The organism is Treponema primitia ZAS-1 (genome assembly GCF_000297095.1).
In the GTDB taxonomy this organism is placed as follows: domain Bacteria; phylum Spirochaetota; class Spirochaetia; order Treponematales; family Breznakiellaceae; genus Termitinema; species Termitinema primitia_A.
Genome location: NZ_AEEA01000023.1, coordinates 1 through 50967, shown reverse-complemented (window position 1 = coordinate 50967; position 50967 = coordinate 1). Strand labels below are relative to the sequence as shown.

Genomic DNA, 50967 nt, shown 5'->3' with positions numbered 1-50967 from the left:
AACACCGGTAGTGTTGGGTACTATAGAAAACAGCGTGGTGATCAACGGTGATGTCATCGCCCGGACCCAAGTTTCCCTTTTCCCCGCCATGGCAGGGAAGATCACCGAGATGCGGCTCCAGGTGGGGGACCGGGTATCCCAGGGGCAAACCGTAGCCATGGTGGACCCCTCGCGGCCCGGGGAAGTGTATTCCCGCAGCCCCGTTACCAGCACTATCAGCGGGACGGTACTCCAGGCCCCGGTAAGCCCCGGTGATACGGTTACCACCGGGACTGCCATATACGTGGTGGGGAACCTCGACAGTCTTATTGTGGAAACCTTTGTGCCCGAGCGCTTCTCCACTGCGGTACAGATGAACCTTGGCGCACAGATTAGCTTCGAGGCCATGCCCGGGGAACGCTTTGATGCGGCGGTCAGCGAGATAAGCCCCGTACTTGACCCCGCAAGCCGGACCCTGCGGATACGCCTCCGGTTTCAGGGCACGGTTGATCCGCGGATCCGGGCGGGGATGTTTGCCACCGTCAGCCTGGTTACCAACTCCCGCACCAACGTTCCGGTAATTAACCGGGGCTCGGTGATAAACACCTATGGGTCCTGGATAGTGTTTGTGGTGAACCAAAACAATATCGCCGAAAGACGGGTCATAAGCCTGGGCCTTGAGAACGAGGAATTTGTGGAAGTTACCGATGGGCTTGAGACCGGGGAACGGGTGGTAAGCGCGGGGCAGAATTTTCTCTCCGACGGCGACCCGGTCCGGGTTGTGGATTAGGGGGTTAGGATGAACATAGCCGGATACTCGGTCAAACGACCGGTAACGATAGTAATACTGTACGCCCTGGCCCTGGGCATAGCGGCCACCCTGATCCCAAACCTTGCGGTGGACCTCTACCCGTCAACGGCTAGGCCGGTACTTTCAGTCTTCACCCGTTTCCCCGGGGCGGGACCTACGGACGTGGAGCGCAACGTTACGGAGCGGCTGGAACGGGCCCTTACCGCTTCCAGGGGACTTACCAATATCACCTCCAACTCCCAATTTGAGACCAGCTTTATCAACCTGGAATTTGCCTACGGTACGGATATGGACAAGGCCATGACGGACGCACAAACCCTGCTGAACCGGCTGGTCAACTCCCTCCCGGACGGCGTGGAAACCCCCACGGTACGGCGCTTCGACATGAGCGCCATGCCCATCATGCGCCTGGTGGTTCGGGGTAACTACCCCCCGGATCAGCTGCGTATCTTTGCCGAAGACGAAATCCAGGCCAGCATTGAGCGGGTCGACGGGGTTGCCGCTGCGGAGGTTACCGGAGGTACCACCCAGATCGTCAAGGTCGCCGTATCCCTGAACCGGCTGGCGGCTTTCAACCTTACCCTGAGCGATGTCTCAAGCTCCCTCCGCGGGCAGAGCATCCTCTCTTCCGGGGGAAACCTGCGCCGGGGGACCCGGGAATACCAGATTATGACCCAGGAGGAGTTGGTCAGCCTGGATCAGATCAAGCGGCTGGTGGTTAAAACAGTAAACATAAGCGGAGGCGCCGCAGCTGCCGCCAATCGGTCCCAGGTAGTACGCCTGGAGGATATCGCCGATGTGAGCCTGGGTTACAACGATAATGCCGCCCGGGTGTACGTAAACGGCCAGAGCGGGGTCTACATCCAGGTTACCAGCGAAAGCGATAGTAACCAGGTGCAGGTAGCCGACCGGGTACTGGCCGCATTAACGGAGATCAACGCAACCCTGCCCCGGGGCATCACCCTGGAGGTGCTTTCGGATAATACCACCATGATAAGGGCTACCATGAGCCAGGTGTACACTAACGCCCTCCAGGGTGCAGCTCTGGCTATGATGGTACTGTTATTGTTCCTGCGTAACATCAAGGGAACGGTAATCATTGGGCTGTCTATCCCTATTTCCATACTGCTTACCATCATGTTCATGGCAATATTCGGCTTTACCCTGAACCTTCTCACCATGACCGGCCTCATCATGGGCTTAGGTATGACCATGGACGCTTCCATCGTTATTTTGGAAAATGTCCATACCTACCGGGAACGGGGGGCCAAACCGGACATTGCCGCCATCCTGGGAAGCAGGGAAATGCTGCGGGCCATCCTCGCCTCCTCGGCCACCACTATTTGTGTGTTCATCCCCCTAATCATCTATAAGAACGATCTTAAGGAAATGGGCCAGCTCTTCAGCGATCTGATTTTTACGGTGGTGATCTCCCTGATCTGTTCCCTGGTAGTGGCAATTACCCTGGTACCCAGCCTTTGCGGTTCCATCCTTAAGTTAAACACCCGTAAACAAAAGCCCCTGAAAAACCCTCTGCTCAGACGCATTGACGACGGTATGGAAAACTTTTTCAAAGGCATGGAAAATAAATACCGGAACGCCCTGGACTACTGCCTCTCCCACCGCGTCCTGGTCATTACCCTGGTACTCCTGCTCCTGGGTTTCTCCCTGATGCAGTTCAGCGGTATCGGTATGAATATGTACATCCGCACCAGAACTGATGATAACGTCAATCTCAACATTTCCCTGCCCCAGGGTACTGCCATGGATGTGACCGAGGAAACCCTCTTTACCCTGGAGGAATTGATCAAAGAACAGGTCAAGGGTTACCGGAACATCATCCTTACAGCTCGGCGGAGCGGAACGAACCAGGGCAGCATCCAGATTATCCTGCCCGCGCCGGCGCAGCAGATCGACACCCCGGAAACGGTGATCCGCAAACTCACCCCCTACACCAACGCTATTCCCGGCGCCCTGGTCAGTTTCCGCGCCGGGCGCAGCATGGGGAACACCCAGGCGGTAGAAATGGCAATAAGCTCCCGGGACTACAACGCCATCATGGAAACCGCCGGAGAAATCCAGGGAATCATGACCCGCTATCTGCCGGAGATAGAAAACCCCACGGTAAATATTGACGAGGGCGCGCCCCAGCTGCGCGTTGAGGTTGACCGGGACCGGGCGTCGAGCTTCGGCCTGTCCCTTTCGGCCATCGCCTCGGAGATACGCACCGCCATGGACGGCAGCGCGGTTACCACCTTCAGCCAGGGGGACCGGCTCTTGAACATCAGGGTAATGCTCCGGGACGAAGACCGGGTAGGTATGCCCAACCTTGACGCAGTATTTGTGATGAGCCGCAGCGGCTACCGCATCCCCCTCTCCAATGTCGCCTCCATTGTGGAAGGCAGGGCCCCCTCCTCCATACGCCGCGAAAAACAGGAGCGGGTAATCCGGATCACCGGGGATCTGCCCCCGGGAATCGCCGCCACGGACATGCAGAAACGTCTGGAAAGCACGGTAAAACAGTACCTGGTACCCCGGGAAGAAGTCACGGTACGCTACCTTGGCGAGGCCCAGGAAGTCGCCGCCTACTATGGCCGCTTCATCTTTATCATTGCCGCCGCAGTATTCCTGGTCTTCGGCGTTATGGCCAGCCAGTTTGAATCCTTCGTAGATCCTCTGATCATCTTCTTCTCAATACCGCTGTTATTAATTGGGGTAATCTGGATATTCAAGCTCACCGGCGAAGCCATGTCCATGTTCTCCGCCGTGGGCATCGTCGCCCTGGTGGGGGTAGTGGTAAACAACGGCATCGTGCTGGTGGACAGTATCAACACCCTCCGCGCCCGGGGCAGGACGGTCCGCGAAGCCTGCCTTGAAGCAGGCCGCAACCGCCTACGCCCCATCCTCATGACCAGCCTCACCACCATCCTGGGTATGCTCCCCATCGCCCTCTTCCCCGGCGCCGGCGCGGATACCATCCAGCCCATAGCCAAAACCTTTGTGGGCGGCCTCACCGTACAATCCGTCATGACCATCTTCGTAACCCCGGTGATGTATTCGCTCCTGAACAGCCGCCACGACAAGAAGCGGGTAAAGAAAGCTACGGAACTGAAGCTCGTGCGGAATGAAGAAATAGAAGCGCCGGTTCTGGCAGGCGGGGCAAAGTGAGGAGGGAACAAATCCCCGTTGCCATCATCGGTTTAGGCCGCATCGCCAGCCTCCTTGAGGACGATGCTTTACGCGAAAAACCCTGCACCCACGCCGGGGCTGCTGCGGCAAACCCCGCCTGCACCATCGCTGCGGGCTGCGACACCGACGAAGACCGGCGCCGCCTCTTTGCCGAACGCTGGGGATGCCCGGTCTACGCCGATGCCGATGTCATGCTGGAAAAGCATAAACCAGGGATAGTCCACATTGCTACCCACCCGGACAGTCATTACCATTACTGCGCGCTTGCCGCCCGTCACGGGGTTCCGGTGGTGGTCTGCGAAAAGCCCCTGGCGGATACGCTGGGTTCAGCCCGGAGAATAGCGGCGCTGCACCGCAAGAGCCCCACACGAATAGTAACCAACCACGAACGGCGCTACTCCGCAGATTACATCAAAGCCAAGGCCATCCTGGATGAAGAACGGCTCGGCCCCCTGCTCAGCGTACGGACCGTACTTTATATGGGTAAGACCCGGCGTCTCCTGGACGTGTTCTGGCACGACGGCACCCATCTGGCGGACGCCGCCATGTTCCTCACCGGCGCAGTCCTGCATCACCATAGCCGCCGCGGGGCAAGGCTCAACAGCCGGAAAGGTACCGCCTGGCTTGATGGGTATCTGGAAAGGGAGGCGGAACGAATACCCTTTCTCATGGAAGTCGGCGCAGAACGGGATCACCTGGTGTTCGAGCTGGAATTTTCCTGCGCCCATGGACGGCTGCGTATCGGGAACGGTATCTTCGAAGTCTGGGAGAGCGCCGAAAGCCCCTACGCCGAAGGGTTCCGCTCCCTAAAAAAGGCCGATGACGCCTTCGAAGGAAAGACGGGGTATTTTGCCAATATGATTGAAGACGCCGTTGCCTGTTACCGCGATCCTACCCGGCAGCCCCGGTCCGGCGCTGCCGACGGGCTTCGGGTGATTGAGTACCTTAACGCAGTAAAAGTGTGGGGCCGGAGCTAGGACACCTTAAACTTGGACACTTCCCCGCCCAGGGCATCGATGTTGGTTTTATTCACCCCGCTTATCTCGTTAACCCGGACAACAGCAACGTTGATCTGATCCGCCCCTTTGGCCATTTCTTCCATACCGTTGGCCATCTCCGCAGCGATCCCTTCCAGATCCTTGCTCTGCCGCATCACTCCCTGACCTTCGGCGGTCATTTCTTCGGAACCCTGTTTTACCATGGCGGTAAGCTCATTCAGGCGGGTTACGGCTTCCAAAATATGCCGGCTGCCGGTCTCCTGTTCTTCCATGGCTGCCCGTATGCCCGCCTCCTGATTAGATACGGTCTGTACTTCCTCTTCAATCACCTCAAAGCGTTTGATGACCACATCGGTGGATTGGGTAATCGAGTCAATGGAAGTCTTAATTTTTTTAAGCACCGCACTGATAGTCTTTGACTGCTCTGCGGATGACTCCGCCAGTTTCCGTATCTCATCGGCAACCACCGCGAAGCCCTTGCCCGCTTCCCCCGCGTGGGCCGCTTCGATGGCGGCATTCATGGACAGCAGGTTGGTCTGACTGGCAATGTTCTCCATCACCGCATTAATCTCCAGGAGCCCCGCGGATTCCCGGGCAATTTCCTGAATATCCTCGGACACCTTCTGCAGATCGCTTCTGCCCACATCCGCCGCCGTCGCAAGGTTGTTCACATTATCGGTGTTCTTAACCAGGGTTTGCGCCACCGAGCGGACATTCGCCAGCATCTCCTCAATAGCCGAGGAGGATTGGGACACGCTGTCGGACTGGGCCAGAATATGGGTATTGAGCTCGCCAATACTGGTCATGATCCGTTCCATCCCGCCCCTGGTTTCGCTTACCACCGAGGACTGGCTCACCGCGCGGCCTTCCATACTCTGAATATTCGCGGTAATTTCGTTGATCGCCGCCGCAGTCTCCACCATATTGGATGCCAGATCCGTCCCCGTATCGGTTAAGGAGTCGGACTTATTCCTGATTACCGTGAGCAGCTCCTTTATTTTCCCAAAGGTCATGTTAAAGAATCCCGCCAATTCCCCGAATTCATCTCCGCGTTTAATCGTAAGCTGCCGGGTTAGATCCCAATCAGCAGAAATTTGTTTTAACACTTCCATGATATGGTTGAGGGGCTTAAGGGCGCCCGCGATAAAGAAATTAAATATGACAAATATGAGCAGAACCACCACCAACATGGCGGCAAAAACCAAGGTCATTGTGGAGTTGAGATACATATCCGGCGTAATCGGTATAAAAGCGGTAATATACCAGTTGAGCAGGGGAATCCTACCCAGGGCGATCACCTCCTTCCCCAGGTTAATGGTACTAATATCGGTGCCCCGCAGTTTACCCAGGGCATCAAGGATTTGCACCCCCTCAGATTTCAGGTGAGAGCCAAGTTGTACCTTATCGATAACCAGACTGCTGTCACGGGCGCCGGTAATTTCCAAGCCATCGTTAAAGAGGTAAAGGTTTACCCCCGGGGCAAGGTCCGCATAGATTGAATTGATGAAGTCCCCTATTTCGATACCCGTCCCTGCTATGCCAATAGGTTTCCCCTGGGAGCGAACCGTCGCGTTGACCCAGAGGACGCTCTTTTGCAGGGCCTTCTCATAATCAACAAAGAATTCATAGTCGGTGGGCATATTCAGGGTCGGCATATACCATGCCGCATAGGGATCATCGGGGTTCAGCACGTACTCGGCGGTATCGCCCCCAAGGTAGTACTTTTTATCCGTATCGTTAATCCAGAAGATATTACCGCTCTCAAAGGCCCGACGGTACCCCGCAAGCTCTTCAAAGGCCAAGGCCTCCAACACCGGGTCATAGGGGTCAAGAAAAAACCGGGTTATCAAGGGAGAATCCGTCAATTTAAGGGCAATGGCCAACTCATTATCAATCGATGCCTCAAGACCGAGCCGCTTGGTTTCCAGGAGCCGGGTCAGTTCCTGGTTCACATTTGATCGGATACTCTGCCGCATTGCCAGATAGAATGCCCCGGTCCCACCCACCGCAATAAGCAGAAAAAGCCCAATGGAAAATATGAGAAACCGCCGTTTTATGGTTATTTTTCGAAAATTTGTTTTTTCTTTCATAATATCTATAAAATAGCTCATCAACAGCCTAAAATCAAGGAAACCGCCTGAATATCGTTTGAAACTACGGAATTGACCACCACCCCCCATTTCCCGTATAGTAATGCTTTACGGAGGGTTGGCTAGTGGTTAAGCCGCCAGTTTTGGGAACTGGCTGTCGGGGGTTCGAATCCCCCCTCTCCGAATAATAAATCTTCAACCAATAAAGTGGGGATTCGAACCGGAGTCCCCGCCGACCGGAGGGAGGAAAAGGCGCCATGGATGGCGCCGTCAGGGGACGTAGGCGGTCGTAAGGAGCGGACAGGATGTCCGCGACTGGAGACCGAATCCCCCCTCTCCGAAAAAGTTATTCTTCAGCAAATACCGTGGGGATTCGAAGCGGAACTCCCGCCTCATTAGATGCCGCGTAAGCGGCTTCGAGAGGGAGGAAAAGGCGCCATGGATGGCGCCGACAGGGGACGTAGGCGGGGTTCCGTCGCAAACAGGATGTTTGCGACGGAACCCCGAATCCCCATTCCCGGAACCACCATCGTGGGGTAGTTGTCAAACCCTGCCGTAATGCCCCCCTCCCAATCCCCCGTTCTATCGCTCTTACCCTCACATTTTAAGCTCCTTCCGAAGAAACCCCTAGCAAAGAACGGATTTTGACTACCCTTATATTGAGAAACAATGTATCCTATGGCATTATATGGAAAATTGAACACCCAAAAAGGAGGCTAACCATGCCTGAACCAGCCAAAAGAGATCCCAAAGCCCCAAGATTCCTTCAAATCACCATAAAGGACAGTGAAGGCAAAGAATGGACCACAACCATAGCCCAGCCCAAGGACTTTTCCTCCGGATCCGTCGGCTTCTATGGCTCCGACAAGGTGACCAACCCGGAAAGCGGGGAACGGTATCAATGCGGGCTGACCTTTACCCTGATTGGATCCAAGCCGGGAAAATAAGCCGCGAACTGGTGGAGAAGAAGGGATGACCGATAAAGAAAAACACGATTTGATTGCAGCATCAAAAAAACTGAAGGCTGTTGGATTGTCTCATGTAATCACAATAACGGATCAAAAGGATAAAGAGAAATTAGTTAATGATGTATTTCTTAAGGCATTGCTTTTTGGAGGAGAATCAAGTGGAGTAACATCGGAGGAGGGGGGAGAATAGGATACCGATTACGAATTTGTTTTCCAAGAGAATGCAAGCTGAACTGAGTGAAGTGCCCGATGTATATCAATATAAAGATTTCTCTAATAGCTTGGGAGTAAAAGTAGTTCATGGGCAACAGGAGAGGGTATGTCTATTTCATTTGATTATGCGGCGAATCAGTTTCATCTGACTAACGGCAGTTTTAGTTATATTATCAAGATTTTGGAAAACGGCTCTATTGGCCAGGTCTATACCGGCGCGGCGCTGGGGGCAGGCAGGGCATATCCTTTGCTTGATCCTATTCCCTTTGCGGGTTTTTCCAACCGGGATGATCGGGCTGCTGTCCGCTTTGAATATCCCGCCTATGGAAACGGAGACTTTCGCCGGCCCGCCTTTGCGGTTCGCTTTGCGGATGGGTCATCCGTGGTTGAACCCCGCTATGAAGCCCACCGGATATATGCGGGGAAGGCGGAAACGCCGGGACTGCCTGCAACCTACACGGAAAAGGATGACGAGGCGGAGACCCTGGAACTGGACTTGCGGGATGCGGCTTCGGGATTGCGGATCATTTTGTTCTATACGATATTTGCGCAGTATAATTGTCTGGCCCGGCATGTTCGTTTTATTAACGAAGGGAGCGGGAAAATCGTCCTGACACATGCCATGAGCCTTTCCCTGGATTTGCCGGACAGCCGCTGGAACCTTATCACCCTGACCGGATCATGGGCCCGGGAATTTGAGACGGGGGATGCCCCGCTGCGGACCGGGTTCCAGGGCATACAGAGCAGCCGGGGAGTTTCCGGCGCACAGACAAACCCCGCACTAATACTGCGGCGGCCCGCAGCCACGGAACGTGAAGGGGAAGTCCTGGGGGTCAGCCTCCTCTATTCGGGGAACTTTACGGCGGATGTGGAGGTGGATCAGTGGGGCATTGCCCGGCTGCGGATAGGGATTAACCCCCATACCTTTTCCTGGGAGCTTGCGGGGGGCGCCATGTTTGATACCCCCGAAGCGGTGCTGGCCTGGTCGGGAACCGGGCTGGGAAATTGTTCCCGGCAATACCACGAACTCTACCGGAACCGCCTTGCCCGTGGCGCATGGCGGGATGCGGAACGGCCGGTGCTGCTCAACAACTGGGAAGGGACCTACTTCAACTTTACTGAAGAGAAAATACTGGAAATGGCCGCCGCTGCCCGTGACCTGGGGGCGGAACTTTTCGTCCTGGATGACGGCTGGTTCGGCAAGCGGGATGACGATCATTCCAGCCTGGGGGATTGGGTTCCCCATGCGGGAAAGCTTCCTGGGGGGGTCACAGGGCTGGCAGAAAAAGTGTGCGCCCTGGGGATCAAGTTCGGCCTCTGGATAGAGCCGGAAATGGTAAGCCCCGACAGCGATTTGTTCCGCGCCCATCCGGACTGGGCGGTCCATGTGCCCGCCCGCCCGCGGACGGAGTCCCGGTATCAATACGCGTTGGATATGGGCAGGCCCGAAATAATTGAGTATCTGTTTAACGTTCTTTCGGGGGTTATTAAAAGCGCGCCGGTTTCCTATGTCAAATGGGATATGAACCGGTATATCACCGAACCGTACAGTATTACTTTGCCTCCGGAACGGCAGGGGGAATTTTTTCACCGCTATGTATTGGGACTTTACGATCTCTACGCCCGCCTTACCCGCGCCTTCCCGGAAATTCTTTTTGAATCCTGCGCCTCAGGCGGATCCCGTTTCGATCCGGGCCTCCTGGGCTTTGCTCCCCAGGCCTGGCTAAGTGATGACACCGATGCGGTGGAACGTCTCGCTATTCAGGAAGGGGCCAGCCTTATCTATCCCCTTAGTTCCATGGGCGCCCATGTTTCGGCAATCCCCAACCATCAGACCGGGCGCTTGACCCCATTGTCCTTTCGGGCCATGGTGTCCTTCTTCGGCTGCCTTGGTTACGAGCTTGATCCGGCCGCGTTCAGCGGCGAAGAACGGGAGGCGGTAAAAAGACAGATAGCCTTTTACAAAGCCCACCGGAGAACCTTCCAATACGGCCGGTTTTTCAGATTACTCAGTCCCCTGAGCGGCCGCTATGCCTCCTGGATGGTGGTATCGGAGGACAAGGAAGAGGCAATCGTGGGCTTTTACCGGATACTCGCCAACCCCAACCAGCGGCCGTTCCGGCTTAAACTTGCGGGGCTGGAAGGAGACGCGGATTACCGGGTTACGGTTTGGGAGGAGGGGGGCTTTTCCGAAGATGACCGAAATCGTAACTGCGGGGAACGGGGAGGGGACGAACTTATGCAGGCAGGGCTTTTTCTGGAGAGCGCCCATAATAATAGGCCCAAAAAGGGGGATTATTTTGCGGAGCTATTTTTAGTGGAAAAAACGGGATGAAAAAATCCTTGACAGTGAAAAAAAAACGTGTTACAATGTGTACGTACACGCATTTCCATATACCCGGGAGGAATTGGCGCCAAAATGAAAAAACAGAAAGTTGAGTTGTTGGAATCGGTTTTTTATCCCTTACCGGCACTGCTGTTTGTGGGAGTGATGATATACATCCCTTTTGTACTTTCCGGCTATTATTCCTTTACCGAATGGAACGGTATCGCCCGGGCGCCTAAATTTATCGGATTGGCGAATTTCAAAGCGATTTTTACCGGCGGTGCGGATTTTCTGCGGACCTTGCTTTTTACCTTCAAATATACGGTTCTTTTTATGCTGTTTACGAATATAGCGGCCCTTGCATTGGCAATCGCCCTCGTAAAAAAATTCCGCCTTGCAAATACGCTGCGCGGCCTCTTCTTTATTCCGTATATAATGAGCATGACCATAGTCGGTTTTATCTGGCGTTTTATTTTTTCCTCGGGCTTCGACACGCTGCTCGCCAACACGAATCTCGGCATCTTCAGATGGAGTTGGCTTGGAACGCCAAACCTTGCCTTCGTTTCCGTTACCATTGTCGGTGTCTGGCAGTCCCTCGGATTCTATATCGTGCTCTACATTGCCGGCCTTGAGGCAATACCCCAGGACATTATCGAGGCGTCAGTCGTTGACGGCGCTTCGGGCTTTTTACGCCTTCGCTCAGTCATACTGCCGCTGTTGGCCCCGTCAATCTCGACCTGTATGTTTATGTCGTTGACCAATTCACTGAAGGTGTTCGATATCATTCTTGCACTGACACGGGGAGGGCCTGCGGGCAGCACCTATTCGGTCACCCTGGGAATTTACCGCGACGCATTCCAAAACAACCGCTACGGTTTGGGGTCAGCGGAAAGCCTTGTATTTTTTATTATTGTATTGATTTTGACACAGGTGGTGATGCGCGTGTTTAAATCGGAAAATTAGGGAATAGGGGGATACGATGACATTGAAACAAAAACAAAAAGCATCGACAGCTGTCTTAGCAGCGGTGGTTACCGTCATCGCAATTATGTATATCTATCCGGTTTTTTTGATGCTGATAAACTCGCTAAAACCCTTCGGGGAAGTGGTGTCAAGCGCCATTTCGCTGCCGAAGGTGTGGGCGCCGGAAAACTACGCCTTCGTCATCACCAAGATGAGCTACATAAAACTGTTTTTCAATACGGTATTCATCACGGTAGTAGGTATCGTTGGCATCGTGTTTTTTTCTTCCCTTGCCGCCTACGTTTTACAACGGCGGAAAAACAAGTTCACCGCGTTCGCCTACCTGTTTATCATCATTCCCATGCTGATTCCGTTTCAGACGATTATGATTACCCTGCTCAAAACGATGACGACCCTGGGGCTTGCCGGCAATAAGCTGGGGCTCGGAATTCAGTACTGGGGTTTTGGTATTCCCATGGCGGCGTTTATCTATTTTAATTTTATGTCAACAATTCCGCGGGAACTCGACGAAAGTTCGTACATGGACGGGGCGGGGACATTCCGCACCTATGCCAGCATTATTTTCCCGCTGCTCCAATCGGTAACGGCAACGGTGATTGTGCTTGATGTAATGTGGATTTGGAATGATTTTCTGCTGCCCCTGTTAATGGTAAACCGGAGCAATGAGACAAAGACACTGGTACTGGCGGCATACACCTTTGTAGGGCAATTCAACACACAGTGGCACTACGCGATGACCGCAATGGTGCTTACGGTGCTGCCATCGATAATTTTCTTTATCGCGTTTCAACGAAATATTATCGCAGGGGTTGTTGCGGGTGCGGTAAAAGGGTGAGTATTTTTACGGGTTTATACCCGTTAAGATAACTATTTTTTTGGAGGAATATTTATGAAGAAGTGTTTACTGGTGTTGGCGTTGGGGATTGCCCTGACAGGCGCGGTGTTTGCCGGGGGCGGCAAAGAAGGGGCTTCGGGAACCGAACTGTATGTGTTCATTTCCCAGCCCGAATATGCCGATTCGATTCGTGCGTTGATTACCGAGTACAAAAAGGTTGTGCCGGACGTGACGATCAACTACGAAACGACCCAGGCGGATTACCCGGCGTTGCTCAAGACGAAACTCAATTCCGGCGATTTGCCCGATATTTTTACCAGCACCGCCGGTGCGGAAATTGACCTGTATACGGAATACAGCCTCAACCTCGCCGACCAGCCTATCGCCAAAGCGATGATTCCGGCGGTAGCCGACGGCTTTAAGTCGATGGACACCGGCGCGGGGCCCTACGGGTTTGCTATCAAGGGTAATTTCTTTGGTATCCTCTATAATAAGGATATTTTTGCGAAGGCGGGGATAGCAGAATTTCCGCAGACCCTCGACGCATTGGAAGCCGCCTGTGAAAAAATTGCCGCCCTGGGCATTAAGCCCTTTACATCCGGCTTCGGTGAATGGTGGGTTTGGAAACATGCCGCGATGAACTTTTTCGGTACCGCTACCAATGACCCGATAGCCCTTACCAAGAAATTTGAAAACGGGCAGGCGAAGGTTTCCGATTATCCCCGGTTGTACAACGATTTCTTCCGTTTTGTTGATCTTGTCAAAAAATATGGGGATGACAAACTGCTTGAGACAACCCTTGACCGCGAAGTTGCCGCTTTTGGCAATGGGCAGGCCGCGATGACCGTTGGGCAGGGCGCCTGGATAGAGGAAGATGTGCTCAAAATCAATCCTAACCTGAAAATCGGTTTTGATGGGTACCCTATTTCAAATAATCCGGCGGACTGCAAGGTAGTGACCGGCGCCGACCAGGCAATGCGGGTGAGCAACAAATCGAAGCATCAAAAAGAATTGCTTGACTTCGTTAACTGGTGGTATACTTCAGATTATGGAAAGGGCTGGTTCGCCAATGTAGCGAAGGTTGTCCCGCCGATTAGCGCCGGTGTCGTCCCGAACCTTGAGGTGCCCAAACAGGGCGCGGCCCATGTGGCCCAGGAAGGCAGCGCGCCGCTGTCCATCATCTATTCGACGGACGCCTTTCACCAGGTTTTCGGTGAGCTGATGCAAGCCTATGTCGGCGGCAGCGCGACAAAAGACCAAACCTGCGCGGCTATTGAGCGGCAGTGGATAAGTATTCACTAAGCGGTAAAATTTCAGGAAGCGCTTAGTTATAATTGCGTATAAATAAGCGCTTCTTCATTTTTTTATATGAAGTACATCACACTGGGTAATACAAATTTAAACGTATCACGGCTCTGCATTGGGACGGCCCAGTTGGGGGCGCAGCTTGCTGAGGCAGACGGGAAGCTGCAGCTTGACCTGTTTTTTGAGCGCGGCGGTAATTTTATTGATACCGCCCATGTATACAGCGATTGGGTTCCCGGCGAAAAATCCCGCAGTGAACGTATAATCGGTGCATGGATGAAAGAAAAGAAAAACAGAGAAGCGCTTATCCTTTCGACAAAGGGAGCGCATCCTGAGTTCTGCGGCGCAGGGCTCGGTGATCCGCGTCTGGGCAATAGGGAGATCGAAAACGACCTCAATGGGAGCCTCGAAAAACTGCAAACAGAATATATTGACCTGTATTTTTTACACCGGGATGACACAAAACGTCCTGTGGAAGAAATCATCGACTTTCTTGACCTGCAAATAAAAAAAGGGAAGATCCGTTTTTACGGCTGTTCCAACTGGACCCTGTCCAGAATAAAGGAAGCCGCCGCCTATGCCGCGAAAAAGGGCAGCAGCGGCTTCGTGTGTAATCAGCTGATGTGGAGCCTTGCCGACATTCAATGGGATAAGATACCCGACAAAACCACGGTCTGCATGGACGCCGGCGCCTACGCGTATCACAAAGAAACCGGGCTGGGCGCGATGGCTTTCACCTCCTTTGCAAACGGATATTTTACCCGGCTCGAAAAAAACGCCGGCCTTTTGTCCGGTACAGCCGCGGTATACGATTGCCCCGAAAACCGGCGTATATACGAGACCCTCATCGGTGTGTCCCGCTCCACCGGAATGACCATCACCGATTTGAGTTACGCCTATTTTGACATGCAGCCATTTCCGGCTGTCCCGATAGCGTCCTTTAGGAACGATGGGCAGCTTCTTGATGCCCTTCACTATTTTGAATCCCCCCGGCAGTGTCCGGCGGAACCCTTACAGAAAATCGAACAAATGAAAAGATATTGTATTAAATATTAAGTAAGGAAGGTTAGTATGAAATTTACGAATGGGTACTGGTTACTTAAGGAAGGCATTGAGGCGCATTATGCGGCTACGGCTATTGATGCTGAAAAACAGGACGGCGCACTTGTTATCCACGCGCCTGATAAAGCAATACGGGAGCGCTTTGATGTGCTCAACCGCCCGGAGCTTACGGTGCGGTACTCTTCCCCGGCAAAAAACGTGATACGGGTGCGCATCACCCATTTTGGCGGACACCTTGACAGTGGGCCGCATTTCGAACTTTCCGATGACGGCTCCTTCAAAGGCGAAGTTAGCGTTGCGGAGAACGAGGCGGTGTTTGCTTCCGGCGATTTGGAGGCGCGTATTAAGCTGGGAGACATTTGGGATGTCCGTTTTTCCGCAAAGGCAGCGGGCGCCGAACGGAAGCCGCTCACCAAATGCGAAACCAAGTCAACCGGTTACATCGTGAGCCATCGCGGGGCGCAGTATGCCGAAGACCCGTTTCTCGAATTTTTTGAAGGCGACCAGCGTCCCTATTCGGGAACCTATATAAAAGAGGAACTTTCCCTGGGCGTAGGCGAGTATATCTACGGCTTAGGCGAGCGTTTCGGGCCGTTTATTAAAAACGGTCAGGCTATTGATATTTGGAATGCCGACGGTGGTACGGCAAGCGACCAGGCCTACATAAATATTCCGTTTTATCTGACAAACGCCGGTTACGGTATCTTTGTCAACAATACCGGCAAAGTGCAGTTTGAGGTGGCAAGCGAAAAAACTTCGCGGGTACAGTTCAGTGTTGCAGGGGAGAACCTCGAATACTTTGTCATTTACGGGCCTTCGCCAAAACAAATCCTCGAACGTTACACCGCGCTGACCGGCAGGCCGCCGCTTCTCGACGAGTCAACCTACGGGCTGTGGCTGTCGACCAGCTTTACCACAAACTACGATGAGGCAACGGTGATGAGCTTTATTGACGGTATGGCAAACCGCGGCATCCCCCTATCCGTATTCCATTTTGACTGTTTTTGGATGAAGGGCTTCCACTGGACGGATTTTTGTTGGGATGACGCCACCTTCCCCGACCCCGCCGGAATGATTAAACGCATCAAAGCAAAGGGACTAAAGATTTCCCTGTGGATAAATTCCTATGTGGGCCAGCGTTCCCGGCTTTTTGCCGAGGGGCGCGATAAGGGATACTTTCTCAAGAAAAAAGACGGTTCCGTTTATCAGACCGACCTCTGGCAGGCAGGGCTGGCAATCGTCGACTTTACCAATCCGGCGGCCTGTGCCTGGTACACAGAAAAACTCGGCGAAGTCCTCGACCTCGGCATTGACTACATCAAAACTGATTTTGGTGAGCGCATCCCGCTTGATGCGGTATACCACTCAGGTGCAGACCCCATCGCCATGCACAACTACTATACCTACCTGTACGGGAAGACGGTGTTCACGTACCTGGAAAAAAAGAAGGGCGTTGGTAAGGTTTGCCTCTTTGCCCGCTCCGCTACGGTGGGCTCGCAAAAGTTTCCGCTGCACTGGGGCGGCGACTGCGAATCGACCTTCGAGGCGATGGCAGAAACACTGCGGGGCGGACTTTCCCTGGGGCTTTCCGGTTTCGGGTTTTGGAGCCACGACATCGGCGGCTTTGAGGGCACCCCCGATGCGGCACTCTTCAAACGCTGGCTTGCCTTCGGGCTGCTTTCATCCCACAGCCGCCTGCATGGCAGCAACTCGTACCGCGTCCCCTGGAATGTCGATGAGGAATCGGCCGTGGTTTGCAAGTTTTTCGCCGAGTTGAAACAAACGCTGGTACCCTACCTGCTTGAAGCGCAAAAGGAGACCCACGCAAAAGGTATCCCCATGATGCGGGCGATGCTGCTTGAGTTCCCCGACGACCCCGTGTGCCCCTTCCTTGACCGGCAGTATATGCTCGGGCCGGACATCCTCGTGGCGCCGGTATTCAGCGCCGACAATGAGGTGGAGTATTACCTGCCCCCCGGTACGTGGACGCACCTGATTGACAAGGACGCCAATGGCCAGCCCCGGGTTGAAACCGGCGGCAAGTGGCTGCGTGAAAGCTATGGCTTTTTTAGCTTACCGGTGTGGCGGAGATAAACGGGGTATATGAAAAATCCGTCTTTAAAACCCTAATCTTCGTCCCCGCCCGGGGGGAACAAATACAGATCCGGCAGCTTGAGGGTCCGGTCCATGGAGAAGGATTCGGCGTTACCCAATTCACTGATCACCGGGATTTCAAAAAAGTGGGTCAGGGTTTCAAAGCCCGGCACTTCGATTTTTACGGAATATTCAAATTGCTCACGGCTTCCCTCTTCTTTGGCAGGGATGGATTCAGGCCAGAAGGTAAAGGTACCCTGGGTATTCAACACCAGCTTACAGGGGTTCTGCCAGTTCCGATTCTTCATCTCCACCAGCTTCCCATCCCGCCACAGCTCCACGCCTACGTCCGCCAGGGGAGAGAAATTAGCGCCGTCAAAGGCCCGGCCAATAATGGTGGGGATATTGAAAACCGGCCCTTTCTTAACTTCCTTGACCTGCCCGCTGGTGTGGTCCGAGTTAGGGCGCTGGTTATGGCTGACCCGCTTGATGGCTTCAAATACCAGGGAAACGGCGTCCGCTTCCAGCTGCTGCCGGCTAATGGTTTCCTGTTCAATACGGGCGGCGCCCCGGTTTGAGATAATGTAGTGGGGAGGAACACGGTTCAGGACAAAACAAGCCGCATCAATGCGGCACTGATCGCAGAGACAAAGCTTTTCGGGGTTGCCCTGTTTCTCGATAGAAGTGCAAATTTCACCTATCACCGAAAAAACAACATCCTCGGTGGTATTATGTATCTCCATTACGAACCTCCACGTCTATATTAAATTTAACCATTTTTTGTGTATGTGCAATATCCCTTCGAGCTCCGGATTCGATTTTACCCTATTTTCATGCTCAGGATCCACAAAAATTCTAATAATTCGTAAAGATTTTACCAGACTGTCCACTACCCCGGGCTTAAACACGCTGGAACTTTCGGAAAAATAACAGCCCTCATCGGCAACGTAGAGGCCGGTTTCAAAAGAAATCGGCTCCGGTACATCAATGATTATCGCCCCCGGTTCCAAAGTTTCCCCAGGCAATGAAAGTTCCGCCCCCAGGGCTTCTTCGTACCCGGATCGCCGACTTATATCCAGAAGATTTCCGTGCAAGCCCTCATCAAAGGGAAATTCCGCCACAGCCGTGTAAAACCGGCCGGCTCTAACCTTTTCCGCCAGATGAAAGAGGGGGTGGGAACCATGAGCCAGGAGGGCAAAAAGCCCCGGGTCATCCAGGCCGTAAAGATCCTCGGGCTTTAAAACCCCATCCTCCAGACCTCCCATAAGGGCCTTCTTAATCATCCCCGTGGCGGAACGTACCATGGGGTGCCAATAAACCGCCCGATACATCAGGTATTTTGAAAAAAGAATGGACTCCACACTGGGAATCCCCTTACCATCGATGACTGCCCCCTTTTCGGCATGGGGATACAGGCGGCTCAGGATAAAATCCACGTCCTGGGCGCCGTAGGGGACGCCGCAGTACCGGGCGTCCCGGTTCAGGTAGTCCAGCTTGTCCGGATCCAAAGCCCCGGACAGGAGTTTCCGATAAAAAACCGGTTCCTTTTCGCTGCCCGCAGGAAGACCGGTATCCACAATGGCGGCAGTAAGGGCGGGATCGCCCCCGGCTTTGGCCACCAGGGTCTTTATCGGTTCCCGGAGTATGATTTCGGCGGTAAGCGCCTCGTGGCGGGCCAGGGGCAGTTCCTTGAGGGAATGGGTATAGGGAAAATGGCCCAAATCGTGGAGCAGGGCGGCGCAAAGAAAGGAAACCGCCCCTACCGGTGTAAGCCAGGCGTCGGCGCCGCGCTCCGCCAAATTCAAGAGGAGCCGACGGGCCAGGTGATACACCCCGATGGAATGGACCGCCCGGGTATGGGTCGCCCCGGGGTAGACCGCGTAGGCAGGACCAAGCTGGAAAATACGATAGAGCCGCATAAAGGGCTCCGATTTAGTCAACGCCGCCAGTTCCGGGGTAAGGTAAATATGCCCCCAAAGCACATCCCGTATGGGCTCCGTGTATCCACTCTGAAGCACGGCATAAACATCCTTTCCCATAAAGGCATAATAGCCTTCCGGTATGATCCCTGTCCATCCCTGAATCCCTGGGATGGAATCATCCCTTTGATCTTTTGTATTGAACAGAGTATCTTATAGGTATGGTTAGGGCGCTGGGGATCCCAAAAATAGTATTGGCAAGTTTACTGATTAATTTTTATGCGATATCATTGTTAGCACAGGATTATACCGGAGAGCTTACAGAAGAAACGTCGCAAGCAGCGTTGGAGGAACCGATCTTTAACCGCGGTACCATCCCCGAAGCCTTGCGGCAGCCCCAGCGGGGGGACGAGTCTCCCCGGTACCCCCGGGATGCGGTTATCGGGGAGCTGGGCCGGGGCTTGGCGCCCGAAGAAGCCTACCGGTATGCCCGGAACCTGCTGGAAGGGGTATTATCGGGGAACCGGGAATCGGCCCGCCTTGCCGGGATAGCCCAATCCCTGCTTGAGGAATTGTTTACCAGCCTTGAGCCCATGAATCCGCAAAAATACCGGCTGGGAGGGGGTAGGGAGGAAGCGGACGGTTCCACATCCTTCCTTTTCCGGTTTATCGGCCGGGATATGAGCCTGGCCGGGGAATTATATCTGCAGTCTGCGGATGATAAATGGCAGCTTGAGGATATACTTGTAGAAGAAGCGAGAGCTTTATCCGAAGGGGGAATGAATACCTATAAGTTTGATTTTTCCCCCTATGAACGATTTTTTTAAGGTTGAGACATGGCAACACCGATTAAGCGGATTGAGAAGGATTTTTTCCTTAAGGTACTCTACGACGATCAGCTTCCCATTATTTTTTTACGTAACCGTACCGAATACGTATTACGGGTGGAACAGCCCACCAAAGACGAAATTCACCTCCAGGCGGATCGCCCCATACCGGGGCTAAAACCCCGGAGAAAAATGAACCTGATGTTTGAGTACCTCGAAAAGATCATCACCTTTTCCCTGGAAATTGAGACACTGAGGGATGACCATATCACCGCGAAGGTTCCGGAATTGATGTATAAAAACCTGGGCCGTTCCCACTCCCGGGTGATAACCCCGCCGGATTTGCAGATACTGTTTACCTTTCGGGGGGATCGGTATTCTCTTTCCTTCCCCAAGATAACCGATTACGAGTCCGAAGAAATTACCGAGTTTATGAACCATCTGGATCCCCAGAATCTCAACGGGCTTATCGGGCAGTTAGCGGAGTGGATAAAAAATTTTGCCAGCGGGTATAAGTTGATTATCTTTAAGGATGTAAAACCCGTCACCGCGGAGGAGAAGATCCTGGCAGAGACCGGCAAGACCATTTTTCTGCCCTCCACCCTGGGGGCCCTGCCCGAAACGGACCCGCATCCTAAAAAAAGGCTCGTAACCGCGGATATGCTCAAACGGTATCTGGAAAGTACCGGTGTAGGAAAGAACTATCTTGATGATGCCGCATCCCGGTTTATCCGCTCAAAATTCGACAACGGGATCGTTTCGGATGTCTGGGTTCCCATCCTCTTCCAGGAATACGTGATTGGCTATATCCACCTCTGGGTCAACATGGAAGGCCGTCCATCCCTGAACTACGACATCATAGACACCCTCTATCAATTTGCCCGGGTCCTTGCTTTTTCTCTGAAAGTAAACGGCTATTTTGATTCTGAAAAGCTAAAAAACGAACCCTTTATGGGCAATGTCATCGACATCAGCGCCTCGGGGCTGCTTTTTGCCTACCCAAACTCGGAATTAGCCACATCGCTAACCCTGGACTCCGAACTTTCGGTGAAATTAAGCGCCCCTAAGCGAACCGTTAACGCCACTGCCCAGATAGTCCGCCGGTACAACGATAAAACCACCAACTACTTTGGCTGCCGGTTCCTGGATATAGCTCCGGAGGATATACGCTTTCTCTTTGAATTTATCTACGGCAGACCCTTTACCGATGCGGACGCCTACTTTCTCACCGGGCATGTCTAATTAATTAAAAATGGGCTGTTTACCAGGGCTTGATATCCGAGAGAACTTCTTCGGTGGAGCTGCTTTTGCTATTAAAAAACTTCTTCATCCCCACGGCGTTTCGTTTTTCATTGAACACAAACCCGCCATTCCAGTATTCCAATGCGGCGAATAGGGCATTCCCCCCATCGTAGTTGTCGCTATCAGCGCCCCGAAAGGAAACGTATTTCCCCAGATCGTCAAAATTCTGCTCGCCTATGTACTGCAGCCTTTTACGGTTAAAGGCGTTCCACTTTTCCAGATCCTTAAAACCTTCCCCCTCATCCTCCACGATCAGATGGGCGGTTTCTGCGGTAAGTGAGTACCATATCTTTACTTTTTTATCGATATTGTTCTTATTGCCGTGTTTTATCGCATTTTTGATGATTTCGGATATCTGCTGTTCCAGAAGGTTGAATTCCCGTATCTCCGAGGGGGCAGACCTGACCAGCCACATAGTATAAAGGCGGATCTGACTAAAATCGGAGGAAAATTCCTTGTACTCCATATTAGATTTGTCAAACAGAGGCGAAAAATTGTCAATTTTGATTTCCAATCCGCCCATTTTAGTCAGGCCCCAACTTTCTTCATCGCTTCGTCCAGAGTAGCGGTAATGGGAAAATACCCCATCAGTTTGGTAAGTTCAATGACCTTTTTTACCGATCCGTGGATATTTGTTATGGCAAGCTTAAGGTTTAACTTTTTGACTGTGGAGGAGATGTAAATAAGAGCGCCAATACCGCTGGAATCAATATATTCAACTTCATCAAGATTGATGATGAACCGCTCTATCTTTTTTTCAAGCATCTTCATCAGAAGTTCTTTGAGTTTATATGAGTTATAGAGATCCAACTCTCCCTGGACATCTATGAATATATATTTCCTGATTCTTCCGTATCCTCAACTCCATACGATTTCCACAAATAATCCTTTCCATAAAAAGTTGATCCGATTTGATTAAAAACAACAAACTCGTATGAAATAGTTTACTATGGGGATCGGGGATTGTCAATAAGTTAAATGTATAAGTTAAATGTATCCCGATGCGTCTGTCTTGTCATATTCCTACCCTTGTTCTATGATATTCTTATGGCGGAGAAGCAGTTTACCGTTTTGGATCTTATCGATATAGATCTGAAGGAGCATAATTCCCTCAATTTACACTGCATAGGGGGCCGTAAAGGGCTTTCCCGGGAGATCGTCAGCCCGGATCTCAACCGTCCCGGCTTGGCCATTTCCGGTTTTTACGATCTTTTTGCCAATTACCGGATCCAGTTATTTGGCCGGGGAGAGAGGGCCTATCTGGGTAAACTGGCGGATGAGGGAAATGACGAACCCATCAAACAGATGTTCACCTACCTCATCCCCTGCTGTATCTTTACCCATAGCATCACCCCTACCAAAGCCTTTTTTGAAGCCGCCGAGGCGGCGGAATGTCCCCTGCTTCAGACCGACCTGGAAACTACGGAATTTTCATCCCGGATTATGCGGATCCTCTCCAATATCTTCGCCCCCCGTCAAAGTGTCCATGGGGTGTTGGTGGAGGTCTACGGCCTGGGGATCCTCATCCTTGGGGATTCAGGGGTAGGGAAAAGTGAGACCGCCCTGGAATTGATAGAACGGGGGCACCGGCTGGTGGCGGATGATGTGGTGGAGATCCTCTGCGTCAATGGGAATATCCTCATCGGCGCCGGGGCGAATAAGATCATCGGCCATCATATGGAGATCCGGGGTTTGGGGATTATTAATATCACCCATCTTTTTGGGGTCCGGGCCATCCGGGATCAGAAGCGGATACAGTTGGTGGTCAAATTAGAGGAGTGGGACTCTAAAAAAATGTACGATCGCCTGGGAATGGAGGAAGATTTCTCTGAATTCCTGGGGGTTTCTATCCCAAAACTGGAAATCCCCGTAAAACCGGGCCGGAATATCCCTATTATTATTGAAACTGCCGCTATGAACGAGCGGCTCAAAAAGATGGGGTATAATTCGGCCCAAGAATTCAATCAAAATATTCTTAAATGGATAGAAAGTGACGCTGCCCGTTCGGTTTACTTTGGGCAGGATGATATTATTTAAAAGTGAGCGCATATAAATGGTAGAACAAATTGTAACAATTCAAAACAGGGCCGGAATCCATGCCCGTCCTTCGGCAATGCTGGTACAGACTGCGAAGGATTTCAAATCCAATATTTATTTGGAGAAGGGAAACGACCGCATAAATGGAAAGTCTATCATGGGTATCCTGACCCTGGGAGCTTCCTATGGGACCGAAATAAAGGTTATCGTCGAAGGGGAAGACGAACAGCTAGCCCTGGAAGCTATGGTTAATCTGTTTAACAAGAAATTCGAAGAAGAATAGGGGGATTTGCCCCGTGAAAATGGTCCGGACTCATCCACGATACTCTATTATCAATGTCCGGGGTATGCTTTTACTCTATGTCCTTCTCAGTATCCTTACGGTACTCTTTTCCCACTCCTTTTTTATTACCACCCTCCAGGACGGCAGCCTTCCCGGGATACTAAACCGCATCGTGTTTTTTACGGTCCCGGTGGTCCTCATGGTCTTTATGGCCTTTTCGCTTATACGCCTCTTGCGGGATATTATACTCCGCCGTACGGGGAGTAAATTTCAAGCCCGGCTCATGGCCTACTTTATCATTTCCGTAGTATTGGCAGCGGTACCGGTTACCATCATAACCATCCAATCGGTATATGAACTAGTTCGCTTCTGGCGGTCCATCAATATCAACAGTACCCTCCAGTACGCCCAGAATTTGGCCATGGAAAACTATTCCATGAACCTGGACCGGTTTGAGAAGCTCTCCCTTGAAATAGAGGGTGAACCTTTCCCTTCAGAACTCTCCGAAGGGCTTGGGGCAGTACAAGACTTCCGGCAGAACGATGACGGGAACTGGGTCAGCCTGGGCTTTCAGGGAGATGCCTCCCGGGAACTCCCGTCGCCTCCGACAAATCAACCAGGCTTTGTCTCCCGGGAACTCCCCCGGGATATCGATACGATCCGATATATACAGATCCCCCAACGGGGGGTCTACCGGATTCTCAGCTATAAGCTTGGAGAAGGGTTTGACGCCCTTATAACGGCCATGGAAAATGAGCGATCCCGGTTTGATGTAATCGATTCCCTGGAATTGAATGTCAAACCCCTGGTTATCTACTACTATGGGGTCTTTCTTTTTCCCATTCTGCTGATGACTATCATTATCACCATTTCCTTTTCCCGGCGGATTACCCAGCCCATTGTGGAACTGGCGGAGGCTACAACCCGGGTGGCTGAGGGGGATTTTTCCATCCAAATCATTTCCCGGCCCGGGGATGAGCTGGGGCAGCTCATTAAATCCTTCAACGCCATGGTTCAGAACCTGGAAAAATCCCGTAACGCCCTGCTTAAGGCGGAAAAGATATCGGTTTGGCAGACCATGGCCCAACAACTGGCCCATGAGATAAAAAACCCCCTTACCCCCATCAAGCTTTCGGCGGAGCGGGTCCTGCGGCGCTGGAGGAACGAACCGGAACGGGTGGGGGAAATCCTGGAGAGCTCCATGCTGGCTATCATCCAGGAGGTGGAGAGCCTTTCCACCATGCTTACCGAATTCAGGACCCTGTCCCGGCCTACGGAACTTTCCCGGACCTGGACCATGATACGGGATCTGATTGAGGAATCCATCGGCCTTTACCGCGGAGGCTATCCGGAAGTCCAGTTCGATATCAGCCATGTGGGAGCGGCTATTTCAGTAAAGATGGAAAAGCGTTACCTTTCCCAGATCCTGACCAATCTGATAATTAACGGAATCGACGCTATGGACGGCAGGGGACGCATTGAGATACGGACCGACCTTGTAAAAAAACGGGAGAGCCGTTATTGTAGATTAAGCATTAAAGATACCGGGAAAGGTATTTCGGCGGAAGAGGGCGCCGAGATATTTACACCCTATTTTACTACCAAAGAATCCGGTACTGGTTTGGGGCTTCCTATTGTGGAGCGGATCGTGAACGATCACGGAGGGACTATTTGGTTTAATTCGGCTATAGGCGTGGGTACCACCTTTTTTATCGATCTCCCTATTGACGAAAACCAGGATAACCAATGACAAAAATTCTAATCATCGACGATGAACCGGGTATCAGGAAAACCCTGGCTTCCATATTGGAGGATGAACATTACCAGGTCTTTACCGCCGAAGACGCCCTCCGCGGTCTGGATATCCTGGCGGCAGAATCCATTAACCTAATTTTCCTTGATGTGCTGCTTCCCAAAATGGGAGGCCTTGAAGCCCTGGAAAAAATACGGGGGAACTGGCCGAAGCTTGAGGTGGTGATTATCTCCGGGCACGCCAATGTGGATATGGCGGTACGGGCAGTAAAACTTGGGGCCTTTGATTTTCTGGAAAAGCCCCTTTCCCTGGACAAGGTTCTTACGGTATGCCATAACGCCCTGACCATGCAGAAGCTCCGGGAAGAAAACAGGGATCTAAAGATAGGTCTTTTAGGCAATGATGAAATCATCGGTACCAGCGCGGCTATTGTCCAGGTCCGGGAGCTGATCAAACAAGCTGCAGCCAGCGACGCCCGGATATTGATCACCGGGGAAAACGGCAGCGGGAAGGAACTGGTAGCCAGGGCCATACACCGGCTTTCTAATAGAAACGATAAGCCCTTTGTGGAGGTCAACTGCGCCGCCATTCCGGAAAGCCTTATAGAAAGTGAACTCTTCGGTCATGAAAAGGGGGCCTTTACCGACGCCGTTTCCAGCCACAAGGGCCGTTTTGAGCTGGCCCACACGGGTACCCTTTTTCTGGATGAGATTGGGGATATGTCCCTGGCCGCCCAGTCCAAGGTCCTCCGGGTAATTCAGGAACAGAAGCTTGAACGGGTGGGGGGTGAAAAAACCATCGAGACCGATGTACGGATCCTTGCGGCTACCAACAAGGATTTAGAAAAGGAATGCGAGCGGGGCCGGTTCAGGCAGGACCTCTTTTTCAGGCTGAACGTTATCCCCATCTTTATGCCCCCACTGCGGGAGAGACCCGAGGATATACTCCTCCTACTCTACCACTTCCTCAATAAATTGGGGGCGGAAAAGCAGGAGATGGAAGCAACTGCCCGGGATATCCTAATCGCCTATGAATGGCCGGGAAATGTGCGGGAGCTGAAAAACCTGGCGGAACGGATTATGGTGATGTGTGATGGGGAAAAGATCAAGGCCGATGTACTCCGGGACCTGCTCCAGAAAACACCGCGAGAGCCGGTACCAAGAAAAACGGAAAAATTCGAAGAAGGCCCTTTACAAAACCAATTATCACTGGATATATTTAACCTGAATTATACCGAGGCAAAAGAGCTTTTTGAAAAGCGTTATCTGGAATTCCAGCTCGCACAAAACGGTGGTATTATTTCTCATACAGCAGAAGCTATTGGAATTTATCCAAGTAACCTCCATGCGAAGATACGAAAATACGGGTTAAGGACAGAACGATGAAAGAACTTACCCAGCGACAGCGGGATGTGCTGGACTTCATCACAGAGTATATTAAAATTCATGCCTACCCTCCCACCATGCGGGAGATAGGAGAACATTTCGTTATTTCCGTTAAAGGCGCCTACGACCATGTGGAAGCGCTCCGGAAAAAAGGCTTCATCAGACTGGGAGATAAACGTTCCAGGACCATAGAGATTATCAAAACCGAACAGGATCACAGCGTCAATACACTCGTAATTGAGGTACCCCTGCTGGGTACGGTTGCCGCCGGACGGCCCATTCTCTCCGAAGAAAACTGGGAAGGCGCCATTCCCATCCATCATTCCCTGTTGAAAAAAAACGCCCAGTACTTCGCCCTTAAAGTCCGGGGGGATTCTATGATCGGAGCGGGCATTGTGGACGGGGATGTGGCGGTTATCGAAAAACAAGAATCCGCGGAAAACCGGGAAATTGTGGTAGCCCTGGTGGATGAGGCGGTAACTTTAAAACGGTTCTTTAAGGAAAGCAACCGGGTCCGGCTGGAACCGGAAAATGTCAAATACAAGCCCATATTTACCCAGAACGCCCGTATCCTGGGTCGTCTGGCCCATATAATCCGTTCTTACTGAGCTGCCGTCATGTCAAAAGGAAACTGCCTTCTTTTCCTGGGCCCCGAATTTGGGGAAAAGCAGGACGCCATTGAAGAGATACGGCGGAATATAAAAAAACAATTCGGCGCTCCTGCGGAAGAAACATCCTTTTACGCCGGGGAAACGCCGGTAAACGAAATGGTCTCAATACTGCGCAACGGTTCCCTCTTTGCGGATACTCGGCTCTTCTTTATTAAAAACGCTGAACTCCTGAAAAAAAAGGATGAACTGGAATTGCTGGCCTCCTACATGGCTGCCCCCCAGGATGACACCACGATGATCCTCATTTCCGACAATACCAGCCTGGACAAGACCCTGGAAAAAGCGGCGGACAAAGCGGGTAAACGGGTTTTCTGGGAACTCTTCGAGAATAAAAAGACCGAATGGGTGGCTAACTTTTTTCGCCGGGAGGGCTTTAAGATTAATGAGGAGGGTATAGAGGCTATTCTGGAATTGGTGGAAAACAACACCGACAGCCTCAAACGGGAATGTTCCCGGCTCACCCTGTTTTTGGACAAGAACTCGGTCGTGGGGGAAGCGGAAGTAGAAAAATGGCTTTCCCATACCCGGGAAGAATCGGCCTTTACCCTCTTTTCCCGGATCGCCGAGGGGGACCTTACCCGGAGCGTAGAGATCCTCCACACCCTCCTGGCTGCCAAGGAGACACCGGTGGCTATCCTAGGGGTACTCGCCTGGTGCTTCCGCAAGCTCCGGGACTACCTCGCCCTCACCGCCAAAAGCGCCGCTCCGGATGACTTTGAATTCAAAAAAATAGGCCTTGCCTCAAGCAAGGCCCGCAAAGACTATGCCGCAGCCGGCCGGCGTTACGGCGCCGCCGGGGCCGATACCTGCCTGTCCCTTACCGCCGGCTTTGACATCCGCATCCGCTCAAGCGGCGCAGGCTTTGAATCGATCCTGATGGATCAGTATTTGTACGAAGTAATCTGCAAAGCCTAGAGCTTTCCCTTCCGCAATAAAGATACCACCTGCGGCCGGGAATCGGCTTCGATCACCTTTTGCCGGATTTCATCGCTCTGCAGTACCGCCGCCACGGAAGCTAAAAACTGGAGATGGGGGCCGGAAACTTTTTTTGGTGAAATGACCATAATGAAAATCTGGGAAGGGTTCCCGTCCATGGATTCAAAATCAACGCCGCTTTTTTTAATGCCCACCGCCACACAGATATCCTTTACCCCATCACTCTTGGCATGGGGCAGGGCAATACCATCCTGCATCCCGGTACTCATGGTTTTTTCCCGCTGAAGGATATCCTCCAGAACCAGGGATCTATCTTCAAGCTTCCCATTATCCGCAAGGATATCCACCATTTCGGCAAGGATCTCCTTTTTTGTATTTCCCTGAAGCCGGAGGGAAACACATTCCGCCTGAATCAGGGACAGTATATTTTCGTTAGTCCGCCCGCCTGAATCCACCAATTCTTTTTTCATCGCCTGGGGATCCGAGGAATCCTTCAGCTTCTGGATAGTATCGTTCAGCCTGAGCATAACCTCAAAAACCGCGGTCTTTACAAAGGGCATGTCCAGAATCGATGTTTCTATGGTAACCACACTTTCCTCTTCGGTAATGGAAAGACTGATATCGTCCTTCCTGGCCTGGGAAAGCCCCTCGTCGATGTTCATCATCTGAACATAAAAGCCCTCCGCCTTTAGATCCCGGAGGAGGTTGTCCACCACCAGATCGGCGATTTCATCGGAGTAGAATTCCCATTCCGACACCACCGAATCGTCGGACTTTGCGGGTTTCCTGGTACCAGAACCGGGAATTTTCAAAGAGGCGTTCAGGAGAGGGGGCGCCACCAGGGTGGTGATCAGGGTCATGAGGATGATAACCCCAAAGAGCTGGGTGTCCAGGACTCCCGACGCAAGCCCAATCCCGGCGATAATGAGCGCTACCTCGCCCCGGGGTATCATGCCGGTACCAATGCGCAGGGCGCCCCGGAGGTTGAAGCCCAGGAACAGCGCCGGACCGCCGCAGCCCACCACCTTGGAAGCAAGGGCCATCAGGGTATAGATGCCGCCGAAGACCAGTACCGAGGGGGAGATAATTTCCCGCATGTTCACCATCATGCCCATGACGGCAAAAAAGATGGGAACAAAAAATTCGTAGAGCCCGTGGATCCGTTCCTGGATAATCGCCGCGATATCCGTTTTCGAAAGGGAAAGCCCCGTGACATAGGCGCCAATGATCATGGCCAGGCCCTGTTTTTCGAAAATCCCCGCCAGGACCAGGGCTATACCCAGGGCCAGAACGGAAAAATCGAAGGTATGCTTGAATAGTTTAAGAAAGGCGGCAATTTTCTTGGAGAAGATCAGCCCCAGTGCGGTAAAGCCCAGCCAGATCCCCAGGGCCTTCCCTGCTATACCGAGGATATTTGCGGCGTTCAGGCTGCCCCCGCCGCTGGTGATAAGGGCAACGATGCCCAGCACTATGGCCAGGGCGATAATCCCCAGCACATCGTCAAAGACCGCCGCCGCGAGGATAGTAACCCCCTCAGGGGAGTCCATCCGCTTCTGGTCCGACAGTATCCGGGCGGTGATGCCTACGGACGTGGCCGTGGAGAGTATCCCCAGGAAGAGGCATCGGGGGTCTATAAACGTGGTATGCAGGAGAAACACCCCCGTAAGGGCGCCAAGGGTAAAGGAGAAGACCACCCCGCCTATACCGACCACCCCGCCCACCACGGAGTAGCGGAGGAAAAGCCCCAGGTCCGTTTCCAGCCCCGAAGCAAAAAGCAATATGATAGAAGCCACCGTGGCAAAGGCGTAGAGTTCGGAGCTTACTGCCAGGGCACCCTCCCCCAGGGGGAAAAAACCGTGGGGAAACCCGGGAAGGACAATACCCCCCAGGGCATAGGGACCGATCACCACCCCCGCCAGCAGTTCCCCCAACACCGAAGGAATACCGGCAAGCTTAACCAGCCGACCCCCAAGACGAACGGCAAAAATGATGACCCCCAACTGGAGGACCAATTCGGACATAACTTCAGTGACCGTCATAGAATTTTACTCCGATTATTTGAAAAATATAGAAATGATTAGAAAAATTTACCATTTTATGGAAAATAATTCAATAGGATGTCCTGATTGCGCTCATCCCACAACCCGGTAAATCCCGCACTTGAGGTACAGCGACTCCTCGTAGCCCACCAGCGCCGGATGATCCGTCGGCTGTCGCCGGAAATCCAGCATGATAAGCCGCTTGCCCGCATCGGCGGCAGCCTCGGTTATCATGTACCGGAAGCGGATCTCGTCCAGGGCATGGCTGCAGGAACAGCTCACCAGGACCCCGCCGGGTTTAAGCATATTAATTGCCCGCAGGTTGATTTCCTTGTAACCCCGGAGCGCCCCCTCTAAGGCTGAACGGGTTTTTGCAAAAGCCGGAGGGTCCAGAATAATAAGATCAAACTGTTCCTTTTGCCGCTCGGCGGTCCGCAGGTATTCAAAGACATCGGCCTCAACGGCAGTAACCCTGTCCCCTACTCCGTTCAGGGCGGCGTTTATCCGTACCGTTTCCAGGGCCGGGGCAGAGGCATCCACGCACGTTACCTGCGCCGCCCCCGCCATACCGGCGTGTATGCCGAAGCCGCCGGTGTAGGAAAAGGCGTCCAGGACCCGCAGCGTTGACGATCCGGCGGACTGAACATAGGCGGCGGCAGCGCGGTGGTTATCCTTCTGATCGAGGAAATGGCCGGTCTTCTGCCCGTCTATCAGGTTCAGCATAAAGGGAAAGCCGTTCTCGAATATAACAATACCCTCGGCGGGGAAATCGCCCCGGACCAGCCCCTCCTGTAATGGCAGCCCTTCCAGTTCCCGCACCTTTGCTGCGGACTTCTCAACAATGCCCGCAGGTTTACCCAGGGGAATATCGCCGGGAATAATAAAACCATCCTGTTCCAGCACTTCCTCCAGGGTGGCAAGTATTTCTTCCCGGCGGCTGTCCATACCGTAGACCAGGAACTGTACCGCAAGCCAGGACCGGGGCGGACCCAGGGCGGCTTCAGCAAGATCAAAGGTAATAGGGCGCAGTGATACTGCGGATTCAAGTTCCTTAAGGGGCCAGCCTACAAAACGATCAACAATAAGCCCCGGAAGAAAATCCGCTTCGGCAAAAACCAGCCGGGCGGATTCCCGGTGTAGATCAAAATTACTCCCCGTCAAAGTCCGCCGGTTTACCGCCTCCCGGATCCGCCGTTTGAAGAAGCCCTTGTCCATGCCTTCCTTGGAGGGGCTGTAAATCCGGGCGATGATCTTCGAGTTGGGGTTTACCAGGGCCCGGCCCAGATATTCCTTCCGGGAACTTTCCACATCGGCAATTTCTCCGGGCAGTAAATCTACGGAATCCGAATCACCGAGACCACTACCTTTACCGCCGGCAAAACCTTCGAGAATTTTTGCGACCTCATTGTCATAGACCCAGGGGTGGCCTGTGCGGATACGCCCTTCTTCGCCGTGCTTTAGTATTATTCGCTTCATATATTATTCCTTTCCGGGATCGCTGCGGCGTACCACAAATTCCTGCCTGGGCGCCCACAGGTTCTCCCCGGCCTTCGCAGCCAGGGAAAGAAGATGCTCCTGAACAGAAAAGGTCTCCTCCCCCTTGGCCCCTTGGGAACATCGTTTCCAGGAACCATCACTCCCCAGAAGCCGGGCCTGAATAGTATCCCGTATATAGGCATTCAGAATATCCCGAACCTGGATTTTAATATCCTCCTGCAGCACCGGAAACATCAGCTCTACCCGCCGCTCAAGATTACGTGGCATCCAGTCGGCGCTTGCTAAATAGTACTCCTCAGCGCCGCCATTGGCGAAGTAGTAGATCCGGGAATGTTCCAGGTAATGCCCGATAATACTTATCACCCTGATATTTTCCGAAAGCCCGGCAAGTCCGGGGATCAGCATACAGATGCCCCGCACCACCAGGGTGATTTTTACACCCGCCTGGGAAGCTCCATACAGGGCTTCGATCACATCCGTATCCGCCAGGGAATTCACCTTAGCAATGATCCTCCCGGGGTACTCCTGGCTTGATCGTTTCGCTTCCCGCTCAATCAGTTCCAAAAGACGCCGCTTTAAACTTGTGGGGGCAATCACCAGTTTCCGCATTGACTGGATCGCCGAATACCCCGTAAGCATATTGAAAAACACCGAGGCGTCCATGGCAATATCTTCACGGGCGGTAAAGATCCCCAAATCCTCGTACAGCTTTGCGGTCTTATCGTTGTAGTTTCCCGTGGAAAGATGAACGTACCGCTTAACACCTTCCTTCTCCCTGCGGATAACCATGCTTATCTTAGCATGAACCTTGAGCCTTGCAAGACCGTATACCACGATCACCCCGGCCTTTTCCAGCCGGTTTGCCCAGGAAATATTCCGTTCTTCGTCAAACCGGGCCTTTAGCTCCACCACCGCAGTTACATGCTTACCCTTCAGGGCGGCCTGCTCCAGGGCTCTGATGATCGGACTGTTACCGCTGGTACGATACAGGGCGGTTTTTATGGAAATTACCTGGGGGTCCGCCGCAGCATCCTGGAAAAACCGTACCACCGGATCGAAGGATTCATAGGGAAGGCGGATAAGCACATCCCGCTGGCTTATCCGGTCCCAGAGGGACTCATCTTCGCTAAAAGCAGTATTACTGTAAATTTTCCAGGGCTTAAGCCGGAGGGAGTCGAAGCCCCGGGCATTGGCCAGGTCCATAAGGCTCCCCAAATCCATGGGGCTCTCTGCTTCGTAGAGATCCTGTTCTTCAAGTTCCAGCCGCCGGGCTAGTTCTTCCTTCAGCCGCCTGCTGTCGGCGGAATAGGTCATGCGGACCACCGGTGAATGTGTACGTCCTTCAATAACTTCTTCCATGGCCTCAATAAAATCTTCATCCCGTTTTTCATCCACCGAAAAATCGGCGTCCCGGTTAATCTTAAAAAGCATGGTTTCCCTAACCCGGTACCCCGGGAATAAATAGGCCCCCCAGGTAAGCACCAGATCGTCCAGGAGCGCCCATTTACCGCCGCGTATTTCAGCGGAATCCTCCTCCGCGGGGAGCCAGACAATGCGATCCAGTCCCTTGGGAAGCTGGATGACGGCAATATGCTCTTCGTCCTCATCATCATCCTCTTTTTCAAGGAGAAAGGCCGCATTAAGGTTGTTCCCGCTGATAAAGGGCAGATCCCCATCTTCCTCGATCCGCAGGGGAGTCAGTACGGGATAAACCTGGCCAAGAAAAAAGGTCTCAAGATAATCCATATGGGAAATGGAATAGGTATCGGGGCGTATCAGTTCAAGCCCCCCCTTGGCGAGAAGGGGGAAAATCTCATTCAGCAGACAGCGATACTGCCGTTCGCTTATGGAACGAACCTTCACCGCAATTTTTCTGAGCAGCTCATCAGGGCTAAGCCCCGATGGATCCGGAAGGGGATTCCGGCCCAGCCATGTTTCGGCGGAGGATACCGGACCCGTACCGGAACGTAAAGCCCGCTTCACGGCGGCCACCCGTACCATAAAAAATTCATCAAAATTGGCCGAAAGTATTGAAAGAAACCGAAACCGCTCCAAGGGAGGCATATCCCCCCTAAGCCCCTCCTCCAGCACCCGTTCATTAAAATCAATCCAGGAAAGATCACGGTTGAAAAAACGCATAGTATTAGTATCCATCAAAACCCCTAATTCAAAATAACCTTGTAGCCAAAAACGTCCTGGAACAAACCGGCCTTTTCTTCCAGCCCTATCCGTTCCAGACTGAAATCGTAATTCCCCTGGGCATGGAGCAGTATGGCTTCGCTTTTCTTTTCCACCGTAATACTGCGGATATGCTGAGAATGTCCCCGGTCCAATGCGTCCGCAACCCGCAGAATAGAAGTCATCTTGAGCATCAGGATCCGCTCATCCTTCTGGAGGGCGATGTAATCAATATCCGCGGGGGAAGGAAGATCCCCCCGGTGGTAACGGATCACATTGGCAATAATATCCAGTTCCTCCTGGTGCAGGCCGAAGATCTCCGAATTGGCCACGATGTACTGGCCGTGTTTCTGATGCCCGGAACCCCGGATAAACATCCCCACATCGTGGAGGGTAGCCGCCACTTCCAGCATCATCCGCTCCCGGCGGCTCATCCCGTGTTCACGGAGCAGCTCGTCAAAAAGGGTCAGACAAAGATTAGCCACATGCCGGTTGTGGAGCTCGTCATAGTGGAACCGCCGCCCCAGATTTACTGCGGAAGCAATAACCTGGGAAAAGAAGTCCTCCTGCAGTTCCGGGTCCACCCCCCGGGCCATATCTATAAGAAGCCCCTCGCGGATGGAAACCAGGGGAACCACCACATGGACAGCGGCGGTTCGTTCCAGAAAAAGTTTGTAAACCAGAATACCCGGCACAAAGCCCTCGGCATCCGCAAAGGGAATGTGGAGTTTCTGTACCGTTTCATCAACACTGTAGTTCTGAACCTTCTCCGCAAATTTGACAAATTCCTCCCGGGCAATGACCCAGCAGTTTTCGTTCACCTCCCGGCCAATCAGAGCCGCCACCAGCCGGGCATCGGCGCCGGCGACTACAAAGGTTCTGACATGGGAGAGCACCATTTCTGCGTTGAGCTGCTCCGACGTATTCCGGATAGTTTCGTTCAGATACCGTTCCTGGGAACGGACAGAACCAAGGGCCAGCCGGGACTGCCGATCTATCAGGATGGTCCCCAGCTTGATACTGTGGGCAGCCACCATTTTACCCCGGCGCAGGAGCATGATCTCCGTGGACCCCCCCCCAACATCGATGATCATGGAACTGGCCCGCCAAAACTGGGGAACATCGTTCTTCATGGCAAACCGCACCGCCAGGTACATCAGGCGGTTTTCCTCAATACCCTCTACCACCGTAAAGTTGAACCCCGTTTCCTGATGGACCCGGTCCACAAAGACATCACGGTTCTTCGCCGCCCTGAGGGCACTGGTGGCTATACAATGTATATCCTCATCGGCGATACCCCAGCCTTGGAGGAGCTCCCGGAAATTCTGGAGTACCGTAAGACATTCCAGCAGGGATTCCCGGGACACCTGTCCGGAGGTAAATACATCCCGACCCAGGGCAATAGGCTTCCCCGCACGGTCCATGAATTTCCATTCCCCGGCATCATAAATTTCCGCGATCAGCGATCTGATACCGGTCGATCCGATTTCCAGAATGGCTACCAGCCGATTGGTTTTTTCCATATCATTAACACTTATAACTTATCTATGAGCATAGAACACTTCCCGGAAGGGATGGGCAGGGTCTTCTTCTTTTTTCCCAGAATATTTATCGTAAAATAGTAAAGTTTTTCACTCTCCATATGGATCTCCCAGCCCCGGCCGCTCTTATTGGAAAGTATGGTTATCATATTTTTCTTAAGGGAAAGGTTTTCTATCCCCATGATTTCCAGGTTGGGGATAATCCAGTCCACGGTTTTGCGGGGAAGGGAAATAAACAGACCAACAATATTTTCGATGGTAAGACAGATGGTGGATAGGGCATCGTAGGTAAGGTATTGGGGCCGGGGAAACTCGGGCTTCTCCGGCCATTGTGCAGGCCCCTCTTTTAATGGCAGATAGGCCTCCCAGAGATTACCCTTATGGTGGTTTCCATCGGGGTTCATGGAATCCAATACAAAGTAGAGGTGGCGGATGGCGCATTCCCGGGCAAGATCCCAGCGCTGATACCGTTCCAGGCCCTTGATCACCATAAAGGTCAGGTGAGGATATACGGAACCCCGGAACCCGTTACCGGTTTCGTCAAAACTGGGTTCCGATACGGCAACCGTGGGGAAAGGATGGGGGGCCCCGAAAAACACGGGGTCCGAAAGCTTGTCGATGATCCGCTCCGCCTTATCGTCGTTGGAGATTTCCGCTAATAGGGGCCAATAACCGGCGATGGTTTTTACCTTTATCCGTTTTTCCTCTTTATCAATGTCATAATAGAAACCATCTTCATTGTCCCACATCAGGGTATTAAGCCGGGTCTTCAGTGAAAAGTATTGCCTTTTATACTGAAAACTGGCTTCCTTATCGTTCAGAATATCCGCCAAGGCGGACATATAGAGCACATTGATGGCCATCATGGTATTAAAATCAACGGGATAGACCGCATCCTCCCGCGGTGCGTTGACCATCCCTGTAGCCGCCAGGGGAACCTCGTAAAGCCCGTTGGGCCGTTTAAATACCGAATCGATCCAACTGGTATATTTATCCAGAATGGGAATAACATCCTTAACCCGCTTTTTATTCCCCGACTTATGGTAGAGGTTAAACTCCGCCCAGGCAAAGAGGGGCAGCCCCAGGCCTTCGGGGTTATTACTCTCCACCACGGGCTCCCCGGTTTCGATATTATAGGCCGAACGGATGGCCCCATTCTGTTCCTGGTGTTGGTAAAAAACATCCAAGGTCGGAAAAGCATGGTAGATCCGGTTTGAATAAACCAAAAAAAAGGACGAGAAAATGGCGTCAATCTGCTGGACCACAGGACTCCCGGGATACGAAAAGAATCTACCATCAATGGCGCCCCTTTCCCCGTCTCCCTGCCAGCAATCTTGGATCCATGCCCAGGTTTTATCGTATATATCCACAAAATCCTGGTCATAAAAATGGATCTTGGGGAAATCGCGTCTAGTCAACAAATGCTCCTTAGGAGCATTTGAATGCCCCTGGTATATCCTGTCGAGATTAATCTATGTGCATAAAAAAGTCAAACAAAACTCCATTTTTTTCGCTCATTGCATCAACGTGTATTTTATTATACATTCAAAACGGTAAATTTTCCATTTATTTTTTTTATTTTACTAAATTAGCTTACGAAAAAAACGGAGTGACACCGGTGTATAAGACCTATATTTCCCTTGAAGTCCGTATTTTGCTCCTGGCAGCTCCGCCGGGGGTCAAAACCTTCTGTAGATGCAGTGCTCAAGGCAGTACGGAAGGCGAAAAAGCCTCCTGCCCCGTCTGTCGAAGGGAAAACGGAGCCCTTCCCATCCTTAATCCCCAGGCTGCCCGGAAGGCCTATCTGCTTATCCGGAGTCTGGGCTGTTCCATTATTAAAGAAGCGGCTTACGAACGAAACCTCAATACTCCCCCCATGCCTAAGGACCCCGATGGAAAGCCCTCCATCGCCCTTTCCGGCCTGTCGGTTAAGCTGGGGACAGACGGCGCCCTGGATATTCTATTCCACAGCCGGCGCAAGCGGATACGGATCACCGAAGTCCGGCTGGAAGAAGATGCCGGCCGCCTGACCCATTCGGTACGGGGACCCGCAGGGCAGCAAGAGACTTGGATGGACTATTCAAACGCCGGTATGCCGAGTCTGCGGATCCGGACCGCCGCGGATTTTGAGATTGGCGAAGAGGCGGAGGTATTTCTCAGCGAACTGCGGCGGCAGATCCAATATCTGGAGATCATCCCCGGAAAAGAGGGGTTTCCCGGTACTTCCAGCGAAGTTCCCCGTGGGAAGCAAGCTCCCTGGAAGCAAGCTTCCTGGAAGCAAGCTTCCTTGGAAAACATAATCCGCTGTAACGCCTATGTGGCTATGGCCCTCTACCCGGAAGAACCGGAACACTTTGTTAAATTGCGGAACCTCAACTCCCTTAACTTTGTGGGAAAGGCAGTTAATATCGAAATGTCCCGTCAGGAAGAAATAGTCCTGAACGGCGGGACGGTGCTCAACGAAAGCCGGATCTGGAACGCGGCAAAAAACGCAACCGAGCCCTTCCGGATCCGTACTGAAGGTGAAAAACCTCGATTTATCCGGGAAGACCTACCCCCCTTCATTCCCGGACCGGGTATCCTGGACCCTGGGTCCGCGGACAGCGTTTCAGTGGAACTCCCCGAAGCCAGGCGTAACCGCATGATGGCCGAATACGGATTGAAAGCGCACCAGGCGGAATTTGTCTGCGACGAAAAAAGCCGGGCGGATTACTTTGAAAAAACCCTTTCCCTGGGAACGGTATCTCCTGAAATAAGCCGGGAAGCCGCCCAGTGGATGAGTTCCTACATCATCAAAGAATGTAAGCGCCTTGGCCTGAGCATAGCGGATTCCCCCCTGACTCCGGAACGTTTCGCAAAAATCCTCAATATGCTTCGGGATCGGCGTATCCACGGAAGTATCGCCAAACAGGTGGTAAGCGCCGTCTTGGAAGAAGACCGGGATCCCCAGGGGATAATCACGGAGCGAGGCTGGGAACAGCTTACCAACCGGGAGACCATTAAGGCCATTGTCACTTCGGTGATCGAAGCCAATGCTCAGGAGGTACGCCGCATCCGGGAAGGGGATGCCCGGCCTATACAGTTCCTCACCGGGCTGATCATGAAGGAAACCGGCGGCCTTGCGGAACCGACCCTGGTAAAGGATATACTCCGGGAACTGTTGTCGGTATCCCTGGTCTACGTCCTTTCCATGGGAGGCGCCATTTCCGGCCGGGTTGGGGAAGACGGCGCCGTGGAAACCGGCGACGAGCAGGTTCTGCGGGATCTCTTGGCTGCGCCATTAGCCGCGCCATTGGCGTCGCCCACGGTGGAAAGCGGCAAGGGCGAAGATTTTACCGATGCCTCAAAGGTCCGGTTTGAATCGATTGATGTGGGACGCATCCTTTCGGAAGAGATAATTCCCTCTGACTGGGCCATCCTCATCGAGACCATCGCGGAAAAGCTTAACTCGGGAACCGCCAACGGCATTGTAATTGCCCACGGTACCGATACCCTCCCCTATACGGCGCCCCTGATCTACTGGCTCTTTGCCGACGCCAACGCCCCCATTGTTTTTGCCGCCTCCTCTACCCCTCCGGGCAGTTCCCCGGAAGCTAAGCGGACCATGAAAAAAGCGGTCTCCCTGGCTTTGGGGAAAACCAAGGGGGTCTACGTAGTACACGGCGGTAAGGTCCTCTCCCCGCTGAACCTGAAATTTGAACACATCGGGGTAGACGGATTCCGGAACTGGAATATGGAAGCGCCGATTTTTTCAGATACCCCCCTTCTCACGGGTCCCTTGGAGGCGGATCAGTACATACTTTCTCGGATGCTGGAAAATGCGGTAAACTCCATGTGCGTTATCCGGATCTATCCCGGTATACGCCCGGATTACCTGGTATCATTAATGGACAAGGGGGTCAAAAACTTTTTCCTTGAATTATACGATACGGGTACCGCCGGCTTCCGCGAAGGTCCCTATTCCCTCAAACGGGCCTTTACCCTGGGCAAACGCCGGGGCGCCCGTTTCTACTGCAGTTCCCAGCAAGAGGGCATCGTAGACTTTTCCGGCTACACAACTTCCCGTGAACTCTGGCGGCTTGGCGCCGTCCCTATGGGGGCTTACACTACCGAAACCGCCGTAGCCCGTTTCCTGGCAGCCAGTATCATCGCCGACAGCGAAGAAGAACTGACCCAGCTCATGGACATCGACGCACCGCCGAATGGCGACGCCTAAATACTTTCCCATTATATGCGTTAATCTGCGGGGAAAAGGCTTTTTACCGAAAAGTATTGACAGAACAGAATTTGGGATATATCTTTATATATCTTATTAAATATGTTAATCAAGAAATATGATTTTACTATAGAAATAATACTATTTTAAAGGAAACTTCTAAATTTATGAAAAAAACACTTAATCTTACTGCGAAAGAGCCATTGATAACTCTGGCCGATGGAATTGTATACGCCCAGCGTCCTGACTGGTGCGATGCAACCACCCGTTCCCTCAAGATAAGTCTCCTGCGCAAGCGTCAGTTCGCCGACTATGATGAGCGGGTCACCTGGCCGGTGATCATATGGCTCTGCGGCGGCGCCTGGACAGAAATGGACCGCAATGTATGGACGCCGGAACTGGTATGGTTTGCCAAAAAAGGGTTTGTCATTGCCAGTGTGGATTACAGTGTTACTGCCCGCACCCGATTTCCCCAGCAGATAGTGGATATCAAAGAAGCGATACGGTTCCTGCGGGCCCATGCGGATAAATTCCGCATCGATCCAAACCACTTTGCGGTGATGGGTGAATCCGCAGGAGGCTATCTCGCCGCCCTGACCGGGGCTGCGGGTACGCTCCGGGAGTATGACCAGGGGGCGTATCTTGACCAGTCAAGCGCGGTACAAGCGGCAATCCCCTGGTACCCGGCTACGGAGATAAGCAGTTTTCCGATTGCCGATATTTTAGCGGATGCCCTGCCCCCGGATATGCGGAAATATCCCGATATAACCAAACTGGTTACCAAGGATACCCCCCCGTATTTGCTCCTCCACGGTACCGCCGATTCTCAGGTTCCCCTGTCCCAGAGCGAAAAACTCTATGACGTACTGCAGGCGGCGGGGGTGGAGGCGGACCTTATTATCCTGGAGGGCTCTGAACACGCGGAGGCGACCTTTGTCCAGCCCGAGGTCAAGGAAATAATCCTTGAATTTTTACGGAAGCATTTGAAATAGCACTCTATGGCGTAAGCCGTAACAATATTACAGGAGGATTTAAGGATGAAAAAAGTATTAGGGGTTTTGGCAGCGGCTGTGTTGGCCATTGTATTGGTTACCGGGTGCAGCAAGAAACAGGCGCCCCAGGATGAAAAAACAATCAAGATAGGATATACGGTCCTATCTTTGGCGGACGCTTATTTTTCGGACTTTTTCAGAGAATTTGAGGCTATTTGTAAAAACAGGGGGTGGCAGCTCACTGCGGTGGATTGTAGAATGGATTCGGGTACCCAGATTACCCAGATCGAAAACTTTATCACCAACGGTATGACCGTGATCATCGCCCAGCCCCAGGACCCCAATGCTCTGGCGGATACTGTTGCCGCCGCCCATGAAAAAGGGGTCATCATGATGGGACATGGCATTGCTTATCCGACAGCGGATGTAAACATGTACGATGATAATCTTGCCTGCGGCAAGGCGGTGGGTATAGCCGCAGCCAAATGGGCCCGGGAAGTATACGGCGATGTAGAAGTTGAAGCCGGTATGTTTGACTGGCAATATATCAAAGAGGGCAGAGACCGGAACGATGGAATTTTAGAGGGCCTTAAAGAAAGCAACTCAAAAATTAAAATTGTTGCCACCGGTATGGGGATTGACATTACAAGCGGCATGAACTTTGCAGAAAACATGCTTCAGGCTAATCCCAATATCAAGATGTTCCTCGGTATCACCGACGGCGGCGCCCTTGGGGCCTGTGAATTGCTTGAATCCCGGGGAGTGGACCCGGAAAAATACGCCGTTTTCGGCATTGACGCCACCGAAGAAGCCCTGGCAAAAATCGATGGCAACACCCCCTTTAAGATGACCGTCAGCAAGGGTGTGCCCCGGCAGAACGCAGAAATGGTAGAGGAAATTGTGGACAAACTGATATCGGGGACCTATGAAAAGGTTTATTTGACCCCCACCATTACCGTGGATAAGACAAACTATAAGGAGTTTATGTAAGTTTCCGGAGTTTTAACGGGGTATCTTATGGATCAGTTTATTCTTTCAGTAAAAAACATCACCAAAAAATATCCCGGCGTAAAAGCCCTTGATAAGGTGAGCATGGATTTTTCCCCCGGAGAAGTCCATGCCATCATGGGCGAGAACGGCGCCGGAAAATCAACCCTCATTAAGATCATTGCGGGTGCGGAAATTCCTGATGAGGGGACCATTGTAATTAATGGCCAGTCCTATGATAGGATGCGTACCAAAACAGCAAAAAATCTCGGCATTGCCATTATCTATCAGGAACTTATGATGGTTCCCGAACTTTCGGTGGCGGAAAATGTCTTTTTAGGATCACTTTTGGGTAACATGGGAGTGGTAAATTACCAGGCTATGCAGGACAGGACCTCCGAATTATTTACCGCCCTGGATCTTAAAATTGATCCCAAAGCAAAAGTAAAGACCCTGTCCGTTGCCTTTCAGCAGTTGATAGAGATTGCCCGGGCGCTCTCCCGGAATGCAAAGATCCTTATCATGGACGAACCTTCCGCAGCGCTTACGGAAGAAGAGGTGGATGCGATGCTGCGGCTGATACTGCGGCTTAAGGAAAGCGGCGTAACGGTTTTATATATTTCCCACCGGCTTGACGAGGTATTCCGCATTTCCGACCGTATTTCCATACTCCGTGACGGCGCCTATATTACTACCCTGGAAACCTCCAAGACCAACCGGGATGAACTTATCCGGTACATGGTGGGCCGCAGCCTTGGGGCGACTTTTCCTGAGCGTGATGCAAAACTCGGGGAAGTGGAGATGGAAGTCCGCAATTTTACCGGGAACGGGGTCCATGATATTTCCTTTTCCCTGCGGCGTGGGGAAATTTTGGGCATAGGGGGCCTGGTCGGCGCCGGACGTACCGAATTAGCCCAGTTGATTTACGGCGCCGTCCCCGCAGAGGGGGGTGAATTATACCTTAAGGGCAGGCGGGTACACATCAAAAATCCCCGGGACGCGGTACAAAACGGCATCGCCCTGATCCCCGAGGATCGCAAGCAGCACGGACTTCTCCTTGAAATGAACGTTCTCGAAAACATTTCATTACCCCTGTTGCACCGGATGTCCCGGGCCTTGTTTGTCAATTACCACCGGGTAAATGAACTGTCCATGGAACAAAAAAATTCCCTCAGCATTAAAACTCCCTCCTTGGCCCAGACGGTCAAAAATCTATCCGGCGGCAATCAGCAAAAAGTGGTATTAGCCAAGTGGCTGGCGGCTCAATGCGATTATCTCATCTTTGATGAACCGACCAGAGGTATAGATGTTGGGGCAAAACAGGAAATATATAAACTCCTGAATCAGCTTGCAGCAGAAGGAAAGTGTATCATCATGATCTCTTCCGAGATGGAAGAATTAATAGGAATCTCCGATCGTATCATAGTCCTGTGTGAAGGAAGATTAATGGGCGAATTACAAAAACAGAACTTTAGTCAGGCAGCAATTCTTGCCATGGCATCCGGTGAATGAAGGAGAATACCGTGAACAGCATTTTAGCAAAAGTAACCCACTCCAGCAAGATCCCCATAATAATACTGCTTTTTCTCATCATTGCATTTTTTTCCTGGCAATCGCCGAATTTTTTAACCACCGCAAATTTTCTCAACGTATTCCGCCAGATATCTATGATAGGCATTGCCGGCATCGGCATGATCTGTGTCATGCTCACCGGCGGAATTGATCTCTCTATCAGCTCCCAGGTCACCTTTGTCAATATCATGTGCGCCTACATGATGGTAAAAAACGGTATCCCGCCGGTATATGCCTGCTTTATTACCCTGGTCATTGCCACCCTGGTGGGTATGCTTAACGGCATACTCGTGGCCTACGGCAAGTTAATGCCCCTTATTTCTACCCTGTGTATGCAAAATATCCTTAAGGGGGTCAGTTTTATCATCAGTAAGGGTATCCCGATTTTCGGATTCCCCGTTGCCTTTAAAAAACTCGGCCAGGGATATGTAGGCATTTTTCCCATCCCGGTTATAATCATGGCGCTTATTTGCGTTATAGGAGCGGTGTTTCTTATGAGGTCTTTCCCCGGCAGGTATTTCTATGCCGTGGGGGGCAACGAAGAGGCGTCAAGATTATCGGGGATTAACACCAAACAGGTTAAGGTATTGGCCTATACGGTCTGCGGGTTTTTTTCCGGCGTTGCCGGTATCATCTGGCTTTCCCGGGTTAATTCCGGCCAGCCCACCACAGGCAACGGATTTGAATTTGATGTCATAAGCGGCCTTGTGCTGGGCGGGGTCTCCATCATGGGAGGATCCGGGGATGTACTGGGCGCGGTTCTGGGCATCATTGTCATCGGACTCCTCAATAACGGACTTATATTGATAAACATGGGTGAATTTTACCAGTTATTGATAAAAGGCCTGGTCCTGCTCCTGGCTATCGGCATTGACAGCTTTAAGCGTAATTTTAAGGGAACCCTGATGCTGAAGTTTATAAAATCTCCCAAGGGCGCTCAGAGCTAAACGCCTCCACTCAGGGGGCTTAAAGCCCCTTGAGCCCAATCCCGGGATGCTTTATGCTGGGGTATTATGACACTTTCAGTCCGAAACAACTATTTTCGATCCGGCATAGCCCTTTCTCTTCTGGCTCTGGTAGTTACCTTATCGCTGTCTTTTACCATCTTTCCTGCCTACCCCGAACTTGGAGCCGCTGCCACACGGTCCGCAGGGGTTTTTCAATCCCTGGTTTCCCATTTTTTTCCGGCCACGCCCTATGTATCCTTTGTTACTATGATATGCTCGGTGTTGTATGCCTTTATCACCATGATCCTCATCTACTATTTTTTCGAGAAAACACAGTCCCCGGAGATCCTCTTTTTTGCCTTTTTTGTAGTTTCCTTTGCCTTTGAGACATTGCGGGTCATGGCGCCCCTCAGGGCGGTGAATGATCTCCCCAGCGTCTACCTGGTGATTAGTTCCCGGGTACTGCTCTTTGCCCGGTTCTTTGGGATCTTTTCCCTCTTTGCTGCCAGTATCTATGCGGCGGGGCTGGGAGAACAAAAACAGGGAAGTATCGTTTTTATCATCGCCATAGCCACCCTAATTATTGCACTGGGGGTACCAATAGACGGTCTTGCCTGGGACAGCAGCCTGACAATGATCTATGGCTATGCTTCCATGCTTAAAATGGTGGAGGTGGGTATCGTGTTGATTTCCATGCTTAGTTTCTTTATCTCCGCCTATACCCGTGGTTCCAGGGAGTATATTTTTATCGGCATTGGTTCCCTCATGGTGTTCTGGGGAAGGGCGGTACTCCTCTCCGCAGATACCTGGATAACCCCCCTGCCGGGACTGCTCCTCCTGGTGGGCGGGACCTGGATCATCTGCGTTCAGCTCCACCGGGTATATCTCTGGTTCTAACAGCCTTGCAAAAAAGGCAATTTAGCGGGTATGCTGTATCAAAACACAAAGGAATACACCATGAAGGTTTCTGAAACATTTATCCCAACCCTCCGGGAAGTTCCCGGTGACGCAATAATCGTAAGCCATCGTCTTATGCTCCGGGCCGCCATGATCCGCAAGCTCTCCAACGGCCTCTTTGCTTACCTGCCCCTGGGCCTGCGGTCCTTCAGAAAGGTTGAAAATATCATCCGTGAAGAGATGGACGCCATCGGTTTTCTGGAAATAAAGCCCACCGTGGTGATCCCCGGCGAATTATGGAAAGAATCAGGCCGCTGGGACTCCATGGGAGAAGCGCTTCTGCGGGTAAAGAACCGGCTGGATGCGGATTTCGTGGTGTCCCCCACGGCGGAAGAAGCCTTTACCGCTATAGTTCGGGACGAGCTTTCCAGTTACCGCCAACTCCCCCTTTCCCTCTACCAGATCAACACCAAGTACCGGGATGAAGTACGCCCCCGCTATGGAGTCATGCGGGGCCGGGAATTTGTGATGAAGGATGCCTATTCTTATCACACCGATGATGAGAGCCTGGACGAAACCTACCAGAAAATGGGCCGGGCCTACCGCCGTATCTTTAAGCGCTGCGGCCTCACGGTGATCCCCGTCCGGGCCGACTCCGGCGCCATGGGCGGTACGGGCTCGGAAGAGTTTATGGTGGAAAGCGAGATTGGGGATAACACCCTCCTCCTCTGCGCGGGAAACTCCGTTGCAAGTAGCGCGTGCGGTTATGCCGCTAATGTGGAAAAGGCCGCCTGCAAACCGGACTACACCGCCCCCGCTTCAATTGAGTCCGCTAAAGCCGCCGCGGCCTCAATTCCACCGCTGGAAAAGATCGACACCCCACATGTCAAAACCATAGAAGAACTCTGCGGTTTCCTCAAAACCGATGCAAAAAAATTCATCAAAACCCTGATCTACAAGGCGGTCAACGTGGAACTGGACCTCAGCGCTGCCCCGGGCTGTTCCAAACTGGAGCGCCGCAAGCCTGCTCCCGATGCTCCCCTGGTCTACCCTGAAGCCTTCTTCGCCGTGGCCATCCGCGGCGACCTGGATGTCAACGAAGTTAAACTCGCCGCCATACTCAAGGCCGCAGAAGTAATGCTCGCCGCAGATACCGATGTTGAGCGCATCACCGGCGCCCCCGTGGGCTTTGCAGGCCCCGTCGGCCTCACCAGCGCGCCGGTCATCGCCGACGAGACGGTCACCGCCATGAACGATGCTGTGGCCGGCGCTTTAGCCAAGGACCTGCACTATACCCACGTAGCCTACGGCCGGGACTTTGGCGGCTGGCTGGTCACCGATGTCCGCACCGTTGTTGCCGGGGACCGCTGTCCTGTCTGTGGGGAGGCGCTCTACGAGAAGAAGGGCAATGAACTGGGGCATATCTTTAAGCTGGGATACAAATACACCAAGTCTATGAAGGTGAATTACCTGGATGAGAATGGCAAAAGCCATACCCCCACCATGGGCTGTTACGGCATAGGCCTGGACCGGACCCTTGCCTCGGCTATCGAAGAGCACCACGACGACCAGGGCATCATTTGGCCCATCACCATTGCACCCTTCCATGTGATCATCGTTCCCATCAAGTATGACGGAGCCGTTAAAATCGCTGCGGACAGTATTGCTGCGGAGCTGGAAAAGATGGGCATTGAGGTGCTTCTGGATGACCGGAATGAGCGGCCCGGGGTTAAATTCAACGACGCCGACCTTATCGGCATACCCTATCGGGTAGTGGTTGGGGATAAAAACCTTGCCGGGGATACCCCCAAGGTGGAAGTTAAAAGGCGAGCAGAAAAAGAAAACCGCCTTGTTGAACTTACCAAGGCGGCAGAAGAATTAACGGGACTGGTGTACGGGGAATTAGCGGAACTAAACCGGTAAATCTCCGGTTTTTAGATACAGGTAAACGCCCCGTCAATCCCAAAGTCGGAACCGGTGGTAAATGCGCTGGCGTCCCCCGCCAAATATACCGCAATAGCCTGCAGTTCCTCGGGTTTTCCCAAGCGGTGCAGGGGCGACTGGGCACACCATTTTTCGATGAGCGGCTTCAGAAGCGGCGAATTCATGATAAGGTCCGTGCCGATATACCCCGGGCTGATACTGTTCACCCGCACGTTTTTCAACGCCCACTCCACCGCCAGGGATTTCGTAAGCTGAATAACCCCCGCTTTTGACGCATTGTAGGAACACTGCGGCTGGGGCACATTGACGATATGCGCCGACATGGATGCGGTGTTGATAATCGACCCGCCCCCTTGCTTAATCATCACCTTCCCCGCCGCCTGAGCGGTAAGGAACACCCCGGTCAGGTTGATATTGATAACCTTGTTCCAATCCTCCAAGGTCATCTCCTCTGCGGGAACGTTTAGGGCAATGCCGGCATTACAAAAAGCCACATCGATCCTACCGAAAGCCTTAAGGACCGAATCGATCATCGCATCCACATCGGCCTTTTTTGTAACATCAGCCTTGATGGCAATAATTTTCTTGCCCGTCTGTTTAGCGATTGTCTCCGCCGATGTTTTGGCGGTCGCCTCGTCCATATCTACAATGGCTACATCGGCGCCTGCCTCGGCCAAGGCGATGGTAATATTATAACCAATTCCCCGGGCGCCGCCTGTTACAAAAGCCTTTTTACCATCCAACCTGAGCTTCTCAATGATACCCATACAAATTCCTCCGTTATTTAGATCTACAAAATCATTTTCCAGATTCTATACGGCGATCTTAACATTGAAAAATTTATATGTCAATAAATCGAAAAATCTATAGGAAAACTACAAAATAAAAAAGCCTGGCGACGACCTACTTTCCCACCCTTCTGGAGGGCAGTATCATCGGCGTAAGAGGGCTTAACTTCCGTGTTCGAAATGGGAACGGGTGTAACACCTCCACTATAGTCACCAAGCAATTATTTACATCACTTATGCGGGAACGGGCAGTGAGAAATACGCAGAGCGTATTTCTCAAAGACAAAACGCATCAGCGTTTTGTCACGGGAACAATAATATGGTCAAGCCTCACGGTAGATTAGTATTGGTCGGCTGAACACGTTACCGTGCGTAGACCTCCAACCTATCAACCAGGTAGTCTTCCTGGTACCTTCAGGGGATTTAAAACCCCAGGGAAAGTTTATCTTGAGGTGGGCTTCCCACTTAGATGCCTTCAGCGGTTATCCCTTCCGAACGTAGCTACTCTGCACGTGCCCTTGGCAGGACAACAGATACACCAGAGGTTCGTCCATTTCGGTCCTCTCGTACTAAAAACAGCTCCTCTCAACTTTCCAACGCCCATGGCAGATAGGGACCGAACTGTCTCGCGACGTTCTGAACCCAGCTCACGTACCGCTTTAATTGGCGAACAGCCAAACCCTTGGGACCTGCTTCAGCCCCAGGATGCGATGAGCCGACATCGAGGTGCCAAACCTTCCCGTCGATGTGAACTCTTGGGGAAGATCAGCCTGTTATCCCCGGAGTACCTTTTATCCGTTAAGTGACGGCGCTTCCACTCGCTACCGCCAGATCACTAAGACCTACTTTCGTACCTGCTCGACCTGTCAGTCTCGCAGTCAAGCCTCCTTGTGCCTTTACACTCATACCTTGATTTCCAACCAAGGCGAGGAGACCTTCGCGCACCTCCGTTACTCTTTGGGAGGCGACCGCCCCAGTCAAACTGCCCGCCTATCATTGTCCCTATTCCAGATTCATGGAACAGGTTAGAAACCTAATCCAACAAGGGTGGTATTTCACCGGCGACTCCACACAAGCTAACGCCCATGCTTCATAGTCTCCCACCTATCCTACACATGCCGCATCAAGTCCCCATGATAAGTTACAGTGAAGGTTCACGGGGTCTTTCCGTCTAACCACGGGTAACCGGCTTCTTTACCGGTACATAAATTTCACCGAGTCTCGCGTTGAGACAGCTCCCAGATCGTTACACCTTTCGTGCGGGTCGGAACTTACCCGACAAGGAATTTCGCTACCTTAGGACCGTTATAGTTACGGCCGCCGTTTACCGGGGCTTCAGTTCACAGCTTCGACTTACGTCTAACCGCTCCCCTTAACCTTCCGGCACCGGGCAGGTGTCAGCCCCTATACGTCCCATTGCTGGTTCGCAGAGGCCTGTGTTTTTGGTAAACAGTCGCCTGGGACTGCTTTGTGTCACCACCGATAACTTTATTGCTAAAACCACCAGTGGCCATACTTCTCCCGAAGTTACGTATGCATTTTGCCGAGTTCCTTAACGCGAGTTCTCTCGAGCGCCTTAGATTTCTCATCCCGCCTACCTGTGTCGGTTTACGGTACGGTCTTCCTCAGCCTAGCTTTAGAGATTATTTCTTGGCACCCTGATTACGCCCGCTTCGCTCCCCCGTAGGTTCACTCGCTGTCATGGCTCATCTAAGATGGCGGATTTGCCTACCACCCTAATAACTTACCACTTCGACCGGGACAACCGTCGCCCGGCCGGGTTTCACCTCATGCGTCATCCCTTAAAAACTAAGGAAGGTACTGGAATCTGAACCAGTTTCCCATCGACTACGACTTTCGTCCTCGCCTTAGGGGCCGACTTACCCTGGGCAGATGACCTTTACCCAGGAATCCTTAGGCTTTCGGCGGACGGGGATCTCACCCGTCTTTTCGTATACTTATACCTGCATTCTCTCTTCCACTCCCTCCAGCATACTTTACAATACACCTTCATCAGTCCGTGGAATGCTCCCCTACCGTCCAGCAATTGCTTACTGAACCCGTAGCTTCGGTATACCGCTTAGCCCCGTTACATTATCTGCGCATCATGACTCGACCAGTGAGCTATTACGCACTCTTTTAAGGAATGGCTGCTTCTAAGCCAACCTCCTGGCTGTCTTCGCCATCACACATCATTTTACACTTAGCGGTATTTTGGGACCTTAGCTGACGGTCTGGGCTGTTTCCCTCTCGACTACGAACCTTGTCGCCCGCAGTCTCACTCCCATACGTTGAATAATGACATTCGGAGTTTGATTGGGTTTGGTAGGCGGTGAAGCCCCCTAGTCCATCCAGTGCTCTACCTTCATTACTTTTGTATGAGGCTGTCCCTCAAGGCATTTCGGGGAGAGCCAGCTATTTCCAAGTTTGTTTAGTCTTTCGCTCCAAGTCACGGGTCATCCCTGCCTTTTTTAACAGACGAGGGTTCGGTCCTCCACTCAGTTTTACCGGAGCTTCAACCTGCCCGTAACTAGATCACTTGGCTTCGGGTCTACGACATACAACTAATTTCGCCCTATTCAGACTCGGTTTCCCTCCGGCTCCGGGACTTCCATCCCTTAACCTCGCTATATATCGTAACTCGCAGGCTCATTCTACAAAAGGCACGCCATCACCAGCTTACGCCGGCTCTGACCTGTTGTGGGTTTATGGTTTCAGGTTCTCTTTCACTCCCCTCACCGGGGTTCTTTTCGCCTTTCCCTCACGGTACTTTTTCACTATCGGTAGTCATGTAGTATTTAGCCTTGGATCGTGGTCGACCCGGATTCCGACAAGGTTTCTCGTGCCTCGCCGTACTCAGGTACCTATACACGGAGTGTCCACCATGTCGCGTACGGGGATTTCACCCTCTCTGTCCGGCTTTCCCAAAACCGTTCCGCTATACTGAACTTTTCTTCCTCCGCCGCGTTTAACGCGTAACAGGCCCTACAACCCCACACTTGCGTATGGTTTAGGCTCCTCCGATTTCGCTCGCCGCTACTCTCGGAATCACTCTTGTTTTCTCTTCCCAGGGTACTTAGATGGTTCAGTTCCCCCAGTTTCGCTTCCGGCGCCTATTGATTCAGCGCCTCGGATGACGGACTCACGCCCGCCGGGTTACCCCATTCGGCAGTCTTGGGATCAATGGATGTTTGCTCCTCCCCCAAGCTTTTCGCAGCTTACCACGGCCTTCTTCGCCTCATGACTCCTAGGCATTCACCATAAACCCTAATTTCGCTTGACCATATTATTGTTCCCGGGAACATGGCTTTCGCTCATGCTCCTCTCAGATAATTATCCTCTCGGATCCTTACCTGCTTACCCCTTCCCTATGTTGAAGTCCTTAGACCTCTTTCAAAGAAC

36 protein-coding genes, 1 tRNA gene, 2 rRNA genes and 1 pseudogene are annotated in these 50967 nt (G+C 52.4%); 27 read left to right on the top strand and 13 right to left on the bottom strand.

Features of this window, described 5'->3' with window-relative positions; genetic code table 11:
• From TPRIMZ1_RS18340 to TPRIMZ1_RS0103200, 3 genes are all read left to right on the top strand, one after another.
• On the top strand, nt 1-769 hold a 769-nt coding region (locus tag TPRIMZ1_RS18340; RefSeq protein WP_010254616.1), incomplete at its 5' end, for an efflux RND transporter periplasmic adaptor subunit.
• A 9-nt stretch (nt 770-778) separates the two neighbouring features.
• Complete coding sequence (locus TPRIMZ1_RS0103205) at nt 779-3958, top strand: efflux RND transporter permease subunit (RefSeq protein ID WP_010254613.1); 3180 nt, start codon at nt 779-781, stop codon at nt 3956-3958.
• Nucleotides 3955-4956: a Gfo/Idh/MocA family protein gene (locus TPRIMZ1_RS0103200; protein WP_010254611.1), complete on the top strand. Its 1002-nt coding sequence runs from the start codon at nt 3955-3957 to the stop codon at nt 4954-4956. Before TPRIMZ1_RS0103205 ends, TPRIMZ1_RS0103200 begins: the two co-directional genes overlap by 4 nt.
• Here the strand turns inward: TPRIMZ1_RS0103200 and TPRIMZ1_RS0103195 are convergent.
• Nucleotides 4953-7067 carry a methyl-accepting chemotaxis protein gene (locus TPRIMZ1_RS0103195; RefSeq protein WP_038077730.1) on the bottom strand — a complete coding sequence of 705 codons (2115 nt, stop codon included), beginning with the start codon at nt 7065-7067 and terminating at the stop codon, nt 4953-4955. The two genes, TPRIMZ1_RS0103200 and TPRIMZ1_RS0103195, sit on opposite strands and share 4 nt — an antisense overlap.
• A gap of 111 nt (nt 7068-7178) precedes the next feature.
• Here TPRIMZ1_RS0103195 and TPRIMZ1_RS0103190 point away from each other — a divergent pair.
• From TPRIMZ1_RS0103190 to yicI, 9 genes are all read left to right on the top strand, one after another.
• Nucleotides 7179-7251, top strand: a tRNA-Pro gene (locus tag TPRIMZ1_RS0103190).
• 538 nt (nt 7252-7789) lie between these two features.
• The gene (locus tag TPRIMZ1_RS0103185) at nt 7790-8014 is read left to right on the top strand and encodes a hypothetical protein (RefSeq protein ID WP_010254607.1); all 225 of its coding nucleotides are present in this window, start codon (nt 7790-7792) and stop codon (nt 8012-8014) included.
• A gap of 25 nt (nt 8015-8039) precedes the next feature.
• Nucleotides 8040-8225 carry a hypothetical protein gene (locus TPRIMZ1_RS0103180; protein WP_010254605.1) on the top strand — a complete coding sequence of 62 codons (186 nt, stop codon included), beginning with the start codon at nt 8040-8042 and terminating at the stop codon, nt 8223-8225.
• A 129-nt stretch (nt 8226-8354) separates the two neighbouring features.
• The gene (locus TPRIMZ1_RS0103175) at nt 8355-10583 is read left to right on the top strand and encodes an alpha-galactosidase (RefSeq protein WP_010254602.1); all 2229 of its coding nucleotides are present in this window, start codon (nt 8355-8357) and stop codon (nt 10581-10583) included.
• Nucleotides 10584-10667: 84 nt separating this feature from the next.
• Complete coding sequence (locus TPRIMZ1_RS0103170; protein ID WP_010254599.1) at nt 10668-11537, top strand: carbohydrate ABC transporter permease; 870 nt, start codon at nt 10668-10670, stop codon at nt 11535-11537.
• Nucleotides 11538-11553: 16 nt separating this feature from the next.
• Nucleotides 11554-12393 carry a carbohydrate ABC transporter permease gene (locus TPRIMZ1_RS0103165; RefSeq protein WP_010254597.1) on the top strand — a complete coding sequence of 280 codons (840 nt, stop codon included), beginning with the start codon at nt 11554-11556 and terminating at the stop codon, nt 12391-12393.
• 54 nt (nt 12394-12447) lie between these two features.
• Entirely contained in the window at nt 12448-13695 is a 1248-nt protein-coding gene (locus TPRIMZ1_RS0103160) for an ABC transporter substrate-binding protein (RefSeq protein ID WP_010254595.1), read from the top strand.
• Nucleotides 13696-13761: 66 nt separating this feature from the next.
• Nucleotides 13762-14754 (top strand): aldo/keto reductase, encoded by a 993-nt coding sequence (locus tag TPRIMZ1_RS18335; protein ID WP_010254592.1) that lies wholly within the window; start codon nt 13762-13764, stop codon nt 14752-14754.
• 15 nt (nt 14755-14769) lie between these two features.
• Nucleotides 14770-16854, top strand: a complete 2085-nt coding sequence (yicI, locus tag TPRIMZ1_RS0103150; RefSeq protein WP_010254590.1) for an alpha-xylosidase — start codon at nt 14770-14772, stop codon at nt 16852-16854.
• A 32-nt stretch (nt 16855-16886) separates the two neighbouring features.
• Here yicI and TPRIMZ1_RS0103145 read toward each other — a convergent pair whose 3' ends face one another.
• Nucleotides 16887-17597, bottom strand: coding sequence for a late competence development ComFB family protein (locus TPRIMZ1_RS0103145; RefSeq protein ID WP_010254587.1), 711 nt, complete (start codon nt 17595-17597; stop codon nt 16887-16889).
• A gap of 15 nt (nt 17598-17612) precedes the next feature.
• The gene (locus TPRIMZ1_RS0103140) at nt 17613-18893 is read right to left on the bottom strand and encodes an HD domain-containing protein (RefSeq protein ID WP_010254585.1); all 1281 of its coding nucleotides are present in this window, start codon (nt 18891-18893) and stop codon (nt 17613-17615) included.
• A gap of 134 nt (nt 18894-19027) precedes the next feature.
• Between TPRIMZ1_RS0103140 and TPRIMZ1_RS0103135 the strand changes: the two genes are divergently transcribed.
• Nucleotides 19028-19600 carry a hypothetical protein gene (locus tag TPRIMZ1_RS0103135; protein WP_198429891.1) on the top strand — a complete coding sequence of 191 codons (573 nt, stop codon included), beginning with the start codon at nt 19028-19030 and terminating at the stop codon, nt 19598-19600.
• A gap of 9 nt (nt 19601-19609) precedes the next feature.
• Entirely contained in the window at nt 19610-20842 is a 1233-nt protein-coding gene (locus TPRIMZ1_RS0103130) for a PilZ domain-containing protein (protein ID WP_010254581.1), read from the top strand.
• Nucleotides 20843-20861: 19 nt separating this feature from the next.
• Here TPRIMZ1_RS0103130 and TPRIMZ1_RS0103125 read toward each other — a convergent pair whose 3' ends face one another.
• Both TPRIMZ1_RS0103125 and TPRIMZ1_RS18330 read right to left on the bottom strand, forming a co-directional pair.
• A complete protein-coding gene (locus TPRIMZ1_RS0103125) occupies nt 20862-21425 on the bottom strand; it encodes an ATP-binding protein (RefSeq protein WP_010254579.1) in 564 nt (187 codons plus the stop codon).
• 5 nt (nt 21426-21430) lie between these two features.
• A pseudogene (locus TPRIMZ1_RS18330) lies at nt 21431-21770 on the bottom strand (anti-sigma factor antagonist).
• 179 nt (nt 21771-21949) lie between these two features.
• Between TPRIMZ1_RS18330 and hprK the strand changes: the two are divergent.
• From hprK to holA, 6 genes are read left to right on the top strand one after another with little or no spacing between them, the layout of a single operon-like run.
• A complete protein-coding gene (hprK, locus tag TPRIMZ1_RS0103115) occupies nt 21950-22939 on the top strand; it encodes an HPr(Ser) kinase/phosphatase (RefSeq protein ID WP_010254577.1) in 990 nt (329 codons plus the stop codon).
• Nucleotides 22940-22955: 16 nt separating this feature from the next.
• On the top strand, nt 22956-23222 hold the full coding sequence (locus tag TPRIMZ1_RS0103110; RefSeq protein WP_010254576.1) for an HPr family phosphocarrier protein: 267 nt from the start codon (nt 22956-22958) through the stop codon (nt 23220-23222).
• A gap of 19 nt (nt 23223-23241) precedes the next feature.
• Nucleotides 23242-24972 carry an ATP-binding protein gene (locus TPRIMZ1_RS0103105; protein ID WP_232616729.1) on the top strand — a complete coding sequence of 577 codons (1731 nt, stop codon included), beginning with the start codon at nt 23242-23244 and terminating at the stop codon, nt 24970-24972.
• Nucleotides 24969-26360 carry a sigma-54-dependent transcriptional regulator gene (locus TPRIMZ1_RS0103100; protein WP_010254574.1) on the top strand — a complete coding sequence of 464 codons (1392 nt, stop codon included), beginning with the start codon at nt 24969-24971 and terminating at the stop codon, nt 26358-26360. Before TPRIMZ1_RS0103105 ends, TPRIMZ1_RS0103100 begins: the two co-directional genes overlap by 4 nt.
• Nucleotides 26357-26968, top strand: coding sequence for a transcriptional repressor LexA (lexA, locus tag TPRIMZ1_RS0103095; protein ID WP_010254572.1), 612 nt, complete (start codon nt 26357-26359; stop codon nt 26966-26968). Before TPRIMZ1_RS0103100 ends, lexA begins: the two co-directional genes overlap by 4 nt.
• A 9-nt stretch (nt 26969-26977) precedes the next feature.
• Nucleotides 26978-27946, top strand: coding sequence for a DNA polymerase III subunit delta (holA, locus tag TPRIMZ1_RS0103090; protein ID WP_010254569.1), 969 nt, complete (start codon nt 26978-26980; stop codon nt 27944-27946).
• On the opposite strand, the gene TPRIMZ1_RS0103085 is transcribed toward holA, so the two are convergent.
• From TPRIMZ1_RS0103085 to TPRIMZ1_RS0103065, 5 genes are all read right to left on the bottom strand, one after another.
• Complete coding sequence (locus TPRIMZ1_RS0103085; protein ID WP_010254566.1) at nt 27943-30006, bottom strand: fructose PTS transporter subunit IIA; 2064 nt, start codon at nt 30004-30006, stop codon at nt 27943-27945. The genes holA and TPRIMZ1_RS0103085 overlap by 4 nt on opposite strands.
• Before the next feature lie 93 nt (nt 30007-30099).
• Nucleotides 30100-31482: a class I SAM-dependent rRNA methyltransferase gene (locus TPRIMZ1_RS0103080; RefSeq protein WP_010254564.1), complete on the bottom strand. Its 1383-nt coding sequence runs from the start codon at nt 31480-31482 to the stop codon at nt 30100-30102.
• Between the two features lie 3 nt (nt 31483-31485).
• A complete protein-coding gene (ppk1, locus tag TPRIMZ1_RS0103075) occupies nt 31486-33657 on the bottom strand; it encodes a polyphosphate kinase 1 (RefSeq protein WP_026043484.1) in 2172 nt (723 codons plus the stop codon).
• An 8-nt stretch (nt 33658-33665) separates the two neighbouring features.
• Nucleotides 33666-35204 carry an HD domain-containing protein gene (locus TPRIMZ1_RS0103070; RefSeq protein WP_010254558.1) on the bottom strand — a complete coding sequence of 513 codons (1539 nt, stop codon included), beginning with the start codon at nt 35202-35204 and terminating at the stop codon, nt 33666-33668.
• Nucleotides 35205-35215: 11 nt separating this feature from the next.
• The gene (locus tag TPRIMZ1_RS0103065; protein ID WP_010254555.1) at nt 35216-36640 is read right to left on the bottom strand and encodes an MGH1-like glycoside hydrolase domain-containing protein; all 1425 of its coding nucleotides are present in this window, start codon (nt 36638-36640) and stop codon (nt 35216-35218) included.
• A 56-nt stretch (nt 36641-36696) separates the two neighbouring features.
• Here TPRIMZ1_RS0103065 and TPRIMZ1_RS0103060 point away from each other — a divergent pair, with 56 nt between their 5' ends.
• The 7 genes from TPRIMZ1_RS0103060 to TPRIMZ1_RS0103030 all read left to right on the top strand — a co-directional run bounded on the left by TPRIMZ1_RS0103060 (nt 36697) and on the right by TPRIMZ1_RS0103030 (nt 46756).
• Nucleotides 36697-39438: an asparaginase domain-containing protein gene (locus TPRIMZ1_RS0103060; protein WP_010254552.1), complete on the top strand. Its 2742-nt coding sequence runs from the start codon at nt 36697-36699 to the stop codon at nt 39436-39438.
• Between the two features lie 167 nt (nt 39439-39605).
• Nucleotides 39606-40430: an alpha/beta hydrolase gene (locus TPRIMZ1_RS0103055; RefSeq protein WP_010254549.1), complete on the top strand. Its 825-nt coding sequence runs from the start codon at nt 39606-39608 to the stop codon at nt 40428-40430.
• Between the two features lie 45 nt (nt 40431-40475).
• The gene (locus TPRIMZ1_RS0103050; RefSeq protein ID WP_010254547.1) at nt 40476-41420 is read left to right on the top strand and encodes a sugar ABC transporter substrate-binding protein; all 945 of its coding nucleotides are present in this window, start codon (nt 40476-40478) and stop codon (nt 41418-41420) included.
• 27 nt (nt 41421-41447) lie between these two features.
• Nucleotides 41448-42929, top strand: coding sequence for a sugar ABC transporter ATP-binding protein (locus tag TPRIMZ1_RS0103045; RefSeq protein WP_010254545.1), 1482 nt, complete (start codon nt 41448-41450; stop codon nt 42927-42929).
• A gap of 11 nt (nt 42930-42940) precedes the next feature.
• Complete coding sequence (locus TPRIMZ1_RS0103040; RefSeq protein WP_198429890.1) at nt 42941-43936, top strand: ABC transporter permease; 996 nt, start codon at nt 42941-42943, stop codon at nt 43934-43936.
• Between the two features lie 66 nt (nt 43937-44002).
• Complete coding sequence (locus TPRIMZ1_RS0103035) at nt 44003-44833, top strand: hypothetical protein (RefSeq protein ID WP_010254539.1); 831 nt, start codon at nt 44003-44005, stop codon at nt 44831-44833.
• A 60-nt stretch (nt 44834-44893) separates the two neighbouring features.
• Nucleotides 44894-46756, top strand: coding sequence for a proline--tRNA ligase (locus TPRIMZ1_RS0103030; protein ID WP_010254536.1), 1863 nt, complete (start codon nt 44894-44896; stop codon nt 46754-46756).
• Nucleotides 46757-46767: 11 nt separating this feature from the next.
• On the opposite strand, the gene TPRIMZ1_RS0103025 is transcribed toward TPRIMZ1_RS0103030, so the two are convergent.
• From TPRIMZ1_RS0103025 to TPRIMZ1_RS0103015, 3 genes are all read right to left on the bottom strand, one after another.
• Nucleotides 46768-47544: an SDR family oxidoreductase gene (locus tag TPRIMZ1_RS0103025; RefSeq protein WP_010254535.1), complete on the bottom strand. Its 777-nt coding sequence runs from the start codon at nt 47542-47544 to the stop codon at nt 46768-46770.
• Between the two features lie 123 nt (nt 47545-47667).
• A 5S ribosomal RNA gene (gene rrf / locus TPRIMZ1_RS0103020) occupies nt 47668-47783 on the bottom strand.
• Nucleotides 47784-47884: 101 nt separating this feature from the next.
• Nucleotides 47885-50848, bottom strand: a 23S ribosomal RNA gene (locus TPRIMZ1_RS0103015).
• Between the last annotated feature and the right edge of the window lie 119 nt (nt 50849-50967).

Excerpts from the sequence above, each read along its gene's own strand:
- TPRIMZ1_RS0103035 (WP_010254539.1), top strand. The coding sequence starts at position 44,003 with ATGACACTTTCAGTCCGAAACAACTATTTTCGATCCGGCATAGCCCTT.
- TPRIMZ1_RS0103085 (WP_010254566.1), bottom strand. The coding sequence starts at position 30,006 with ATGACGGTCACTGAAGTTATGTCCGAATTGGTCCTCCAGTTGGGGGTC.
- TPRIMZ1_RS0103170 (WP_010254599.1), top strand. The coding sequence starts at position 10,668 with ATGAAAAAACAGAAAGTTGAGTTGTTGGAATCGGTTTTTTATCCCTTA.
- TPRIMZ1_RS0103180 (WP_010254605.1), top strand. The coding sequence starts at position 8,040 with ATGACCGATAAAGAAAAACACGATTTGATTGCAGCATCAAAAAAACTG.
- TPRIMZ1_RS18335 (WP_010254592.1), top strand. The coding sequence starts at position 13,762 with ATGAAGTACATCACACTGGGTAATACAAATTTAAACGTATCACGGCTC.
- TPRIMZ1_RS0103130 (WP_010254581.1), top strand. The coding sequence starts at position 19,610 with ATGGCAACACCGATTAAGCGGATTGAGAAGGATTTTTTCCTTAAGGTA.
- TPRIMZ1_RS0103045 (WP_010254545.1), top strand. The coding sequence starts at position 41,448 with ATGGATCAGTTTATTCTTTCAGTAAAAAACATCACCAAAAAATATCCC.
- TPRIMZ1_RS0103205 (WP_010254613.1), top strand. The coding sequence starts at position 779 with ATGAACATAGCCGGATACTCGGTCAAACGACCGGTAACGATAGTAATA.
- lexA (WP_010254572.1), top strand. The coding sequence starts at position 26,357 with ATGAAAGAACTTACCCAGCGACAGCGGGATGTGCTGGACTTCATCACA.
- TPRIMZ1_RS0103055 (WP_010254549.1), top strand. The coding sequence starts at position 39,606 with ATGAAAAAAACACTTAATCTTACTGCGAAAGAGCCATTGATAACTCTG.
- TPRIMZ1_RS0103175 (WP_010254602.1), top strand. The coding sequence starts at position 8,355 with ATGTCTATTTCATTTGATTATGCGGCGAATCAGTTTCATCTGACTAAC.
- TPRIMZ1_RS0103025 (WP_010254535.1), bottom strand. The coding sequence starts at position 47,544 with ATGGGTATCATTGAGAAGCTCAGGTTGGATGGTAAAAAGGCTTTTGTA.
- ppk1 (WP_026043484.1), bottom strand. The coding sequence starts at position 33,657 with ATGGATACTAATACTATGCGTTTTTTCAACCGTGATCTTTCCTGGATT.
- TPRIMZ1_RS0103195 (WP_038077730.1), bottom strand. The coding sequence starts at position 7,067 with ATGAAAGAAAAAACAAATTTTCGAAAAATAACCATAAAACGGCGGTTT.
- TPRIMZ1_RS0103145 (WP_010254587.1), bottom strand. The coding sequence starts at position 17,597 with ATGGAGATACATAATACCACCGAGGATGTTGTTTTTTCGGTGATAGGT.
- TPRIMZ1_RS0103070 (WP_010254558.1), bottom strand. The coding sequence starts at position 35,204 with ATGGAAAAAACCAATCGGCTGGTAGCCATTCTGGAAATCGGATCGACC.
- TPRIMZ1_RS0103140 (WP_010254585.1), bottom strand. The coding sequence starts at position 18,893 with ATGGGAAAGGATGTTTATGCCGTGCTTCAGAGTGGATACACGGAGCCC.
- TPRIMZ1_RS0103185 (WP_010254607.1), top strand. The coding sequence starts at position 7,790 with ATGCCTGAACCAGCCAAAAGAGATCCCAAAGCCCCAAGATTCCTTCAA.
- TPRIMZ1_RS0103110 (WP_010254576.1), top strand. The coding sequence starts at position 22,956 with ATGGTAGAACAAATTGTAACAATTCAAAACAGGGCCGGAATCCATGCC.
- TPRIMZ1_RS0103050 (WP_010254547.1), top strand. The coding sequence starts at position 40,476 with ATGAAAAAAGTATTAGGGGTTTTGGCAGCGGCTGTGTTGGCCATTGTA.
- TPRIMZ1_RS0103160 (WP_010254595.1), top strand. The coding sequence starts at position 12,448 with ATGAAGAAGTGTTTACTGGTGTTGGCGTTGGGGATTGCCCTGACAGGC.
- TPRIMZ1_RS0103100 (WP_010254574.1), top strand. The coding sequence starts at position 24,969 with ATGACAAAAATTCTAATCATCGACGATGAACCGGGTATCAGGAAAACC.
- TPRIMZ1_RS0103080 (WP_010254564.1), bottom strand. The coding sequence starts at position 31,482 with ATGAAGCGAATAATACTAAAGCACGGCGAAGAAGGGCGTATCCGCACA.
- TPRIMZ1_RS0103125 (WP_010254579.1), bottom strand. The coding sequence starts at position 21,425 with ATGGGCGGATTGGAAATCAAAATTGACAATTTTTCGCCTCTGTTTGAC.
- TPRIMZ1_RS0103060 (WP_010254552.1), top strand. The coding sequence starts at position 36,697 with ATGTGCATAAAAAAGTCAAACAAAACTCCATTTTTTTCGCTCATTGCA.
- TPRIMZ1_RS0103105 (WP_232616729.1), top strand. The coding sequence starts at position 23,242 with ATGGTCCGGACTCATCCACGATACTCTATTATCAATGTCCGGGGTATG.
- yicI (WP_010254590.1), top strand. The coding sequence starts at position 14,770 with ATGAAATTTACGAATGGGTACTGGTTACTTAAGGAAGGCATTGAGGCG.
- TPRIMZ1_RS0103165 (WP_010254597.1), top strand. The coding sequence starts at position 11,554 with ATGACATTGAAACAAAAACAAAAAGCATCGACAGCTGTCTTAGCAGCG.
- holA (WP_010254569.1), top strand. The coding sequence starts at position 26,978 with ATGTCAAAAGGAAACTGCCTTCTTTTCCTGGGCCCCGAATTTGGGGAA.
- TPRIMZ1_RS0103030 (WP_010254536.1), top strand. The coding sequence starts at position 44,894 with ATGAAGGTTTCTGAAACATTTATCCCAACCCTCCGGGAAGTTCCCGGT.
- hprK (WP_010254577.1), top strand. The coding sequence starts at position 21,950 with ATGGCGGAGAAGCAGTTTACCGTTTTGGATCTTATCGATATAGATCTG.